This is a genomic window from Acidimicrobiia bacterium, assembly GCA_036396535.1.
Taxonomy (GTDB): domain Bacteria; phylum Actinomycetota; class Acidimicrobiia; order Spongiisociales; family UBA5794; genus DASWKR01.
Map to the genome: position 1 here is coordinate 1 of DASWKR010000030.1, position 55,658 is coordinate 55,658.

At 67.4% G+C, this 55,658-nt stretch carries 60 protein-coding genes (1 of these 60 running past the window's edge); 29 read left to right on the top strand and 31 right to left on the bottom strand.

Annotated features, from left to right (window positions below):
• The first annotated feature begins 269 nt into the window (after positions 1-269).
• Together VGC47_04705 and VGC47_04710 are read left to right on the top strand one after the other, a co-directional pair.
• Positions 270-1,310 (top strand): hypothetical protein, encoded by a 1,041-nt coding sequence (locus VGC47_04705; GenBank protein ID HEX9854593.1) that lies wholly within the window; start codon positions 270-272, stop codon positions 1,308-1,310.
• Positions 1,267-1,590 carry a hypothetical protein gene (locus VGC47_04710; protein HEX9854594.1) on the top strand — a complete coding sequence of 108 codons (324 nt, stop codon included), beginning with the start codon at positions 1,267-1,269 and terminating at the stop codon, positions 1,588-1,590. The genes VGC47_04705 and VGC47_04710 overlap by 44 nt, the downstream gene beginning before the upstream one ends.
• Before the next feature lie 97 nt (positions 1,591-1,687).
• Here VGC47_04710 and VGC47_04715 read toward each other — a convergent pair whose 3' ends face one another.
• Positions 1,688-2,584 (bottom strand): hypothetical protein, encoded by an 897-nt coding sequence (locus VGC47_04715; GenBank protein ID HEX9854595.1) that lies wholly within the window; start codon positions 2,582-2,584, stop codon positions 1,688-1,690.
• A 188-nt stretch (positions 2,585-2,772) separates the two neighbouring features.
• Here VGC47_04715 and VGC47_04720 point away from each other — a divergent pair, with 188 nt between their 5' ends.
• Positions 2,773-3,369, top strand: coding sequence for a recombinase family protein (locus VGC47_04720; GenBank protein HEX9854596.1), 597 nt, complete (start codon positions 2,773-2,775; stop codon positions 3,367-3,369).
• Here VGC47_04720 and VGC47_04725 read toward each other — a convergent pair.
• Positions 3,353-4,063, bottom strand: coding sequence for a hypothetical protein (locus tag VGC47_04725; protein ID HEX9854597.1), 711 nt, complete (start codon positions 4,061-4,063; stop codon positions 3,353-3,355). The genes VGC47_04720 and VGC47_04725 overlap by 17 nt on opposite strands.
• Positions 4,060-4,296 carry a hypothetical protein gene (locus VGC47_04730; GenBank protein HEX9854598.1) on the bottom strand — a complete coding sequence of 79 codons (237 nt, stop codon included), beginning with the start codon at positions 4,294-4,296 and terminating at the stop codon, positions 4,060-4,062. Before VGC47_04730 ends, VGC47_04725 begins: the two co-directional genes overlap by 4 nt.
• Positions 4,297-4,397: 101 nt before the next feature.
• On the opposite strand from VGC47_04730, the gene VGC47_04735 reads away from it, so the two are divergent.
• Genes VGC47_04735 through VGC47_04745 form a run of 3 tightly spaced genes read left to right on the top strand, consistent with a single transcriptional unit; the run spans position 4,398 to position 8,960 of the window.
• Positions 4,398-5,369 (top strand): MoxR family ATPase, encoded by a 972-nt coding sequence (locus VGC47_04735; GenBank protein HEX9854599.1) that lies wholly within the window; start codon positions 4,398-4,400, stop codon positions 5,367-5,369.
• Position 5,370: 1 nt separating this feature from the next.
• Entirely contained in the window at positions 5,371-6,555 is a 1,185-nt protein-coding gene (locus tag VGC47_04740; GenBank protein HEX9854600.1) for a DUF58 domain-containing protein, read from the top strand.
• A complete protein-coding gene (locus VGC47_04745) occupies positions 6,531-8,960 on the top strand; it encodes a transglutaminaseTgpA domain-containing protein (GenBank protein ID HEX9854601.1) in 2,430 nt (809 codons plus the stop codon). The genes VGC47_04740 and VGC47_04745 overlap by 25 nt, the downstream gene beginning before the upstream one ends.
• A gap of 12 nt (positions 8,961-8,972) precedes the next feature.
• On the opposite strand, the gene VGC47_04750 is transcribed toward VGC47_04745, so the two are convergent.
• From VGC47_04750 to VGC47_04765, 4 genes are all read right to left on the bottom strand, one after another.
• Positions 8,973-9,467: a MerR family transcriptional regulator gene (locus VGC47_04750; GenBank protein ID HEX9854602.1), complete on the bottom strand. Its 495-nt coding sequence runs from the start codon at positions 9,465-9,467 to the stop codon at positions 8,973-8,975.
• A 113-nt stretch (positions 9,468-9,580) separates the two neighbouring features.
• Entirely contained in the window at positions 9,581-9,916 is a 336-nt protein-coding gene (locus VGC47_04755) for a DUF3040 domain-containing protein (GenBank protein HEX9854603.1), read from the bottom strand.
• Between the two features lie 56 nt (positions 9,917-9,972).
• The gene (dinB, locus tag VGC47_04760) at positions 9,973-11,172 is read right to left on the bottom strand and encodes a DNA polymerase IV (GenBank protein ID HEX9854604.1); all 1,200 of its coding nucleotides are present in this window, start codon (positions 11,170-11,172) and stop codon (positions 9,973-9,975) included.
• A 99-nt stretch (positions 11,173-11,271) separates the two neighbouring features.
• Positions 11,272-12,336, bottom strand: coding sequence for a porin PorA family protein (locus VGC47_04765; protein ID HEX9854605.1), 1,065 nt, complete (start codon positions 12,334-12,336; stop codon positions 11,272-11,274).
• Between the two features lie 157 nt (positions 12,337-12,493).
• On the opposite strand from VGC47_04765, the gene VGC47_04770 reads away from it, so the two are divergent.
• Genes VGC47_04770 through VGC47_04790 form a run of 5 tightly spaced genes read left to right on the top strand, consistent with a single transcriptional unit; the run spans position 12,494 to position 14,997 of the window.
• Positions 12,494-13,123: a histidine phosphatase family protein gene (locus VGC47_04770; protein HEX9854606.1), complete on the top strand. Its 630-nt coding sequence runs from the start codon at positions 12,494-12,496 to the stop codon at positions 13,121-13,123.
• Positions 13,124-13,180: 57 nt separating this feature from the next.
• Entirely contained in the window at positions 13,181-13,585 is a 405-nt protein-coding gene (locus tag VGC47_04775) for a hypothetical protein (GenBank protein ID HEX9854607.1), read from the top strand.
• A gap of 46 nt (positions 13,586-13,631) precedes the next feature.
• On the top strand, positions 13,632-14,351 hold the full coding sequence (locus VGC47_04780; protein ID HEX9854608.1) for a hypothetical protein: 720 nt from the start codon (positions 13,632-13,634) through the stop codon (positions 14,349-14,351).
• Positions 14,348-14,770 carry a hypothetical protein gene (locus VGC47_04785; protein ID HEX9854609.1) on the top strand — a complete coding sequence of 141 codons (423 nt, stop codon included), beginning with the start codon at positions 14,348-14,350 and terminating at the stop codon, positions 14,768-14,770. Before VGC47_04780 ends, VGC47_04785 begins: the two co-directional genes overlap by 4 nt.
• Positions 14,767-14,997 (top strand): hypothetical protein, encoded by a 231-nt coding sequence (locus VGC47_04790; protein ID HEX9854610.1) that lies wholly within the window; start codon positions 14,767-14,769, stop codon positions 14,995-14,997. Before VGC47_04785 ends, VGC47_04790 begins: the two co-directional genes overlap by 4 nt.
• 8 nt (positions 14,998-15,005) lie before the next feature.
• Here the strand turns inward: VGC47_04790 and fabF are convergent, their stop codons facing one another.
• From fabF to fabD, 5 genes are all read right to left on the bottom strand, one after another.
• Positions 15,006-16,250 (bottom strand): beta-ketoacyl-ACP synthase II, encoded by a 1,245-nt coding sequence (gene fabF, locus VGC47_04795; GenBank protein HEX9854611.1) that lies wholly within the window; start codon positions 16,248-16,250, stop codon positions 15,006-15,008.
• 21 nt (positions 16,251-16,271) lie between these two features.
• The gene (gene acpP, locus VGC47_04800) at positions 16,272-16,514 is read right to left on the bottom strand and encodes an acyl carrier protein (protein ID HEX9854612.1); all 243 of its coding nucleotides are present in this window, start codon (positions 16,512-16,514) and stop codon (positions 16,272-16,274) included.
• A gap of 24 nt (positions 16,515-16,538) precedes the next feature.
• Positions 16,539-17,273, bottom strand: a complete 735-nt coding sequence (gene fabG, locus VGC47_04805) for a 3-oxoacyl-[acyl-carrier-protein] reductase (protein ID HEX9854613.1) — start codon at positions 17,271-17,273, stop codon at positions 16,539-16,541.
• Positions 17,270-18,331 carry a beta-ketoacyl-ACP synthase III gene (locus VGC47_04810; protein ID HEX9854614.1) on the bottom strand — a complete coding sequence of 354 codons (1,062 nt, stop codon included), beginning with the start codon at positions 18,329-18,331 and terminating at the stop codon, positions 17,270-17,272. The genes fabG and VGC47_04810 overlap by 4 nt, the downstream gene beginning before the upstream one ends.
• Positions 18,332-18,398: 67 nt before the next feature.
• Positions 18,399-19,316, bottom strand: a complete 918-nt coding sequence (gene fabD, locus VGC47_04815) for an ACP S-malonyltransferase (GenBank protein ID HEX9854615.1) — start codon at positions 19,314-19,316, stop codon at positions 18,399-18,401.
• On the opposite strand from fabD, the gene VGC47_04820 reads away from it, so the two are divergent.
• The 3 genes from VGC47_04820 (at position 19,303) to glgP (ending at position 22,266) form a co-directional block, all read left to right on the top strand.
• Positions 19,303-19,437, top strand: coding sequence for a hypothetical protein (locus VGC47_04820; protein ID HEX9854616.1), 135 nt, complete (start codon positions 19,303-19,305; stop codon positions 19,435-19,437). The two genes, fabD and VGC47_04820, sit on opposite strands and share 14 nt — an antisense overlap.
• On the top strand, positions 19,434-20,099 hold the full coding sequence (locus VGC47_04825) for a hypothetical protein (protein ID HEX9854617.1): 666 nt from the start codon (positions 19,434-19,436) through the stop codon (positions 20,097-20,099). Before VGC47_04820 ends, VGC47_04825 begins: the two co-directional genes overlap by 4 nt.
• A 61-nt stretch (positions 20,100-20,160) precedes the next feature.
• A complete protein-coding gene (gene glgP / locus VGC47_04830; protein HEX9854618.1) occupies positions 20,161-22,266 on the top strand; it encodes an alpha-glucan family phosphorylase in 2,106 nt (701 codons plus the stop codon).
• A 73-nt stretch (positions 22,267-22,339) separates the two neighbouring features.
• Here glgP and VGC47_04835 read toward each other — a convergent pair whose 3' ends face one another.
• The 7 genes from VGC47_04835 to VGC47_04865 all read right to left on the bottom strand — a co-directional run bounded on the left by VGC47_04835 (position 22,340) and on the right by VGC47_04865 (position 27,532).
• Entirely contained in the window at positions 22,340-23,512 is a 1,173-nt protein-coding gene (locus VGC47_04835) for an aminotransferase class I/II-fold pyridoxal phosphate-dependent enzyme (protein HEX9854619.1), read from the bottom strand.
• 144 nt (positions 23,513-23,656) lie between these two features.
• Positions 23,657-24,337, bottom strand: coding sequence for a DUF5668 domain-containing protein (locus VGC47_04840; GenBank protein ID HEX9854620.1), 681 nt, complete (start codon positions 24,335-24,337; stop codon positions 23,657-23,659).
• Between the two features lie 4 nt (positions 24,338-24,341).
• A complete protein-coding gene (locus tag VGC47_04845) occupies positions 24,342-24,776 on the bottom strand; it encodes a DUF1232 domain-containing protein (protein ID HEX9854621.1) in 435 nt (144 codons plus the stop codon).
• Between the two features lie 16 nt (positions 24,777-24,792).
• The gene (locus tag VGC47_04850; GenBank protein HEX9854622.1) at positions 24,793-25,728 is read right to left on the bottom strand and encodes an ROK family protein; all 936 of its coding nucleotides are present in this window, start codon (positions 25,726-25,728) and stop codon (positions 24,793-24,795) included.
• Entirely contained in the window at positions 25,729-25,932 is a 204-nt protein-coding gene (locus tag VGC47_04855) for a hypothetical protein (protein ID HEX9854623.1), read from the bottom strand.
• A complete protein-coding gene (locus tag VGC47_04860) occupies positions 25,932-27,098 on the bottom strand; it encodes a TRC40/GET3/ArsA family transport-energizing ATPase (GenBank protein ID HEX9854624.1) in 1,167 nt (388 codons plus the stop codon). The genes VGC47_04855 and VGC47_04860 overlap by 1 nt, the downstream gene beginning before the upstream one ends.
• Positions 27,098-27,532, bottom strand: coding sequence for an SRPBCC family protein (locus tag VGC47_04865; protein ID HEX9854625.1), 435 nt, complete (start codon positions 27,530-27,532; stop codon positions 27,098-27,100). The genes VGC47_04860 and VGC47_04865 overlap by 1 nt, the downstream gene beginning before the upstream one ends.
• Before the next feature lie 143 nt (positions 27,533-27,675).
• Here VGC47_04865 and VGC47_04870 point away from each other — a divergent pair, with 143 nt between their 5' ends.
• Complete coding sequence (locus VGC47_04870) at positions 27,676-28,440, top strand: MerR family transcriptional regulator (GenBank protein ID HEX9854626.1); 765 nt, start codon at positions 27,676-27,678, stop codon at positions 28,438-28,440.
• 12 nt (positions 28,441-28,452) lie between these two features.
• On the opposite strand, the gene VGC47_04875 is transcribed toward VGC47_04870, so the two are convergent.
• The 4 genes from VGC47_04875 to VGC47_04890 are packed head-to-tail and all read right to left on the bottom strand — an operon-like array spanning position 28,453 to position 30,890.
• Positions 28,453-29,208 carry a metallophosphoesterase gene (locus tag VGC47_04875; protein ID HEX9854627.1) on the bottom strand — a complete coding sequence of 252 codons (756 nt, stop codon included), beginning with the start codon at positions 29,206-29,208 and terminating at the stop codon, positions 28,453-28,455.
• A complete protein-coding gene (locus VGC47_04880; protein ID HEX9854628.1) occupies positions 29,205-29,495 on the bottom strand; it encodes a hypothetical protein in 291 nt (96 codons plus the stop codon). The genes VGC47_04875 and VGC47_04880 overlap by 4 nt, the downstream gene beginning before the upstream one ends.
• 24 nt (positions 29,496-29,519) lie before the next feature.
• A complete protein-coding gene (queG, locus tag VGC47_04885; GenBank protein HEX9854629.1) occupies positions 29,520-30,629 on the bottom strand; it encodes a tRNA epoxyqueuosine(34) reductase QueG in 1,110 nt (369 codons plus the stop codon).
• Between the two features lie 36 nt (positions 30,630-30,665).
• Positions 30,666-30,890 (bottom strand): hypothetical protein, encoded by a 225-nt coding sequence (locus VGC47_04890; protein HEX9854630.1) that lies wholly within the window; start codon positions 30,888-30,890, stop codon positions 30,666-30,668.
• A gap of 112 nt (positions 30,891-31,002) precedes the next feature.
• Between VGC47_04890 and VGC47_04895 the strand changes: the two genes are divergently transcribed.
• Complete coding sequence (locus VGC47_04895) at positions 31,003-32,034, top strand: LLM class F420-dependent oxidoreductase (protein ID HEX9854631.1); 1,032 nt, start codon at positions 31,003-31,005, stop codon at positions 32,032-32,034.
• A 233-nt stretch (positions 32,035-32,267) separates the two neighbouring features.
• On the opposite strand, the gene VGC47_04900 is transcribed toward VGC47_04895, so the two are convergent.
• Entirely contained in the window at positions 32,268-33,485 is a 1,218-nt protein-coding gene (locus tag VGC47_04900) for an NYN domain-containing protein (GenBank protein ID HEX9854632.1), read from the bottom strand.
• Positions 33,486-33,736: 251 nt separating this feature from the next.
• On the opposite strand from VGC47_04900, the gene VGC47_04905 reads away from it, so the two are divergent.
• The 6 genes from VGC47_04905 (at position 33,737) to VGC47_04930 (ending at position 41,879) form a co-directional block, all read left to right on the top strand.
• Positions 33,737-35,455, top strand: a complete 1,719-nt coding sequence (locus VGC47_04905) for an acetolactate synthase large subunit (GenBank protein HEX9854633.1) — start codon at positions 33,737-33,739, stop codon at positions 35,453-35,455.
• Entirely contained in the window at positions 35,452-35,961 is a 510-nt protein-coding gene (ilvN, locus tag VGC47_04910) for an acetolactate synthase small subunit (protein HEX9854634.1), read from the top strand. Before VGC47_04905 ends, ilvN begins: the two co-directional genes overlap by 4 nt.
• 195 nt (positions 35,962-36,156) lie before the next feature.
• On the top strand, positions 36,157-37,683 hold the full coding sequence (locus VGC47_04915; protein ID HEX9854635.1) for a 2-isopropylmalate synthase: 1,527 nt from the start codon (positions 36,157-36,159) through the stop codon (positions 37,681-37,683).
• The gene (leuB, locus tag VGC47_04920) at positions 37,680-38,744 is read left to right on the top strand and encodes a 3-isopropylmalate dehydrogenase (GenBank protein HEX9854636.1); all 1,065 of its coding nucleotides are present in this window, start codon (positions 37,680-37,682) and stop codon (positions 38,742-38,744) included. The genes VGC47_04915 and leuB overlap by 4 nt, the downstream gene beginning before the upstream one ends.
• Positions 38,745-38,853: 109 nt before the next feature.
• A complete protein-coding gene (locus tag VGC47_04925; protein HEX9854637.1) occupies positions 38,854-40,311 on the top strand; it encodes a M1 family aminopeptidase in 1,458 nt (485 codons plus the stop codon).
• A 38-nt stretch (positions 40,312-40,349) separates the two neighbouring features.
• The gene (locus VGC47_04930; GenBank protein HEX9854638.1) at positions 40,350-41,879 is read left to right on the top strand and encodes a M1 family metallopeptidase; all 1,530 of its coding nucleotides are present in this window, start codon (positions 40,350-40,352) and stop codon (positions 41,877-41,879) included.
• A gap of 20 nt (positions 41,880-41,899) precedes the next feature.
• Here the strand turns inward: VGC47_04930 and VGC47_04935 are convergent, their stop codons facing one another.
• From VGC47_04935 to VGC47_04955, 5 genes are all read right to left on the bottom strand, one after another.
• Complete coding sequence (locus VGC47_04935; protein HEX9854639.1) at positions 41,900-42,841, bottom strand: ABC transporter permease; 942 nt, start codon at positions 42,839-42,841, stop codon at positions 41,900-41,902.
• 27 nt (positions 42,842-42,868) lie between these two features.
• Positions 42,869-43,882 carry an ABC transporter permease gene (locus VGC47_04940; protein HEX9854640.1) on the bottom strand — a complete coding sequence of 338 codons (1,014 nt, stop codon included), beginning with the start codon at positions 43,880-43,882 and terminating at the stop codon, positions 42,869-42,871.
• An 86-nt stretch (positions 43,883-43,968) separates the two neighbouring features.
• Entirely contained in the window at positions 43,969-45,804 is a 1,836-nt protein-coding gene (locus VGC47_04945; protein HEX9854641.1) for a peptide ABC transporter substrate-binding protein, read from the bottom strand.
• 112 nt (positions 45,805-45,916) lie between these two features.
• Positions 45,917-46,936, bottom strand: a complete 1,020-nt coding sequence (locus VGC47_04950; GenBank protein HEX9854642.1) for an oligopeptide/dipeptide ABC transporter ATP-binding protein — start codon at positions 46,934-46,936, stop codon at positions 45,917-45,919.
• On the bottom strand, positions 46,926-47,927 hold the full coding sequence (locus tag VGC47_04955; protein ID HEX9854643.1) for an ABC transporter ATP-binding protein: 1,002 nt from the start codon (positions 47,925-47,927) through the stop codon (positions 46,926-46,928). Before VGC47_04955 ends, VGC47_04950 begins: the two co-directional genes overlap by 11 nt.
• Before the next feature lie 204 nt (positions 47,928-48,131).
• Here VGC47_04955 and gnd point away from each other — a divergent pair, with 204 nt between their 5' ends.
• Positions 48,132-49,616, top strand: a complete 1,485-nt coding sequence (gene gnd / locus VGC47_04960; GenBank protein ID HEX9854644.1) for a decarboxylating NADP(+)-dependent phosphogluconate dehydrogenase — start codon at positions 48,132-48,134, stop codon at positions 49,614-49,616.
• 74 nt (positions 49,617-49,690) lie between these two features.
• Here the strand turns inward: gnd and VGC47_04965 are convergent, their stop codons facing one another.
• Positions 49,691-50,353 carry a hypothetical protein gene (locus VGC47_04965; protein ID HEX9854645.1) on the bottom strand — a complete coding sequence of 221 codons (663 nt, stop codon included), beginning with the start codon at positions 50,351-50,353 and terminating at the stop codon, positions 49,691-49,693.
• A gap of 81 nt (positions 50,354-50,434) precedes the next feature.
• Here VGC47_04965 and VGC47_04970 point away from each other — a divergent pair, with 81 nt between their 5' ends.
• Entirely contained in the window at positions 50,435-50,845 is a 411-nt protein-coding gene (locus tag VGC47_04970; protein ID HEX9854646.1) for a TIGR03668 family PPOX class F420-dependent oxidoreductase, read from the top strand.
• Here VGC47_04970 and VGC47_04975 read toward each other — a convergent pair whose 3' ends face one another.
• Complete coding sequence (locus VGC47_04975; protein HEX9854647.1) at positions 50,846-51,100, bottom strand: hypothetical protein; 255 nt, start codon at positions 51,098-51,100, stop codon at positions 50,846-50,848.
• A 64-nt stretch (positions 51,101-51,164) separates the two neighbouring features.
• On the opposite strand from VGC47_04975, the gene VGC47_04980 reads away from it, so the two are divergent.
• The 5 genes from VGC47_04980 to VGC47_05000 all read left to right on the top strand — a co-directional run.
• Entirely contained in the window at positions 51,165-52,283 is a 1,119-nt protein-coding gene (locus tag VGC47_04980; protein ID HEX9854648.1) for an NAD(P) transhydrogenase subunit alpha, read from the top strand.
• Entirely contained in the window at positions 52,280-52,573 is a 294-nt protein-coding gene (locus VGC47_04985) for an NAD(P) transhydrogenase subunit alpha (protein ID HEX9854649.1), read from the top strand. Before VGC47_04980 ends, VGC47_04985 begins: the two co-directional genes overlap by 4 nt.
• Positions 52,570-53,928: an NAD(P)(+) transhydrogenase (Re/Si-specific) subunit beta gene (locus tag VGC47_04990; GenBank protein HEX9854650.1), complete on the top strand. Its 1,359-nt coding sequence runs from the start codon at positions 52,570-52,572 to the stop codon at positions 53,926-53,928. Before VGC47_04985 ends, VGC47_04990 begins: the two co-directional genes overlap by 4 nt.
• Positions 53,928-54,515, top strand: a complete 588-nt coding sequence (locus VGC47_04995; GenBank protein HEX9854651.1) for a nitroreductase family protein — start codon at positions 53,928-53,930, stop codon at positions 54,513-54,515. The genes VGC47_04990 and VGC47_04995 overlap by 1 nt, the downstream gene beginning before the upstream one ends.
• A 200-nt stretch (positions 54,516-54,715) precedes the next feature.
• Positions 54,716-55,658, top strand: partial view of a methionine adenosyltransferase gene (locus VGC47_05000; GenBank protein ID HEX9854652.1) — the 5' portion only. The gene runs 209 nt beyond the window's last position; the window shows 943 of its 1,152 coding nt (coding positions 1-943); it begins with the start codon at positions 54,716-54,718; its stop codon lies beyond the right edge, outside the window.

Consider the following 55,658-nt stretch of genomic DNA (forward strand, 5'->3'; position numbering starts at 1 on the left):
GCAGATGTCTACAACAAGATCGCTCACAAGCGTGTCCAACGGTGGGGAGCACTGAGGGACTCCGCTGACCATGGACACTTCGATGATTATTCCGCCGAGGAAGTCGCTCAGATGATAGAAGACACGAGGTCCTTCCTGGACGAGTATCTTGGCTAACGCCGTGGCGCATCTCAGTCCTGTCGCCGTGTACCGCTGGCATTACGGTAGCCTGACAAGGCGGTGATGTGAGGGTATCGCAGTATTACCAACTGGACGAGACCCAGCCATCATTGGACTTCGTCGACGTTGACATTCTTGGCGACACTCGCGTCTTTGTGGACCCCGGTGCTCTACGTCTCCTACCTTCAGCCTGGGGGGATCATTGCGTCTATCTCATTCAGGACTTCTTCCGTCGTGTGTTGACGGACATTCGGAACGGCAATGACACGAGGGCCCGCGACCTACTGCTCCAGCTCCGCGAACCCAACGAGACGCACTTGGGCCTATCACGTGAAGAAGCCCGCGGCCGGGCGCTCGGGCCAACGTCGGTGCGGAAGGTCTCGGAGGCACTTCGTGATAGTGAAGCGGTGAAGAGCGGCCTTCTTGAGGATCTTGAAGACTCCATTCTCATGGTTCCCGGCGTGGCCGAGGATGTCGTGTCCGACATAACTACAAACCTCATCCGCGGACCGTTGATTGACTATACCCAGGCGATGGCGACTATCCACGGAATACCCATTCAGCAAGGCGTCGAGTCAGGTCCGATCTGGGATGCCGTTGCGGGAACGTGGATCTCGGAATTCACTCAGCTTCCCATTACGTCGACCGGCAAGCTGCTGCTCGTCCCGAAAGTCATTGTGCGGCAGCACATGGACTACAAGGTTGATGAGTACTACCGCTACTACTTGATACCTCATCTGCAGGACGTCGAGCTAACAGCCAATAGCGAGCTTGTGCAGCTGCTAAAGAACGGACGTCGACGGGTGACCAAGAAAGACGTCGAAGCGAAGTACGGCTCCGGTAAGGGCACGATCGTCCGGGAAACCCGGAACCACCCCGAGGTTCTCGACCGGTATCGACAGTCCAAGCGTCGGAAGCCTCAGCCCCCAATGACACACGAGGACATCGCGACCGAAACGGCGACGGATGGTCCCGATTGGGCCGATCTTCTAGGAGACCTCACCGATTGCAGTCCGGGGACTCAGGACGCGAGTCGCTACCACCGCGCAGTCTTCGCACTGCTGAAGGCGCTCTTTTACCCGGCGTTGTCTCACCCTCGCCTTGAGCATGAGATACACGAAGGACGTAAACGACTCTCACATCTTCGTTGAATGCAAGAACTACAACACCGACATCGGCAATCCTGAGCTGGATCAGTTGGCCGGACGCTTCTCTTCGAGTCGGGGTCGTGTTGGCTTGCTCGTGTGCCGCTCCTTTGAAGACCGTGGCTTGTTCGTCAAGCGCTGCCGGGATACGGCATCTGATGGTCGTGGCTGGATTCTCGGTCTCGGCGACGCTGCCTTGACGGACCTTGCGACTGAGGCAGCGACAGGGTCTGCAACGCGGATCGATGGGCTGCTCAAGGATCGGTTCGAAGAGATCATCATGTAGAAGACACCCTAAGGACGAGCCAGGCGAGATCGCCAGAATCTTGATGGTCCACCCGCGGCCGGGCGACACGGCGACGACAAGTAGCGCTCGCCGTGCCCTAACCCAGGCGAGGCCCTATGTCAGTAGTGCCAACGTTGAGGGTCCTCCAAAGCCGAAAGCGGTCGAGCAAGAACTCCTCCAGGGCGAGCGCGAGGCTAAACGTCTTGGCTAGGTCATCGGAGGACACGACTCCGCCGTGGGCGACTGTATTGCGCACTGCTCTGACGCTGTCGAGCGTATCGGGGAAGTTGTGGGTGAAGGCGCGGGCCTGCTCAGCCAGCATCGCTGCCCCCAGTCCGATCGCCTCCGGCCATCTTTGTGCCACATCGGTGAACCACGGCTCGGACTCGAATACCTCGAGGCCGCCGTCACCGATGACTGACGTCGATTCCGAGATGCGTCGGTATCGAGTGTCGAACGTTGAAATGCGTTCGTGAACCCTGAGGAGCTGCATCGCTGTCTCGGTGTCGGTGACCTCCGCCGCCACCTCCGCGTGTCTAGCCTCGACGCCCGCCCTCTGTAGCTCCGCGATCACGATTGGATTGTCCGGGTTGACATATCTCGGCTCTACTCGGACCACGATGCTCTGATTTGCTTGTAGCTGGACCAGCTGATGCAAACCTTCGACTTCGCTCTTGATTGCCCGCTGCTCGCTTTCTGTTCGGGCGAGTCGCCTCTTCACCGATACTGACCCAACCGTCAATTCCGAAATGTCAGGCCACACGAACGCCACGCCAATGAGGGCCCAGACAACCAATCGTCCATCAGTGAGGGACACGTCACGACACGTCTCGACAACCTCGACGCTGGTGCCGACGACCAGTGCGTTCTCTTCGCATGCCGGGACAGCTCCGCTAACTACGACACCGAGGCCGACGAGCACCACAACGATGGCCGCGAACCGCCGCAGCCTGGCACCGGTCGCAGACTCGGTCTCGCCTGTGCTCTCGGTCATTCAACGATGATATGACAAGTTCCCCCCCTGTCGGCCGATCGGGCTGACATGAGCGGGCGGGGAGCGCTGGGTCACCTCCCGGAGCGGGCGCCCGTCACACTTCGTGTTCGTGCTCCACCTGGCTCGTGACGTGTCCGGGTTCGGGCATCACCTTTATCCCCCCTGGTCATTGACCCTGTGCGGCGCCGATGCGACACTTGAGGAGCCCGAAGAACGACGGGAGCAGCTTCGTGCGTGTAGTCGGATACGTCCGGGACGCCTCGGGACCTTCCGAGGTGGAGCCTGCGTTCGCCCAGGCTGAGAAGGTGCGCCGCTGGGTAGCCGAAGCAGGCCATCAGCTCGTGGCGATATGCCAGGACGTGCGCACGCCCGGCCACGCCCTCGGCAGGCACGGGTTTCGCGCCCTCATCGGGATCATCGAGGCAGGCGAGGCCGACGGCGTCGTCGTCCCGGACCTCGCGATCCTGTCGGCCGACAAGGTGACCCAGGAAGTGATGCTTTGGGACCTGCGGTCGCGCGACGTGGTGATCATGTCCACGAACGAGGACGACGTCGACGCTCTCAGCGACCACCCGCCGGAGCAGCTCAGGACGATCGTGCGTGACGTGCTCGCCAAAGCCTCCGTGCATCTAGGGCTCGTCGGCGACATCGTCGTCGAGGCGCATGCCGTGGATGTCCCGCTCCCCGAGGAAGAGGAAGACGAAGGCGCCGACATCGTGATCGAGTTGATCCCGCCGATGGGCGAGCCGATGGAGATGCCGGGCCGGGTCAGACCCGCTCGCTGAGCGCCACCCACACCGCCCTGGCGACCGCGTATGCACGTCCCCCCTCGAGGACCGCAGACCCGGCTCGACGAGCCCCGTCGCCGACCTCGACGAGCACGGTGACGATCTGCGTCCCTTCGATCGTCTCGCTGAGCGCCTTGACGAGCAGCGGCGGAGTGCTCGACTCGACGAGGATCTCACCCACCGCAGAGACGATCGCCTCGTCGAGACCGGTGCCACTGGCACGAGCGCGACGGCTGGCGATCCTGCCGTTGCCGTTCACGCGCACCGTCACGCCGTTGCGTCCCTCCTCGACGGCGATGCTCGCAAGCCCGGACTCCGCTCCATCGTGCTCCGACTCGTCGTCATCGGGGCGGTCGACGGCGACGCCTTCGGAGCGCAGATCGACGGTGACGCCCTCGCGATCCGACGTCGTCGTCTGCACGCTGGGTAGCAGCAGCACCGGAGCACCCGGCGGCGGCGGCGGCCCGGCGGCGAACTCGTCGGCCGCCGGCATCTGAGATGTCATGCCGTGCCTGGCCAGCACGCGGCGAACCTCACGGCCGACGACCTGTGCGTCGGCGCCGGCCGTCAGCCGAACCTTGACTCCTGCAGGCGACTCATCGTCGCCGTCGAGCTCGGCACTGGCGATTCCTTCGATCGAGAGGAGGTCCGAGCGGAGCGAGTCGACCATGGCGTGCTCCCAGTCGTTCATGCCCGTTGCCTGCGACGCCAACGGAGATAGGTCACGACGTCGTCGGGATCGATCGCAGCCGTCGACGACGCGTAGGCGGTCAGGAGGCGCCACGCCAGGTAGCCGGGCTCTGGGCCAAAACGCCGCCGGCGCCTCCACCAGCCGTCCGGAGCGACCGCGAGAAGCGCTCGCATCGCCTCCAGCCACAACGAAGGGTGCTTAGCGACTGCCGAGAGTGCGCGGGCGTCATACATCGGAACGAATCGTAACCTGTCGACGTTCTCGACCCGGGGCGGGATGGGAGTTGCCTCCACCCGCTGATAACCTGCTCGGGCTGCCGGAGGAAGGAGCAGACGTGACGGTCACGACCGATGACCTTCAGTGGTTCGCGCGGAAATTCGACGCGATCACGGACAACATCGAGAAGGTCATCCAGGGCAAGCGGGAGTCCATCCAGCTGCTCATGATCTGCATGCTCTCCGGCGGCCACGCCCTCATCGAAGACGTCCCCGGGGTCGGCAAGACCCTGCTCGCCAAGTCGCTCGCCCGGTCGATCGACTGCAGCTTTCAGCGGATCCAATTCACACCAGACCTGCTGCCGTCCGACGTGACGGGCGTGTCGGTGTGGGACCGCGACACCTCGAACTTCGTGTTCCGCCCCGGCCCGGTGTTCGCCAACGTGGTACTCGGAGACGAGATCAACCGGGCAAGCCCCAAGACCCAGGCAGCCCTCCTCGAGGCCATGGAAGAGCGCCAGGTGACCGTCGACGCCGTGACCCGGCCCCTCGGCCCGCCCTTCATCGTCGTCGCAACCCAGAACCCGATCGAACACGAGGGCACCTACCCGCTGCCTGAGGCACAGCTCGATCGCTTCATGATGCGCATCACGATGGGATACCCGTCGCGCGACAAGGAGCTCGAGATGCTCGACACGCACGGCATGCACTCGACGTTCGACGACCTGGAGCCCGTCATCGACGCCAACGACGTCGTGCAGATGGTCGAGATCGCCCGCAGGGTCCACGTCGCAGACGTCATCAAAGGCTACCTCGTCGACCTCGCTGAGAGCTCGAGGCACGATCCCGACCTACTGCTCGGAGCGTCGCCTAGGGCGACGCTCTACCTCCAGCGCGGAACGAGGACGCTGGCAGCCACGCGCAACCGCGACTACGTCTCCCCCGACGATGTCAAGGAGATCCTCCACCCCGTCCTCAACCACCGGCTCATCCTGAGGCCGGAGGCGCAGATGCGAGGCGTCACGATGGCGGACATCGTCGAGGGCATCGGGCAGGGTGTCGCGGTGCCCGGCACGAAAGTCGCCGGCTGACGTGCCGACCATCCGAGGTTGGGCGGCACTCGGCGCCGCACTTGCGCTCGGAACACTGTGGGTCGCCTTCGGCGAGGAGCTCCTCTTCGCCGTCGCGGCGTTTCTCCTCCTGGCGGTGGCGCTGGGCACTTGGTACGTGAGGAGGCGGGCCCCACGGGTGCACACCGCGAGGCGCATCACGCCCACCCAGCTCCACGACGGCGACAGGGCCGTCGTCGAGATCACCATTGCCTCGAACCGGTCGCTGCACGAGGCCCAGGTCGAGGACGTCGTGCACGGCCTCGGCGCCGCCAACTTCGTCGCGGGACGAGTCGAGGCGAACGTCCCGATGATCGCCAGGTACGAGGTGCTGTGCCGCCCTCGCGGCGTGTACAAGGTCGGACCGGCCAACGTACGGGTAGGGGACCCGCTCGGGCTCACCGAGTCGGGAGGCCCCTCTGGCAGGACCGACCGACTCGTCGTGTACCCCGCCGTCGAGAACCTCGACGGGCTACCTCTCGTGCGGGGTCAGGATCCGAACATGAGCACGTCGCGAGCGAACTTCTCGCAGATGGGCGGTGAGGACTTCTTCACGCTGCGCGAGTACCAGCGAGGAGACGACCTGCGCAGGGTCCACTGGCCGTCCTCGGCCAAACGAGACGAGCTGATGATCCGACAGCTCGAGATGCCATGGCAGAGCAGGGCACTGGTGCTGCTCGACCCCCGAACCTCGAGCTACCCGACCGCCGATGCATTCGAGCACGCCGTGCGCGGAGCGGCATCCGCCGTCAGGCACCTCTACCAGAACGGGTTCTCCCCCACCCTGTGGACGGGATCGACCGGAGCCACCAACGTCGCGTCAACCGAGGCGTACGGGATGGCGATGGAGGAGCTGGCCGTCGTCCAGACGACGCAGGCCATCGACCTCCGGACGATGGTGGCCAGGATGCGCCGCACCGGTCTCAGCGGCGGAGCGCTCGTGATGGTGAGCGGAGCCCCCGACGATGCGGAGCTCGCCGTCTACCGGCTGCTCGGCCGCGACTTCTTGCGCACGATCGTCATGGCGGTTGCACAGCGGCAGAACGAGGCGATACTTCAGTTCCAGCGGGCAGGCGTCATCACGGTGCTCACGGCGCCGGGCTCCCGGTGGGCGCCGGCGTGGAGAGAGGCGATGGAGAGATCATGGTCTACCGCTACAGCTGGCTAGCGGCCTTCACCGCTCTCGCGTTCGCCTTCTACCTCCTCAACGGGTTGCTGCAACCCACCACGACGGGTCCGGCGTGGCAGTTCATCGTCGTCTCGGCGGTTGCGCTCGGGATCATCATCACCTGGACCGCTGTCACCTACCGCCTCCGCCTGGCGTGGATCGCCGTGATCAATCTGGCTGCACTGCTGATCGCCCTCATGAGGATCGCCGCCCCCGAGACCACGGTGCTGCTGTTCCCCACCAGGGCCAGCTTCGTGGCGCTCGGCGACCAGCTCCAGTTCGCCTTCCAGTTGATCCGCAACGGCATCGAGCCGGTGGTGCCGCTCACCGGGATCGTGGTGATCGTCACCGCCGTTTTCTGGATCGTCGGCGCTCTGATGGCGTGGGGCCTCACGACGGGCCACCCCTACGTCGGGGTCATCCCTCCGCTCGTGCTGTCGCTGCAGTTCGCCACGATGGATCGTGCCCCCTCCGGGATCATCCGCATCACGATCTTCGTTGCGGTCGTCGCCGCGGCGATCTTCTCCGTCAACGCCGACGAGCGGGACCTCACGGCCGGGCGGATGGCACGCAGGGGCGAGTACCCGTCGCGGCGCAACCGGTTGGCGCCTTCCGCGACCGCCCTCATGGCGCTGACCGTTGTCGGTTCAGTCGGAGCCGTCGGCATGTTCCAGGACAGCGTCCCCCGGGACGGCGTCATGACGTGGCGCACCAGCACCGGCATCGCCGGAGACATCTTCGGGGGCGTGTCATACAACGCCTTCATCGGCATTCATCAGAGCCTCATCACCCCGTCCGACACCCCCGTGTTCGTGGCCACGATCAATGGCGACGTCCCACCGGACCAGCTCTATTTCAGGCTCACGTCGATGGAGACGTACAACGGCGGCCAGTTCTTCGCCAACGTGGAGCGTGAGGCTGCGCCGCTGCTCGTGGACGTCGAGTCGTACGAGGCGGAGGGGCAGGCGTTCTCGGGACCGACACTCTCGGTGACGGCGGACGTGACGATCGACCGGCTGCTCCAGGAGTGGCTGCCGTCGGCGTACGCGCCGCGCAGCCTCACGACCGACGACAGGATCGTCGAGCGCCTCCGGGCCCGGCCGGCCGACGCCTCGATCATCTTCGACGGCGGAACCACCTTCCGTGGCTTCCAGTACACGGTGGAGTCTGCGGTGCCCGACCCGGACCTGGGCGTGCTCGCGGCGCTCGAGAGCGGTGCGCTCTCGCCCACGTTCCAGCTGGCCGCCGACGCCGACGAGCCAGTCCCTGCATTGCGCGAGCCTCCAGCCCTCCGTGAGCTGCCGCCGAACGCCGACCGCTACTTGGCGGTTCCGGAGGACATCGACCCGGACATCGAGGGCCTGGCTCGTGAACAGACGAGGAACCTGCGCACCGACTTCGAGCGGGGGCTCGCTCTCGAGGCGTGGTTCCACTCGCGAGCGTTCCGCTACACGACGGACATCGCCCCGGGGCACGGCGCCACCGACCTCGCTGCCTGGCTGCTCGACGAGGAGAGCCCGAACTTCCACGCCGGGTACTGCGAGAACTTCGCAACCGCCATGGCTGTCATGGCGCGCACGCTCGACATCCCGAGTCGCGTGGTGCTCGGCTTCACGCCGGGCGACCTGATCCCCGGCTCGATAGACACCGTCGTCGTGCGCGACCGCAACGCCCACGCCTGGGTCGAGCTGTGGATGCCGACCCAGGGCTGGGTGCGGTTCGACCCGACTCCGCGCGGCGCCGCCGATACGCCGCAGACGTTCGAGGTGGTCGAGGACAGGCTCGGGTTCGACCTCCGCGACTACCTCGACGTCCCCGACCCCGACATCACGCCTGCCGGCGGTCTCCCGAACCGATTCCCTGAGCTCGCCGAGGACGAGTTCCCCGACTTCCTCGGGTCGGGCGACGCCGCGCCCGGCAGCGGGTTGCGCCTCCCGGCGTGGTGGAACGAGGCGGCGACCGTCCTCGGAGTGATTCTGCTTGGGTTCGGAACCCTCCCGGCCATCAAGTGGTGGATACGGCGCCGGCGTCTCGAGCGTCTCCGCAGCGGCGACATCGGCGCGGCCTGGGAGGACATCGTCGATCGACTGAGCGACCTCGGCGAGGCGCCCAACCCGACGTCGACGCCCAACGAGGTGGCCGCCACGGTCGACCCGGTGATGGTCCCGCTGGCGACCGTGTACTGCAGGGCCGTGTACGGGAGGTCGGGTGGGCTCAACTCTGGCCACGTCGAGACGGCGACCCAGTCGCTGGCGAGAACTTCCGACGTCCTGCGCACCCGCTACTCGACGCCGCGGCGGCTGCGGGCCATGTACAGCCCGGGGACGGTGCTCCCGGCTTGGATCAAGCGTCTCCGCAACGGCACGAACGGGAACGGCTACCGCAACGGGAATGGCGGAGCCTGAGCGGGCAGACGCTCAGCCGGTCTCTTCGCGCTCGGTGCTGACATCGTCCTCGACGCGGCGGAGCATCTCGAGGAAGCGCTCCCTGTCGAGCTCGAACCGGCTGACGTCATCCTCCACGCTTTTGGCGATCTCGTTGATCGCCACGAAGAAGGCGAGCTGGCCCTGTCGCAGCGCGTCGAGGAACTCCTCCTCGTTGGCTGCGATCCGGAAGATCGTCTTGCCGTCCGTGATGAGACGTACTTCGGCGAGGTGGCTGTCCATGTCGGCCGTCCGGCGCAGGTAATCCCACGCCCTCCTGACACGCTGCACTGACATCCCGTTGTCGAGGAGGCTCTTCACGACGCGCAGTGCGACGAGGTCACGAAACGAGTAGAGGCGTCTTCTCCCGGGACGCCCCCCCGTCGACTGGATCGATGGTTGAACCAGCCTCACCTTGTCCCAGTACCGGAGCTGATGCGCAGTGCATGAGGTCAGTTGCGATGCCTGCTGCGCAGTGAACTCTTCCAACACTCCTCCCAATGTGTCAAGCCCAGGTCCCTTCACAGAAGCACGGTGAGGCTCGATGTACCGCACTTCCCACCCTTCGTGAGCGACCGGTCGGGTCGCAGTGGGCGGCCACTCTAGCCGTCGCGCCGCCACCTCTGCCTGGCCCGCGTGACCCACGCGTTGAGGGGTGCTGGAGTGTCGCTGCGCTTTCTGCGCACGTTCATCGTCAGCCATCCGACCGAGGCGACCATGATGACGAAGCCGGCCAGCGCGGCGACGGTCGACACGGTGAGGAACGCAAGCATCACCACGAAGCCGACGACGAGGCCGACGATGGCGAGTCGCTGCCACTTGCGACCGACCGACTCGAGCGTCGTCCTGGCCACAGTTTGGGCGAGCTTCGGATCCTCCTCGTAGAACTGACGCTCGATCTCTTCGAGGATGCGCTGCTCTCGCTCGTTCAGCGGCATTTGCTGGCCTTCCGATGACGAACCTTGCCCGCGGAGTATACCGGCGCCACGCCGAATCACTCCCTGGCATCTTCGCGCGATGCCGGTCGGCGAGGCGCCTGGGCGAGGCGCGCCGGGACAACGGCCTCGTCGCCAAAACGCGCCCGCACCTCCTCGGCGGCGACGGCGGCCGCCTCCCGCGGCGGGCTCTCGAGGCTGAGCTGGCGTGGCGAGCCACCGGCCTCCAGCCCGGAGACTCCGATGCCGAGGAGACGCACACCCCTCCCGGCGGGGCGGGCGCGCCCGAGCAGGGCCCGGGCGGCGTCCCACAGTGCCGGCGTGTGCTCGATCGCGGCAGAAGCCGTGACGGATCGGCTCACCGTCGTGAAGTCGCCGAACCGAACCTTGAGCGTCACGGTCCGACCGGCATGCCCGGATCGCTGCAGCCGACCTGAGAGCCGGCCGCAGAGTGACAGGAGCTCCCGTTCGATCGTCTCACGATCGACGAGGTCGTGCTCGTAGGTCTCCTCGACCGAGACAGACCTGGAAGCCGCTCCCACGACGATCTCGCGGTCGTCGCGCCCCGCTGCGAGGGCCGACAGGTGCAGCGACAGAGCCCTGCCGAGACGCTCCTCGAGGAGCCGCAGCGGCACCGCCGCCAGGTCGCCGATCGTCTCGATCGCAAGGCCCTCGAGCGCGGCGTGGGTCGCTTCGCCGACCCCCCACAGGCGACGAACGGAGAGCGGGTGGAGGTAGTCGAGCTCCGTCCCTGTCGGCACGAGCACCAGTCCGTCCGGCTTGGCGTCCTCACTCCCGAGCTTGGCCAGGAACTTCGTGGTTGCGATCCCGACCGATGCGGGCATGCCGAGGTCACCGCGGAGGCGGGCCCTGATCGCCTGACCGACCTCCTCAGGGCTGCCGAAGTGGAGGCGGAGCCCGGCCACGTCGAGAAACGCCTCGTCGACCGAGAGCCCTTCAACGAGCGGCGTGAAGGACCGCAGGATGGCGAAGACCCTGTCCGACATCTCCCCGTAGCGCCGATGGCTTGGAGGCACGAAGCGGGCTCCCGGGTGGCGCCTGCGCGCCTCGGCCATCGGCATCGCGGAGTGGATGCCATAGGTGCGAGCCTCGTAGCTCGCCGCGGCGACGACTCCCCTGGCGCCGAGGCCACCGACGACGACTGGCACATGGCGCAACGACAGATCGTAGAGGCGCTCGACCTCCACGTAGAAGGCGTCCATGTCGACATGCAGGAACCGCTCGACGAACCGGTCCACGCTGACACGGTACCGCGCTGGCGCGACAAGATTCGTCACGCTGCCGAGATCGTGAACGTGGGGCGCCGGCGACGCGGCCGCCGGCGCCCACCGAACCGGTCAGACGGAGAGGGATTCCCTCTCCCGGGCCGGCACGTCGAAGGCGACCTCTTCCGGACGCCTGAACAGGCGGAAGCCGAACCAGGCGACCACGACGCCGAGCAAGATCGCCACGCCGGGGATGAGCTGTCCGAGGAGGCGGATCCCGAACATGGCGCCGTTGGCGTCATCGATGGCTTCCTGCACCGAGGTCGCCGTGCTCGTGTAGTCGAGCTGCTGGATCTCGGTCAGGGGCACGATGGTCCCGTCCGGCACTTGGATGGCAGCAGCCCTGGTCTCCGAGACATCGACGTCGACGAGCACACCGGTCGCCGGCTCCACCCAGTACGACTTCTCGAAGGCATACGTGTAGGCGATCGGCACGTCATCGGGGAGCACCTGGAGAAGCTGCGCCAACTGCGCTGCTTGCTCGTCGCTGAGCCCGATCGTTGCCGCCACGTCGGCGAGGAGGGCCTTGGGAAGCGTCACAGGCAGGGTCCCGAGGATCTCGGGATCGACGATGAGCCCCGGGTCGCTGGTCGCCTCGAAGCGATACGTGTCGATGCCACCGCGGGCCTCTTCGCCGGCGTACGCCAGGGCGACCGGCTCGAGCGTGTCGCCGTTCCACCCGACGTAGTCCTGCTTGTCGGTCCCGATTGGCCAGCCGATCACAAGGCCATCACGATCGATGACCCGCGCGTCGTCGCTGAAGTTGGTGATCGCCTCCATGGAGGAACGATCGATGGAGTACACGTCCACGGTCGCCATGATGACGCCCGCCGGGCCGCTCATCGCCGCCGTCTCCTGGACGATCGCCCCGTCGTCGCCTCCGACCTCGAGCGTCTCGACCGTCCGGCTCAACGTCACGGGCACGTCGCGCATGAAGAGGTTCGCCAGGTCGCCGGTGGCAACGGCTGCCGGGTTCATCATCACCGAGAGCGCGCCTTCGTAGTTCCGAGTGACGTCGACGTCCGCGGGGAACCTGAGCTGGCTCGGATAGACCACGAACCGGGCGAGGAGCCCGCCGGCGAGCAGTACGAATGCGAGGAAGAGCAGCGTGATGCCCCATCCTCTGTTGGATCTCATGGGTACCTCCCCTTCGAAGGCCCGAAGGCGCGCGACGCGCGCCGTTCTGATCACGGCCTACAGGCATGCCTGCTCGTCGTGTAGGGCCGAACGGCTCGTGCGCCCCAGCCGGCCCCGCCGTCCGGCATCGGGGGCCACTGCTACGCTCCCCGCCCTCGTGACCGGTCAGCAACGCATCCACCTCGTCCGGCACGGGGAGGTCGACAATCCGACCCACGTCGTGTACGCCTCGCTCGAGGGGTTCGGGCTGAGCGAGCTCGGCCGCTCGCAGGCAGAGCAGGCCGCCGATTGGCTCGCGGCGCGGCCCGTTGCCCGTGTGGTCAGCTCCCCCCTGCAACGGGCGGACGAGACGGCGGCGCCGATCGCGCGGCGCCACGGCCTCCGTGTGGACGTCGACGAGCGGCTCACCGAATGGCAGCTCGCGTCGCTGTGGGCAGGGGTCCCTTGGGAGGATCTGGCCAGGCTGCGACCCGGCCAGATCGAGGCATACATTTCGAACCCGGACGATCTTCCGTTCAGCCCTGAGCCACTCTGGCGGCTCGCTCTTCGCGTGGCCGCCGTCGTGTTCGACGCCCTGTCGAGCGAGGGAGACGTGGTGCTCGTGTCGCACCAGGATCCCGTCGAGGCCGCCCGGCGCACTCTCACGGGCCGGGCCTTCGACGACTTTCACGCCAAGAAGCCACGCCACGCTGCCGTGACGACCGTCGACGCCGCAGGTCCGCTCCCATGGCCGGAGACCTCGTACTGGGAGCCCGAGCAGGGTGAGCCGTTTCCACCTCGCTCCTGACACAAGGCGGCCGATGCACCTTTGGGGATAGACTCCGGGCGACCGGAGGAGGCGAACTTGCGCAGGACATGGCTGGTGATGCTGCTCGCGCTCGCCGTGGTCTCCGCAGCGTGCGCCAGCGGCCCGTCGTCGGACAACCTGCGCCCTCCGACAACGACGAGCACCACAGAGGCGCCGCCGGAAGGCGTCTACGTCATCATCATCCAGAACGGGGCCTTCCGGCCATCGATCGTCGAGATCGACCCGGCGGTCAACCCGGTGATCGAGTGGCGACACCAGGACCAGGATCGTTTCGAGTACGTCATCCGCTCGGACTCGGGCGTATTCGAGAGCGAGCCGCTCGGCGCCGGCGACACGTTCCAGTTCGACTTCTCCACGGTTCCTCCCGGCATCTACCGATACACGGCCGAGCTCGGATTGAACCGCATCCCGGGCTCGATCGACACGAGGCCGGAGCAGTAGCGAGGACCACGGGCCGGGCGTCCAGCGACGCCGCGATAATCGCTCCATGCCTCGGGGGCCTCTCTTCATCGCCACAGCGCTCTTCTTGGCGTCGGTCGCGTGGACCGTTCATCTCGCGAGCGGTCCGTCACCGTTCGGGCAGGAGCCGGGTCTCGTGCTGGCGACGGGCCTCGTGGTGTTCACGCTCGTCGACGCGGCGGGCCTGAGCCTCTCACGGGGCCGCTGGGCGAAGATCCTCGGCCTGATCATCGCCGGCGCCGAGCTGTGCCTCACCGTCGCCGTCGAGCTGGGACCTTGGAGCGTCGCCGCCGCCGCCCTTGCCGGCTCGGGCGCAGCCGGTCTCCTCGGTCCGTGGACTCGTGGATGGCTGCGGATGCGACCGGCCGCCGACGGCCCCGGCCCGCGGCCCATGGTGCTCGCACTCGGATCGCTGGCTCTCGTGCCGGTAGTCGCGATCGCTTCGCCGTCCCGTCTCGAGGTGTGGCACGGTGTCCTCGGCGGCGGCGGTGTGCTGCTGGCGTGGGCGTACTCGCGGGCCCAATCGTGGAGCCTGTGGGGTTTGCGCGTCGCCCTCCCCATCCTGGCGGTCCCCGCCGCGGCTGTCTCTCCGCCGGGCGGGGCGATCTTGCTGGGGGGTGTCGTGCTCGCCTTGGTCGCCCTGGCATGGACGAAGGAGGCCAGGCTCGCCATCGATCCGATAGACGCCCGCCTGCCGCGACCCCGCGGCGGAACTCCCCGCGGTGCCACCATCGGCGGCGACGAGTGACCGGTCGCAGCGGCGACGCAGCAGCCATCGGCTTGGTGACGCTCCTCGGCGCCGCCGCCGGCTGGCTCTACTCGGGCAGCCCGGCTTTCTCGGTCGGAGGTGGCATGGCGGGGCTGGCCGTGGTCGCGGCAGCTCTCGCCCTGCAGGTCAGACGGCTGATCATCCTGGCTGTTGCAGTCGGCGGCGCCGTCGGGGCTCTTGCCGGCAAGAGCATTGCCCATGTCCTCTGCCTGCCGGACGAGTGCGTCGGACTCGAGACGGTTGCCGCGGCCGTGACCGCGATCGGCGCCATGGTCGGGGTCGGCCTGGTCGTGGCGCTCACAGCCACCTCGCTCGACGAGTACCGGCAGGCGGGCGTGGCGGGCAAGCCCCCGCCGGGGGCAGGCTGCGAGGCTGACGACGGGGAGGAGCAGCCATGAGTGACCGCACAGAATGGCTGAAGCTGATGCGCTCCCTGGCGACCATCGGCATCGCCATCGCCGGCCCGCTCACGCTGTTGAGCGGCATCTTCGTGTTCGGGACACTGTGGAGGGGCACCCCTCGCTTCCTGCTCACGGTGTTCCTGGTCGCCCTGGCTGCGACGGCCCTCAGCGTGGTCGCCTACGTCGCGGCAGACATCCAGGAGCGGAACCCTCCGTCCGAATGACAGCCGGGTCAGCCGGGCCCGAAGACGAGGGAGACGTTGTGGCCGCCGAAGCCGAACGAGTTCGACATGACGTAGCGAACCTGCGCCTCTCTCGCCTCGTTCGGCACGTAGTCGAGGTCGCAATCCGGATCCGGCGTCGCGTAGTTCATCGTCGGCGGGACGATCCCGTCACGGATCGCCAGGATGCTGATGACCCCCTCGAGCGCTCCGGCACCCCCGAGGAGGTGGCCGGTCATCGACTTCGTGGACGAGACCGGGAGCGAGTACGCCCCGTCACCGAACACCGTCTTGATGGCGAACGTCTCCGTCGAGTCGTTCGCTTGCGTGGACGTGCCGTGGGCATTGATATAGTCGATCTCGCTGCGATCGAGCGATGCGTCTTCGAGGGCGTGCTGCATGGCCCGCGCCGCTCCCCCGCCGCCCGGTCGAGGCAACGTGATGTGGTACCCGTCCGCCGACATCCCGTAGCCGAGCACCTCGGCGTGGATCGTGGCGCCACGGGCGAGTGCGTGATCCCGCTCCTCGAGGATGAGCGCCGCGGCGCCTTCGCCCATCACGAACCCGTCGCGGTCGAGGTCGAATGGCCTGCTGGCGCTCGCCGGATCGTCATTGCGCGTCGACAGGGCCTTTGCCTGGGTGAAGCTGGCCACGGCAAGCTCGCAGATCCCGGCCTCGGTGCCTCCGGCGACCATGACATCTGCGTCATTGCGCCTGATGATCTCGGCGGCGTCCCCGATGGCGTTGGCGGAAGCGGCGCACGCGGTGACGGCGGTCGTGTTGGGTCCGTAGAGGTGGAAGTCGATCGAGATCACGCCACCTGCCATGTTCGAGATGATCTTCGTGATCGCCACCGGCGAGACGCGGTCCGGGCCTCGCTGCCGGAGGACGTCGACCGTCTCCTGCATGGTGATGATCCCCCCGATCCCTGATCCGGCGACCACGCCGGCGCGCTCGGCTGCCGGATCGTCCTCGGCGTAGGCGATCCCGGCGTCTGCCAGGGCCTGTTGGGTGGCCACCCAGAAGAACTGGGCGTTGCGGTCGAGGCGGCGAGCGTCCTTGCGCGGTATGTACGCCTCGGCGTCCCAGTCCTTCACCTCCGCTGCGATGCGCACCCCGAAGCCGGTCGGGTCGAACTGGGTGATCACGCCGACGCCGTTGACGCCGTCGACGACGTTCTTCCAGAGCTCGTCGACGGTGCGCCCGAGCGGATTGACGGTCCCGAGGCCCGTCACGACGACGCGTCGCTGTGACATTTCGGCCTCCCTCGTATCGGTCTAGCTGAGCTTGGCCTCGACGACGCTGACGGCTTCACCGACCGTGGTGATCTTCTCTGCCTCGTCGTCGGGGATCTTCACATCGAAATTGTCCTCGAGTGCCATGAGCAGCTCGACGACGCCGAGCGAATCGACCTCGAGGTCCTCCTCGAAGCGTGCCTCCGGCGTGATCTTGTCGCGCTCGAGCCCCAGTTCGTCGACCAGAAGGTCAACGAGCTTCGACTCGATCTCCGCTCGGTCCATCGTTGGGTTCCCCTTTCGTCACCCTCAGAGGGCGAGGCCACCGTCGACGACGATGGTCTGCCCAGTCACGTATGCCGCTTCGTCCGAGGCAAGATAGCCGACGGCCGCCGCCACCTCCTCGGGGCGGCCGAGCCGCCCCACGGCGATGTTGTCGACCGCCGATTCCATCATTCGGTCACCGAGAACCGCCGTCAGCTCGGTCTCGATGAATCCCGGAGCCACGACATTCACGGTGACCCCTCTCGATCCCAGCTCCTTGGCGAGCGACTTCGTGAACCCGATGATTCCCGCCTTGCTCGCCGAATAGTTCGTCTGACCTGCGTTGCCGGAGATGCCGGAGACGGAGCTGATGTTGATCACCCTTCCCCATCTCGCCTTGAGCATGTCCCGCGCAGCCGCCTTGGAGCACAGGAAGACCGACCGCAAGTTGGTGTTCATGACCTCGTCCCAGGCTGCCACGTCCATGCGCAGGAGGAGCGTGTCCCTCGTGATGCCTGCGTTGTTGACGAGCACCTCCACGGGTCCGAATCGCTCGTGGACCTCCTCGAACATCCTGGCGACCTGGTCGGGATCGCCGACGTCGGCCTGGAAGGCGGCCGCCTCGGAGCCCGTCGCCTCGATCGCCTTCACGGTCTCGGCCGCCGCCCCGGCGTTCGAGCCGTAGTTAACGGCAACTCGATATGCCAGGTCGCCGAAGCGCTCGGCGATCGCTCTCCCGATCCCGCGGGACCCACCCGTGACGAGGACGACGCGGCTCATGCGCCTCTGCCTGGCCGGGCGGCGAGAAGCTCCAGGCCCGTTTTGTCCGTCGGCGGCAATGCCGCGGCGCTTTCGGCGAGCGGGACGACGCGCTCACCCCAGCGCACCACTGCCGCCCCCCACGTGAGCCCCCCGCCGAAGGCGACGAACACCACGTTGGCGCCCGGGCGCACCCGCCCCTCTTCCAGCGCCTCGGTGAGTGCGATGGGGATGCTCGCCGCAGAGGTGTTGCCGTAGGAGGCGATGTTCGTGAACACCTTCTCCTGCGGCAGATCGAGCCGCCTGGCGGTGTTGTCGATGATCCGGATGTTGGCTTGGTGCGGTACCAGGATGTCGACGTCGTCGACCGTCAGGCCGGCCTTCTCAATCGCCTCGGCTGCCGTCTCTCCCATCCGCACCACCGCATGGCGGAATACCTCGCGCCCCTCCATGTGGATCGTCTTGCCGTCGACGGGTGGTGGCACCGACTCCGAGCCGGTCCCGGTGACGGTGAGCGACTCGGTGAGCGAGCCGTCCGTTCCGAGCGTCGTCGCAAGCACTCCCTCATCGCGGTCGGTTGCTTCGAGGACGACCGCTCCGGCTCCGTCGCCGAACAGAACGGCGGTGTCCCGAACCGCGAAGTTGAGAAAAGCCGAGAGCTTGTCGGCTCCGATGACGAGAGCCCTGTCGATGAGGCCCGCGCTGATCATGCTGGACGCCGTCGCCAGTCCGTACACGAACCCGGTGCACGCCGCATTGATGTCCATGCACGCCGCGCCCTCCGCCCCGAGGCGGCGCTGGACCATGGCGGCTGCGGCCGGGATGAGGCGGTCGGGGGTGCAGGTCGCCATCAGGATGAGGTCGATGTCGGTCGGCTCGAGGCCGGCGGCGGCGATGGCGCGGCTGCCTGCCACCGTCGCCATCTCGGAGCACTCCACGTGAGAGATCCTGCGCTCCTTGATGCCGGAGCGGGTCGTTATCCACTCGTCGGATGTGTCCATGACCGACTCGAGGTCGGCGTTGCTCAGGACGGCGGGCGGGACGCACTTTCCCCACCCGCTGATCGTCGCCTGTCGCATCAGGGAACCCTTCTCACGAGAGAGGCCATGTTAAAGAGCCCGTACCGGCAGGTGCGGGGAAGAGCCGTCATCCGATCGCTTCCATCGCCGGCTCGACGTCGTCGAGCGAGGAGACGGTCACCACGACTGCGTCGGGCAGCGTTCTCCTGGCCAAGCCCGCCGTCACCTCCCCCGGTCCTATGTGGACGAACACGTCGATCCCGGCGTCCGCCATGTTCTGCAGAGACTCGGCGAAGCGAACCGTGCCGACGAGTTGGTTCGCGAGCGACTCGGCGACGTCGGTCACCGGGCGGGCTGTGGCGTTCGCCCACACCGGGAAGGCAGGCGCCGAGACGTCCACTCCTTCGAGCGCGGCTCTCAGCTCGTCGGCCGCAGGCGCCATGAGTGGAGAGTGGAAGGCCCCGGACACCTTCAAGGGCACGACCCTGCGAATCCCGTGGTCGCCACCATGCTCGACCGCCCAGGCGATGTCGGCGGAGCCGCCGGCGACGACGACTTGACCGGGAGCATTGAGGTTGGCCACCCAGAGCTTGCCGCCTTCGTGGCGACGAGCCGCCGCCAGCGCCTCTGCGGCTTCCTCGTCTGCGCCGACCAAGGCCGCCATCCCCGACGGCTGGATGGCGCCTGCGGCAGCCATCGCCTTGCCGCGCGCCGCCACCAGTGCCAGGCCGGTGAGGAAGTCGAACGCCCCCGCCGCCGCCAGGGCCGTGTACTCGCCGAGCGAGTGGCCTGCTGCCGCCGCCGGCGGTCGATCGACGTGCGCCAGGAACGCGTCCCACAGGGCGTACGACACCGCGTAGAGCGCAGGTTGCGCCTTGTCCGTGGCGGTGAGCTCGTCCTCGGGACCGGCGGCGCACAGCTCCGCCAGCGACCAGCCGAGCACCGAGTCCACCCCGCCGAACAGGTGCGGCATCGCCGCGAAGACGTCTGCTCCCATGCCGACATACTGGCTGCCTTGTCCTGGGAACAGAATGGCGTACGGCATCGCCTGGGACCCCTCCTCACAGAGTCGGGTCACCAAGGTAGCGAGACCGACGACGCTCCAGGCATCGCCGGTCGCCCATGCCGTCAAGGTGACGGCGGCCGGCGCCGATCTGTTGCCATGAAGCTGTTCGTGGCTCTGCTGGCCGTGCTGAGCGGGTTCGTCGTCGTCTCGATGACCCGGGAGGGTGCGATCGATCCGGACGCTCCCGTCGTGGTTCACACCGCCGAGCCGCTGCGGGTTCGTATCGGAGTCGCCGCCTCCCGCGAGACCATCCGAAGGGCGCTGCTCGACGAGATCGGGGTGCACGTCCGGTCGAGCACCGACGAGACGGTTCGCAGCTACCTGACGGAGCTCTCAGGCGACCCGGAACGAATCGACTGGATGGCGACGACCGGCGTCGAGCGCTTCGCGGCCGGGAGGACGGCGGCCCTCGCCTATCCGCTCTACGACGTGGCCGTCGGCGTGGATGCGGTGACGGTCGTGTCGATCACGGCAGAGTTGATACCCGGATATCCCGGTGTGGCGCAGAGCCGCGATCACGAGGACGGCCACGCGTACATCAACGGCGAGCTCGCCATGCGATGTGCCGCCTCGTCTGTGCGGCGCCACGCAGGAGGCGGAGCTGCCGGGGCGAGCCTCGAGCTCCTCGTGCTCACCGACCTGCAACGTCTCGGCGAGGTGGCCCACGAGATCTACCACTCGTACGTCGAGGGCGCCCGTCTCGGGCAGCACATGAGACATGCCGAGATAGCGGCGTCCCAGGTCACGGACGACTGCGCCTGAATGAGCTTGGAGCCAGGCGCCGCACCGGCCAGAATGCGCGGTTTCCCTTCACGACGGACCCATGCACGACCTGTTAGACCTCATACCGGTTGGCCCGGGAGCCCCCCTGCGCGTCCCCGCCCCCGTCCGGGGCCTCCACGACCTGGCGTTCAACGTCTGGTGGTCGTGGGATCACGAGGCGATCGAGTTGTGGTCCAAGATCGACCCTGCTCGCTGGCGCTCCAACGAGAACCCGATCGACCTGCTCCGCGAAGTCGATGCGGCGGCCTTCGAGGAGCTGCTGACGGACGCCGCATTCACGGCTCTGTACGACCACGTGATGCTGCGATTCTCGGCCTACATGAACGGCAACAGCACGTGGTTCGACGAGAACCATTCAGGCGACCTTGCCGGCCCGATCGCCTACCTGTGCGCCGAGTACGGCATCCACCACAAGCTGCGCCTGTATTCCGGGGGCCTCGGGATTCTCGCAGGCGACCACCTCAAGGCAGCGTCCGACCTCGGAGTTCCGCTCATCGCCGTCGGCCTGCTGTACCGGATGGGGTACTTCATGCAGACGGTCGACCCCGACGGCCACCAGCAGCACGTCTACTCGGAGATGGAGCCTGCGCGGCGCCCGATGCGACCCGTCATCGACCCGACGACGAAGCATCCCCTCGAGATCGACGTGGCGCTCGACGGATCCGTCGTGAGGGTGGCGGCGTGGCGAGTCGACGTGGGCCGGGTCCCTCTCCTGCTCCTCGACACCGACCTTCCCGAGAACGACCCTGCCGACCGTCCCATCACCGACGCGCTGTACACGAGGGGACGTGAGCTCCGACTCTGCCAGGAGATCCTCCTCGGAATCGGCGGAGCCCGGATCCTTGCTGCCCTTGGGATCGAACCTGCCGTGTGGCACGTCAACGAAGGCCACGCCGCCACGTCACTGTTAGAGCGGCTTCGGATCGCCCGGGCGGGCGGAGTGAGCGTCGCCGGTTCGATCGAGGCGGTGAAGAGCACGACCGTGTTCACGCTGCACACCCCCATCCCGGCGGGCAACGAGGTGTTCGACCTCGACGTGGCGACCCGGCACCTCTCGCAAGCGCTCCCAGAGGCGGACACGGATGAGCTCGCTCGGCTGAGCACGCCGCCGAGCGGCGACGCCGGCTGGTTCGACATGGGTGCCCTGGCCATCCGGCTGTCCCGGCAGACGAATGGCGTCTCGCAGCGCCACGCCGAGGTCGTCACGGGTGACTGGGAGAGCCTCATCGGCGGGTCGGCCGTCGGCATCACCAACGGCGTACACGCACCGACGTGGGTCGGACCAGCCATCGGCAGGCTGTTCCGCAAGCTCGTCGGCGAGGATTGGGACGAGCACGCATCGGATCCGAGCACGTGGAAGGCGATCCTCGACGCCCCGGACGACGTGCTCTGGAACGCTCACCTCAGTCAGAAGGAGCACATGCTGCGGCAGCTCCGCAACCGGCTGCGCAACGCACGAGCCAGGCATGGGGCGAGCCCCAACGAGCTGCGAACCATCGAGACCGATCTCCCCGTCGACCGGCTCACCTTGGTCTTCGCCAGACGGATGGCGACGTACAAGCGAGCGGGCCTGCTCTTCTCCGACCTGGCCAGGGTGCGGGCTCTGCTCACCGACCGGGAACGCCCGACTCAGATCGTGTTCGCCGGCAAGGCGCACCCAGCCGATCGGGAGGGCCAGGGCTTGATCCGCTGGATCGTCGAGATGTCTAACGTCGCCGAGCTGAGCGGGCACGTCTTCTTCATCGAGAACTACGACATGGCGCTCGGTGGGGTGCTCGCACAGGGGGCGGACGTCTGGCTCAACACCCCGAGGCCACCCCAGGAGGCGAGCGGAACCTCCGGGATGAAGGCGGCGATGAACGGGGGCCTCAACCTGAGCGTGCTCGACGGCTGGTGGATCGAGGGCAACGTCGACGGCAACGGGTGGGGCTTCGGAGGGCAGCCGCGCTCCGACGCCGAGGACGCCATCGACCTCTACCACGCCCTCGAGACGGAGGTGGTCCCCCGCTTCTACGACCGGGGCGACGATGGGGTGCCCGCCGAGTGGGTCGCCATGATGAAGCAGGCCATTGCGACGGCGCTCCCCCGGTTCTCAGCCAGGCGGATGGTGAGCGAGTACGTCGAGCGGGCCTACATCGGACCCTGATCTCTTCCCGTTCCGGCGTCCGGGCATCGCATCTGTGCGACACGGGGACGCAAGAACGAATGGGCGCCGGGTGTCAGAGCTTGTCGAGGGCTTTGCGGATCCCGCGCACCGCCTGGGCGGTGCGATGCTCGTTCTCGACGAGGGCGAAGCGCACATGGCGATCACCCGACGGCCCGAAGCCGATGCCCGGGCTGACGGCCACCTTGGCCGCATCGAGGAGGTGGATCGTGAAGTCGAGCGAGCCGAGGTGCTCGTACGGACCCGGGATCTCGGCCCACACGAACATGGTGCCTTGCGGCTTGGTGATCTTCCAGCCTGCCCGGCTGAGACCGTCGACGAGCACATCGCGCCGCTTCTCGTAGATGGCGTTGACCTCGTCGATGTAGGCGTCCTCCTCGTTGAGGGCGATGATCGACGCGATCTGGATCGGCTGGAACGTCCCGTAGTCGAGGTACGACTTCAGCTTGGCGAGCGCCCCGACCATCTCCGGGTTGCCCACGACGAACCCGACCCGCCATCCCGCCATCGAGTGGCTCTTCGAGAGTGTGTACAGCTCGACGCTCACCTCCTTGGCGCCCGGCACCTGGAGCAGGCTCGGCGGCTGATACCCGTCGAACGAGATGTCGGCGTACGCGAAGTCGTGTACCAGCATCACCCCGTAGCGATGAGCGAAGGCGACGAGCCGCTCGAAGAACCCGATGTCGACGCACGTCGTCGTCGGGTTGTGAGGGAACGACGTCACCAGCGCCCGCGGCCGCGGCCACGAGTCGGCGACGCTCTGCTCGAGATGCTCGAAGAACTCCTCCCCCGAGGTCACCGGCAGCCGCCGAACCTCGGCACCTGCGAGGGCGGGGGCGTAGATGTGGATCGGATACGAGGGCTCCGGGACGAGGGCGACGTCGCCGGGCTGCACCAGGGTCCACATGAGATGGGAGAGGCCCTCCTTGGCGCCGATGGTGTTGATGATCTCGGTGTCGGGGTCGAGCTCGACGCCGAAGCGGCGCCTGTACCGATCGGCGACCGCCTTGCGCAGGTTCGGGATGCCGCGGGATGCCGAGTAGCGATGGTTTCGCTCGTTGCGCGCCGCCTCGACCAGCTTGTCGACGACCCTCGGCGGTGAGGCGATGTCCGGGTTGCCGAAGCCGAGGTCGACGACGTCGACACCTGCGCGGCGGGCCTCCAGCTTGAGTTGATTGACGTGGGCGAACACGTAGGGCGGAAGGTTGTTGATGCGTCGGAACTCCACGAGTCAAGCGTAACCCGGGTCTCGCGACACTCGTTTCAATCGTCGAGCGCCCGCGGAGCAGGACTCACCAGGCTGTCGCTTGGTGCGGTGATCATCCCCGCGGGGCGGTGCCGATGCGTTTGGGCCTGCCCGCCGGCTGCGCCCCTACGACCAGCGCTCGACGTGGCGCACCTCCACGCCTCCGAGTATCACGAGCGCCCTCACCTCGAGCTCGGGGGCGTCGTTGGGAACCGTGTCTTGTCGCGTCGTGTTGTCCCAGCTCCCCAGGATCGGCGTGCCCGAGAGCTTGACCTTCCACCCCTTCGGGACGATCACGTCGACTCCACCGAGGAGGACCGTGGCCGTGATCCTGGCGCCCGGGACGAGGGTGGCGTTCGTGAGGTTCACCTTCAACGATCCGAACGCCGCGGTCAGGTCGCCCCCCTCGAATGCCGCCGAGGAAGACTCGAGCTGCCTGGCGCTGAGGATCGCCGACGCCGTGATCCTCGCCTTCTCGCCTTGCCGGGTCTCCGGGCGAAACCGGACCACGAAGATCGACAGGCCGATCCCGATCAACCCGACGGGCCAAACCCAGTTCCACACAGACCCGGAGAACGTGCCGAGCCGGGTGCCGAGGAGGATCAGGCCGACGACGGTGACGATCAGAGCTCCGATCCAGGCGTCGGGATCGGCCACGTACTGTGCGACACCGAGAGCGACGATGAGGAGCGGCCACCACTTCGAGACGATCTCACCGGCCTCGACGACTCCAGCGGTACCGAGGAGGGCGATGACACCGGCGACGATCAGCGCCGCCCCGATCACGGTCCTCCCGGGGTGGTTCACGACGTCACCGCGCCACGAACGCCCTGATCGGCTTGGGAATGAGCTCCGCACCCCAACCCACGACCCCCGCCACGATCTCGAGGGCGTCTTCGCTCCCCTTCCAGTGCTCCTCCAGCACCTCGGGAGAGGCGGCGTCGATGAGCTGATCGATGGCCAGGCACACGAGGAGGACATCGTCGACGTGCCCGACGATCGGGATGAAGTCGGGGATGAGATCGATCGGCGAGAAGGCGTATCCGACCACCAGCCACGCCGCCAGCTTGCGCCGTCTCGGGATGCGCGGATCCCGGATGAGCCCGTAGAGCAGGCGGGCGAGCTGCGGTAACGCCAGCGCCGCCTCCATCAGGAGCTCCTTCCCCGATCGTGGGGCGGTGACCTCGAGGCGGTCGACGTCCGACTCGCCTCGCCCGATCGGGACGATTTCTCCGCCTTCGGTCATTTCGTCGCCTCCCGACTCATCTCGCAGACCCGCCGACCAGGTCCGCTGCGAGCACGGCCGCCCCGACGGCGCCGGCGGACGCACCGAGACCCGCCGCGACGATAGGCGGTGGAGGACGATGCGAGCCACCATGGATGACATCCGCCACGACGCGGCGCGCCGGCTCGATGATCACCTCGCCGACCGAACCGAGTCCTCCGCCGACAACGACCATCTGTGGATCGAACACCGCGATGAGGTTCGCCAGCCCCCGTCCGAACGCCTCGCCGATCCTGCCGACGAGGGCGCGTGCCGTCTCGTCGCCTTCTTCGGCGGCCTCCGTCACGTCCTCTGCGCTGAATGACGGCCCGAGCCGCCGCGCCAATGGACCCTCTGCATCACCAGCGATGTGCTCGGCCGCCAGCCTGGCAAGTGCAGGACCTGAGGCGACGGTCTCCCAACACCCCCGCCTGCCGCAGGCGCACGGCAGTCCGTCGGCTTCGAAGAGCACATGCCCGAACTCGCCTGCGAACGAGGCACCGCGGCGGACCTGGCCGTCGAGCACGATGGCTCCGCCGATGCCCGTGCCCAGCGTCACGACGAGCACATGGTCGTGACCCGTGGCGCTCCCCAGGACGAGCTCGCCGTGGGCGGCCGCATTGGCGTCGTTGTCTACGACCGCCGGAATGTCGAACTCCGCCTGCAAGTCGGCTCGCACCGGGATCCCGGTGCCTGCGACGTGCGGACCCCAGACGAACACGCCCTCGGGGAAGCGCACGAGACCGGCGATCCCGACCCCGATCGCCTCGACATCCTCACGCCAGACGGCCCGGACGCCGTCGATCGCAGCCTTCGTCAGCTCGCCGGCATCGTCCGGCGTGGGCAGGACGGCCGTCTCGACGACGGCGCGGTCCTCCAAACGGATTGCGAGTAGCTTCGTGCCGCCGAGGTCGAGGCCGACCGTGGTGACCACTCAGTCCTCCAGCTCGATCCTCGTGGCACGGCCGTCGCCGGCCGGCTCCTCACCCCTGTGGGATGCCAGCTCGTCCAAGAATGCGCTCACCCCCGCCAGGACCTCGTAGCCGGCCCGGAGCCAGTGCAGCCCCGCTCGCTGAAAGGCCGTACGAACGACGTCGGACGTGCTCTGATCGTCGCTTTGGAGCGGGTCCTCTCCCATCACCCGTCACCGAACGTCACGCGCAGCTCGCCGTCGAGGAGCTGCGCCCTGCGTACCTCGCGACGTTTCAGCGAGTCCGGCAGCACGAACGACCGCCGGTACGGACCAACCGTGATGAAGAGCTCGTCGCCGTGGCGGAGCACGTCGACGTCACGCTTCTCGGCGAACGGAACGGAGAGCACCAGGACGACCTGATCGTCTTCGTCGTCGACGCGGAACGGCTCGCCGTGTGACAGCCTCTCGGTGGGGTCGAGGTCGCCGTACAACTCCTCGCCGACGATCCTGAGCTTCTCCGGGCCGACCATCTCCTCGTCGAACAGCCTCAACCTACGCACGTCGACGTCGGCGAAGCCCTCCTCGACGGCTTGGAGGTGCTCCGATTGGATCTCCTGCCAGCGCTTGAAGTACGGGTCGGAAACGGTGTCGGGGAGCACCCGGTTGACGATCGCCGAATCGACCGAGTACCCGAAGAGGCCAAGGTAGGTATACGTTCGCCTCGCTTCGGCGATCACCATCCGCTCCGGGTTCATGACGAGACGCGCCGAGGTCGTCGCCGGGTCGGACAGGATCTCCCTGATCCCGTCGAGGCGCTCGTAGAACCGGGCGACTGCGTCGAAGACCTTGTCGTCTGCGACCGGCATGCTCGACACGCGGCTCAGGACCGGCCGCACCACCTTGGCGACCCGCCGCCCGATCGGGAACATCTTCTCCATATACCAGGAGAGCACTTCGGGGAGGCTGAGGAGGCGCAGGGTCTCGGCGGTCGGGGCGCAGTCGACGATGATGGCGTCGTACTCGCCTGATCGCACGTGGTCACGAACCGTGGCAAGCGCGAAGATCTCGTCCATGCCGGGGAAGACCGTGAGCTCTTCCGCTTCGACACCCTTGAGGCCCGACCAGTCGAAGAGCTCGGTGAGGTGGTCCCGAACCGCTCCCCAGGTGTCCTCCAACCTCGCCTGGGCGTCGATCTGCTGGGCTTCGAGGCGGTGCGTCACCTCGTACGGATCGTCGCCGAAGTCGAGCCCGAAGGCGTCGGCGAGGCTGTGGGCCGGGTCGGTGGACATGACGAGGGTGCGATGTCCGAGGTCTGCTGCCCGGATGGCCGTCGCCGCCGCCACCGTCGTCTTGCCGACTCCGCCCTTGCCGGTTACGAGGATGACGCGCATCAGGGCGCTTCAGCTCTGCGTTTCAACCCGCGCAGTGCGCTCGAGACGATCTGCTTCTCCGCCTGGCGCCGCAGGAAGCCGGGCACCGTGAACGCCGGGTCGACGCGGAGGGCATACAGCACCTGGGTGCCGCCCTCCTCGAGGGGGGTGAACTCGTACGAGCCTTCCATGGACTTGATGTCGGCGCCTTGTTCGGCCGTCCACGAGAAGCCGTTCTCGAGGTCGTACGAGTAGATGAGCGTGTAGCTGATCTCCTTGATCATGGCGTCTGCGACGAAAGCGACCTTGGCGGGGCGTCCCTGCGAGTCTTCCTCCAGGACTTCGACCTGCTTCACGCCGGTCGCCCACTCGGGGTACGCCTCGAGGTCGAGGGCGACCTCGTACACGTGCTGCGGCTCGGCCGAGACCTCGATGCTCTGAACGGTTCCTTCCATCGCCATTCGGCTACTGCTCCCTCGATCATCCTCCGCCGCCAGAGTAGTTGGCGACGCTTCCCGCGCGGCCGCTGAGCCGGCAGGCACTCGGTGCGCGAGATCCCACTTGACCCTCACGTTACGTGAGGGTGTACGGTCCAAGCATGGAAACCACCTTGACCGTCGGTGCGATCTCCCGGCTCGCCGGGGTGACCGTGCGGACGCTGCATCACTACGACCAGATCGGGCTCGTCTCGCCGAGCGAGCGAACCGAGGCGGGATACCGCCTGTACGGGCGGAGGCAGGTCGAGCGCCTCCAAGAGGTGCTCTTCTTCAAGGAGCTCGGGTTCGGGCTCGAAGAGATCAGGCAGATCGTCGAGGCACCCGGCTACCGGCGCGACCAGGCCCTCGTCAGGCAGCGCCAGCTTCTCGAAGCGAGGGCGAGCCGGCTGATGGACATGATCGAGGCGGTGGACGACGCAATCGAAGCAGAGAGGACTGGCATGAGCTTGTCGCCAGAGGAGATGCTGGAGGTGTTCGGCGACTTCGACCCGGCCGAGCACGAGCAGGAGGCCGAGGAGCGGTGGGGCGGAACCGACGCCTACAAGGAGTCGGTGAGCCGCACCGACAGCTACACCAAGCAGGACTGGCTACAGCACCAGGAGGAGGCAGTAGCGATAAACGAAGGACTTCTCGCGCTGATGGCCGGAAAGGTCCCGGCGGAGAGCGCCGCGGCGATGGACCTGGCCGAGCGGCACCGCGCCCACATCTCGAAGTGGTTCTACGACTGCACACCCGAGATCCACGCCGGGCTGGGTCTGACGTACGTGGCCGACGAGCGGTTCGCCAAGAACATCGACAAGGCCGGAGAGGGGCTGGCAGCGTTTCTGTCGGCTGCAATCGCCGCCAACGCCGACCGAACGTCGTGATGGGGCGCGCCCTCAAACCTCGTGCGTGAAGACGTTTCCCGTTCCCCGGAAGTATCCGACGTTGCGGCACATCGTCTCGCCGACCCGCCAACTCAGTGCCATCGGCTGGTGGATGTCGCCGAAGTAGTGGAAGGCCGGCCGATGCCTGCCGAGGTAGTCGAGCACCGCCGCAGAGCCCTTCGCCCGGCCACCGAGAACGTCGATCGCAAGCGGGCGCACCGCCGGCGGTACGTGCGTGCAGAGCATCTCGACCGGGCCGATCTGCTCGAGCTTGGCCGCCATCTCCTCTTCGGTGACCTCTCCGGGCGTACCGAGGCTCGTGATCCCGCCACCTGCGAAACCGACCCGAATCCCTTCGATGTCGACGACCTCGGCGTCGACGTACCGGGCGGTCCTCGGGAGGTGGTCCCGCAGCGATTCGGGCCGGTCGACGTTCCCGTACGTCACGTAAGCGTCGGCGTCGCCGAGCGCGGCGCATATCTCGACGTAGGCGGCCTCGACACGCTCGTCGTAGTCCGCTCTCAGCTGCTCTTCACGGCCACTGGCGTGCTCCCGCCACCGATCGGCGGACGCCTCGTACTCTCCCCTCGTTCGCAGCTCGACGATCTCGGTCACGAAGTCGAGTCCCGACACGTCGGCGAGGATCCCGTCGTTCGTCCTGTAGTCGATGAAGTTGATGAGGTCTCCGAGCACGAGCAAGGGACCGGTCCCGACCGCCACCTTTCGCAAGGCGGCCGCCGCGCCGTGGACGTCGGCGATGAGCCTCACTCGGCTTCACCGCCGCTCGCCAGCCACGAAGAGGCGTAGAAGCCGAGGGCGGCCGCCGCCACGACGGCCGCGCCGGCGGCTGCCAGCCCGTGCCATCCGGCGAAGCTTGCGGACATTCCCGCCAGCCCGAAGCCGCTCAGTGCCCCGATCAGTGCCCTCGCCCGCCCACCCGGCCCGCGGTTGTCTCCTGCGGCCGATCCGGTGTGCGACGTGTCTCCGCCCCGAACCACCCACACGGCGAGGCCCGCTAACCCGGTGATGAGGGCGATTGCGTAGACTGGGATCATCGCACGGCCTGTGGCATCGGCCGGTCAGCGTAGACCCGGCTCGATGCCGTACTGCTCATGTTCCAGCTCGGCGAGCACCCTGGGATCCTCCTCCGATCGCCGCGCTTCCGACAGCACCTCCTCGGAGCGGGGATGATCGAGTGCCTGAAGGGCCCAGGCGGCGTGGGCGCGCAGCAGCCAGTCGGGATGACCTAGGTAACCGGCGAGGACGCCGAAGGCGCTCCTCCCTCCGACGTTCCCGAGAGCGATGATGGCGTTGCGCCTCAGGTGACGCGCCTCGCGCCTGGGAACGTAGAAGTGGGAGAAGCGCCGCATCAGCGTCGTGTCGTCGAGACCGAGCACCTCTGCGAGGTCGACTGTCCCTCGCACGTCTGTCGCCCTGCCGAGCACGGGGTGGCCCGGCGGGCAGGCCGTCAAGCACTCGTCGCACCCGTAGAGCCGATCCCCCATGAGGGCCCGCATCCGCCTCGGGATGACGCCGGGCGCCTGAGCCCAATATGCGATGCACTTGCGGGCGTCGATCTGGCCGGGAGCGACGAGGGCCCCCGTCGGGCACGCAGGCAGGCACGCCGCACACGTCCCGCAGTCACGCCTCGTCGGCTCCGAGCGGGGAAGGGCGGCGTCCGTGACAACGGAGCCGAGAAGAACCCACGGTCCCGCCCCTGGGACGAGCACCATGGTGCTCTTGCCCCACCAGCCGACCCCGGCGCGCACCGCGGCGGCCCGATCGACGAGACGATCGTCGTCGGCGAGCTGCCAGGCGGCGTGACCCTCGCTCTCCACGGTGGCCACGAGACGATCGAGGACTCGCCGGAGACTCTTGTAATGGTTCCTCTCCGCGAAGCGGGCGACCCGCCCCATCCCGGGTGCGGGCCGAGCAGGCGAACCTGCAGCCGGAACGTACGGCCACGCAACGGACACGATCGACCGCGCCGACGGGTACGACTCGAGGATCGTCGTCGCACGACTCCGATCCTTGTACGTGAAGCCGAGATCGGCGGATTCGCCGGTCGCCGCCCGGCGATCCATCGTCCGACGAACCTCATCGAAGGGCTCGGGCCCGGTGACGCCCATCCCAACTACGCCGAGCGATCTCGCTTCCGCCTCGAGTCGCTCCAAGAGCTCTGCCGTCATGCTCGAACGAGTGTATGCCGCGGGACGGGAGCACCGTCAGCCGGCTGCGACTCCCGGGTCGTCTCGGTATGGAACCAGCCTGAGCGGAGCCACGAGGCCGACATCGGCCAGGTTCTCCAGTGCTTCGGACTCGTCGTCGTCCAGGTGGACGTGACCGCGGTCGGCTGGACTCGCGTCCATGCCCGTGAGCAGCACCGTGACGATGCAGTCGTCGCAGGCGCTGGTGCCCTGCATGGCACATTCGTCGCAGTCGATGATCATCTCGCCTCCCATGCCGCCTCTCTCTGCAGCCAACGTATCGCGCCCGTGTGACAGATTTCGCGAGGCACCGGGAAGAGCCACCGCCGAGTAGCGTCCTCGCCGGAGGACCAGGATGCGGCTGGGAATCACGATCAACTACGCGGGCCCGGCGACGGCTCTCGATATGGCCGTCGTCCTCGAGGCAGAGAGGCTCGGCTACGACTCGGTGTGGGCGGCCGAGGCGTGGGGCTCGGATGTCGTCTCGGTGCTTGCGTGGATCGGGTCCCGTACCGAGCGGCTCAAGCTCGGTGCAGGGATCATGCAGATCCCGGCGAGAACCCCAGCCATGACCGCGATGACCGCTGTCAGCCTCAGCGAGTTGAGCGGCGGGAGGATGATCCTCGGGCTCGGGATGAGCGGTCCTCAGGTCGTCGAAGGCTGGCACGGCGTCGCCTACGGAAAACCGATCGCCAGGACCAGGGAGTACGTGGCCGTCGTCCGCAAGGCGATCGCCCGACAGGAGCCGCTGACACACAACGGCGACTACTACGAGATCCCGTACCAGGGTGAGGACGCCACCGGGCTCGGCAAGCCGCTGAAGATGATCACGCACCCGAGTCACGAGATCCCGATCTACCTCGCGGCGATCGGGCCCCGGAACGTGACCCTCGCTGCCGAGATCGCCGACGGCTGGCTGCCGATCTTCTACTCCCCCGAGCGGGCCGCAGACGTCTACGGGCCGCTGCTCGAGGCGGGCTTCGCTGCCTCGGGCGAGGCGAGGAAGGCGGAACGGTTCGCCGTCGTCGCCGGCGCCACGTGCGTCGTCACAGACGACATCGACGCCGGCTATCGCGCCGTCAAGCCGAACATCGCCCTCTACGTGGGTGGCATGGGCGCCAAGGGCAGCAACTTCTACAACGATCTGGCGCGCCGGTACGGGTACGAGGAGGCGGCCACCGAGATCCAGGACCGCTACCTGGCCGGTGACCGGATGGCGGCCGTCGCTGCGGTCCCGGACGCGCTCGCCGACGAGGTTGCCCTCATCGGGCCGCCGGAGCGGATCCGGGATCGACTGGAAGCTTGGCGTCAGGCCGGCGTCGACACCCTCCTCGTCCAGTCGGATGACATCGCAACGATCAGGGCGATGGCCGAGCTGGCCGGGTAGCAGGCTCGCCCGCCGGAGTCGGTCCCGCCCGAACAGTGCGGCAGCGGACAAAGCCCCGATTCCGCACGGCAGCCGCTCGGGAACGAGATCCGGTGGACCACCAACAGCAAACGCGGCCCGAAGGCCGCGCCCGCTGTCTGAAGGGATGATCCCGGAGCCGCCACCCCTGGGTTCCCCCGGCGGTTCCGAATGCTCACCCGACGCCCGGGCCTCGAGTCTGATACGCGATCTTCTCAGCCGGTGATCAGCGCAGCCAGCGCCTCGGCCCACACGAGCACTGCTCCGCTCGCCGAGGCTCGCTCCTGCACGTCGCGGTCACTCGAGACGACGGCGACCCTGCCGGCGCCGGCAGCCAGGTCGACGATCTCATCGTCCGCCGTGACTCCCTCCTCCGCGAACCTGATCTCGATCTCACCGACGCCCGACCGCTCACGGCGGCCGCCGGCGAGCCGGGAGTCATACACGACGGTGATGGCAGGGCGCGCCCCCGACTGTCGCCTGAGCCGCCGCAATGCGTCGTTGAGCCGTTGCCGCGACGCACCCGTAGCCGTGCGCCGCTCGTCCACGTGGAAGAGGACGTTGTAGCCGTCGACGATCAAGTGCACGGGTGGCTCGACCTGGAGCAGCCAGCGCACGGCTTCCGGCGACTCAGGGCTCATCCCGGCCGGCAGGCTCAGGCGGCGCCGGCGACCCTCCCGGCTCGCGGCGCCATCCGCCGCTCGTGGTGACGCCTGCCTGCGCTCAGCCGTCGAGGCCTGGGCATCGAGCAGGCGGGCCATGGCGACGGGATCTGCCGGGATCGCCTCCGCCGACCGCCCCGGCCCGGATTCCCTGCCTCTCCGCACCTTCAGCAGCCGCTCGGTCGCCGACACCAGGCGGCTCTCGGCATCGATGCGGGCGGTCCGCTCCGACTCCAGCTCGGTCCGAGCACTCGCCAGCGCGGCGCGCAGATCGTCGACCGCCGAGGCATCGTCGACGCCCGATCGTCTCTGATCCGACCGGGCCGCGGCCAGGTCGCGCTTCAGGGCTGCCACGGTCTGCTCGAGACTGATCGTCTTGGCGCCGGCCCGTCGGCGCGCCTCCTCTGCCTCGACGCGTAGGGACGTGATGTCGGCCGTCGCTTGGCGGGCGGAGCGTTCGGCATCCCGCATGCCCCGCTCTGCGACGGCAACGGCGACGGCCTCCCACCACCCCTTGTGGCGTGACAGGAAGGCTCGGGTCACCGGATCGGCGTCGTCGCCGAGCGTCTCTGCGACCTTTCCCCGCAGCCACTCGTTCTCGTCGAGCTCGGCGAGCAATGCGCTCGCCAGCGGGGGTGGGAGCCTTCCGCCCTTGACGGCGGCGGCTCGACGCAGCGAGGCGGGAACCTCGTTCGAGTCGAGCTCGTCGAGCACGACGCGAGCAGCAGCGACGACACCGGCGAGTGCGTCGCGGACATGCTTGCGCTCCACCACTCGAGCCTCCCGTCGATCGGTTTTGCCCGCTCCCCGACTCAATTCCTCATGTCTCGAGCGATCCGAGCCGATGAACCCACCAGGAGTTTGACAGTCTCCTCGGCAGTGCCATACTCGACACGACACCATGTGTGACCAAATGAGCCCAACCACCATTCTCGTACTCCCCTAGGCGCATACGCCGCAGCGTCGTATGCGCCCGACCCTCCCAGACGGGAGGGTTTTTTCGTTCCTCAGGAGCCACCGCCATGAGCGAGACATTGTCCGGAGCCGAAGCCCTCGTCCGAGCCCTCGAGCTCGAGGACGTAGAGGTGATCTTCGGCGTGCCGGGTGGCGCCATCCTCCCCGCGTACGACCCGATCCTCGACAGCAAGATCCGACACGTCCTCGCCAGGCACGAGCAGGGCGCAGGGCACATGGCTTCCGGATACGCCCACGCCACTGGACGCGTCGGCGTCGTGTGGGCGACGTCGGGCCCCGGTGCGACCAACCTGATCACCGCCCTCCAGGACGCCCTCATGGACTCCGTCCCCGTGGTCGCCATCACCGGCCAGGTGTCCACCAAGTCGATCGGCATGGATGCGTTCCAGGAGGCGCACACGTGGGGCATCTCGATGCCCGTCACGAAGCACAACTACCTGATCACCGATCCGGACGACATCCCGGACGTCATCCGAGAGGCATTTCACCTGGCGGCCACCGGGAGGCCGGGCCCCGTGCTCGTCGACATCCCGAAGGACATCCTCTCCGGGCAGATGACATGGCATCGCGCAGGACAGATCAACCTCCCCGGCTACAAGCCCTCCGTGAAAGGCCACCCGAAGCAGGTCAAGGCCGCCGTGGCAATGATCCACCAATCGGCGAGGCCGGTCCTCTACTGCGGTGGTGGCGTGATCAGGGCGGACGCCTCCGCCGACCTGAGGGCGTTCGCAGAGCTCGCCAACACCCCGGTCGTGACCACCCTGATGGCACGAGGGGCGATGCCCGACTCTCATCCTCTCTGCCTCGGTATGCCCGGGATGCACGGCAATTACACGGCCATCACGGCGATGCAGCACGCCGATCTGCTCATCGCCGTCGGCGCACGCTTCGACGACAGGGTGACCGGGAACCCGAAGACGTTCGCCCCCAACGCCAAGATCATCCACGTCGACGTCGATCCCGCCGAGATCGGCAAGGTGCGCGCCGCCGACATCCCGATCGTGGGCGACGCCAAGTCGGTGCTCGAGCAGCTCCACGCGGCCATGGTGAAGGTGCTCGACGGCGACCAGCCCCCTCCTCGGGCGGCGTGGTTGGAGACCCTCGACACCTGGCAGAGAGACCACCCGCTGGCATACGAGCAGGATCCGGACGGCCCGATCCTGCAGCAGTACGTCATCGAGCAGCTCCACAAGCTCACAGAGGGCAACGCCGTCGTGGTCGCCGGGGTCGGCCAGCACCAGATGTGGACGTCGCAGTTCTGGGGCTTCGAGCGCCCGAGGACCTGGATCAACTCAGGGGGGCTCGGGACGATGGGCTTCGCCCTCCCGGCTGCCGTCGGTGCCAAGGCGGCCCTCCCCGAGGAGCTCGTGTTCGCCATCGACGGTGACGGATGCTTCCAGATGACGTGCCAGGAGCTCATCACGGCTTCCGTCGAGAACATCCCGATCAAGGTGGCCGTCATGAACAACGGCTCCCTCGGGATGGTCAAACAGTGGCAGCGTCTCTTCTACAACGAGCGCTTCAGCGCCGTCGACCTCACCAGCCATACCCCGGACTACGTCAAGCTCGCCGAGGCGATGGGGTGCGTCGGACTGCGGGCCGAGCGCCCGTCTGATGTCATACCGACCCTCGAGAAGGCACTGGCGATCAACGACAAGCCCGTCGTCATCGACTTCGTGTGCGACCCGGATGCGATGGTCTTCCCGATGGTTCCGGCAGGCGGATCGAACGACGACGTCATCCTGAACCTGGACCAGCTGCAATGAACCACCTCATAAGCGTCCTGGTCGAGAACAAGCCGGGGGTGCTGGCGAGGATCTCGTCGATGTTCGCCCGGAGAGGCTTCAACATCCACTCGCTCGCCGTCGGCCCGACGATCGATCCCGAGATGTCGCGGATGACCGTGGTCGTCGACGGCCCGGAGATGGAGCAGATCATCAAGCAGCTCTACAAGCTCGTCCACGTGGTCAAGGTGACGGAGCTGACCCCGGGAGAGAGCGTCGAGCGAGAGGTGATGATGCTGCGAGTCAGCACGGAGACCGCCAAGCGCAGCGAGTTGCTCGACGCCGCCGGCATCTTCGACGCCAGCGCCATCGACGTCGGCGTCGACTCGATAACGTTCGAGCTGACGGGCGACCCTGCCAGGCTCGCCGATTTCCTCGAGCTGATGCGGCCGTACGGCATCCTCGACATCGTCAAGTCCGGAAGGATCGCCCTCAAGCGCGACGCCAAGTCGCGGGACACGAAGAAACCGAAGCTCAAATCGGCTTGAATGACCGACCGGCTCAGCAGGCGGGAACGATGCAGCGCATGACGCGACACCAGACGCAGACGTCGAGAGATCTCGACGGCGCGGCGCGGCGCTCCGCCCTCCTCGGTCTGCTCCTTATGTAGCCGGGCGGGCGCCCTCTCGCGCTCGACCCGGCACGCCGCAGATCCCGACCACTCTGCACAAGGAGCGACCCGAATGAGCGACAGGCTGATCATCTTCGACACGACACTGCGAGACGGCGAGCAGGCGCCCGGCATCGCCCTCTCCCCCGACGACAAGGTGGCGATCGCCCATCAGTTGGCCCGCCTCCGGGTCGACGTGATCGAAGCTGGCTTCGCGGCGTCCTCGCCCGGAGACTTCGAAGCGGTGGCCAGGATCGCCAACGAGGTCCGCGGTCCCGTCATCGCATCGCTGGCGCGCACCCACCCGGACGACATCGACAAGGCAGCCGAAGCGCTCAAGGGGGCAGACAGCAAACGCATCCACGTGTTCATGTCGACGTCGCCGATCCACATGGAGCGGATGCTCCGGATGACCCCCGAGGAGGTGATGAAGTCGATCGTCGAAGGCGTCGCCCGCGCCAAGCAGTACGCAGAGGACATCGAGTTCTCGCCGCAGGATGCCACCAGGTCGGACCCGGACTTCGTGATCGCGACGTGCCGGGCGGCCGTCGAGGCGGGAGCGACCACGATCAACATCCCGGACACCGTCGGCTACGCCATCCCCGAGGACTTCGTAGCCCTCATGTCCCGGGTGTATGCCGACGTGCGCGGCAAGAACGAGGACGTGACCATCTCGACGCACTGCCACAACGATCTCGGTCTGGCGGTCGCCAACTCGCTATCTGCCATCAAGGCCGGGGCCCGCCAGATCGAAGGGGCGATCAACGGCATCGGAGAGAGGGCCGGTAACACGTCGACCGAGGAGATCATCATGGCGGTGAAGACCCGCCAGGACTACTTCGGGGTCGAGATCGCAGCAGACACCACCCAGATCTACGACACGTCCCGGCTCGTGTCGAGCCTCACCGGCTACCCGATCCAGTACAACAAGGCCGTCGTCGGGCGGAATGCCTTCTCGCACGAGTCCGGGATCCATCAGCACGGTGTGCTGCGCGACCGCGAGACGTACGAGATCATGGATCCGGCTTCGGTCGGCCAGGCGAGCCGCATCGTGCTCGGGAAGCATTCGGGAAGGGCCGCCTTCTCTGACGCCCTTCGCAAGCTCGGGGTCTCGCTCGAGGACGAGGACTTCGCCGGGGCGTTCGCCCGCTTCAAGGAGCTCGCCGATCGCAAGGGCGAGATCAGCGAGGAAGGCATCCTGGCGATCGTCGAGGAGAACGCCCCCATCAGGGGGTCGGTTCTCCAACTGTTGAGTGTCCACGTGTCGGGTGGCAGTGACGCACTCCCCGTCGCAGCCGTCAAGGTGGCGAGGGGCGAGGAGATCATCGAGGCGACCGCCCACGGAGACGGCATGGTCAACGCGGCGTTCGTCGCCCTCCAGGACCTCTTCGGGATCGCGGCGACGCTCGTCGACTACAGGGTCAGCCCGCTCACGACCGGGGCGGACGCCATGGCCGAGGTCAATGTGGTGATCCAGGTCGGCTCGGAGACGTTCTCCGGTCGAGGAGTCTCGACGGACGTCGTCGAGGGCTCGACCAGGGCATTCGTCGCCGCGCTCAACAAGGCGAGCATCGATCACGGCGCACTGGAGGGAGGTTGATGGCCCACATCGTCCTCCTCCCGGGCGACGGAATCGGACCGGAGGTGCTCGCCGAGGCCCGCAAAGTGCTCGTGGCCGCGGCGCACGGTCACCACCTCTCGCTCGTCTTCGAGGAGCGCCCGATGGGCGGCAACGCCATAGACGACTTCGGCGACCCTCTCCCCGAATCGACGCTAGAGGCGTGCCGGGCGGCGGACGCCGTGATCCTCGGCGCCGTCGGAGGCCCGAAGTGGGACGACCCCGCCGCCAAGACGAGGCCGGAAGCAGGGCTGCTGCGGCTCCGCAAGGAGCTCGGGCTGTTCGCCAACCTGCGCCCCATCAAGGGCCATGCCCAGCTCATCGGAGCGTCGCCACTTCGCAGGGAGATCGTCGAAGGGGTCGACATCCTGTTCTTCCGGGAGCTGACGGGTGGGATCTACTTCGGGCCCTCGTCCGTGTCCGCAGACGGGACGAGCGCGTCGAGCACCATGGTGTACTCGCAGGGCGAGGTCGAGCGGATCGTCCGGCTGGCAGCCCAGGCCGCCAGAGAGCGCAGTAACAAACTCACTTCCGTCGACAAGGCGAACGTGCTCGAGGTCTCCCGCTTGTGGCGCCGCGTGGCGGCGGCCATCATGGCCGACGAGTTCGCCGACGTCGAATACGAAGTCGTGCTCGTCGACGCCATGGCGATGCACCTCATCGCCCGGCCGAGGGATTTCGACGTCGTCGTCACCGGCAACCTGTTCGGGGACATCCTCACCGACGAGGCGTCGATGCTGCCGGGCTCGATGGGGATGCTGCCGTCCGCCTCGCTCGGCTCGAACGGCCCCGGCTTGTACGAGCCGATCCACGGATCGGCGCCCGACATCGCCGGAAAGGGGACCGCCAACCCGCTGGCGGCCATCCTGGCGGCGGCGATGGCGCTGCGGCACTCGCTCGGAGCGGTGGAGGCTGCGAGCGCCATCGAGGTCGCCGTCGATCGCGTGCTGGACGACGGGCTCAGGACCGTCGACATCGCAGCCGGCGGACCGAGCGTCTCGACCATTGAGATGGGTGACGGGGTGGTCGCCGCTCTCGGCTGAGGAGCCTCCCGTTCCTGCGTACCACCCTCGCACCACTGCGATGCCGGGACGCCGGAACGGATCGTCAATCCCCCTCAGGGGCAACGGGCATCCTGCCGAAAACCCTTGGATGAGGTCCCGGCCCTTCACTCGGGTATGCCTGTTCGCCGCCTTCGCCGTGCTGGCGGCTTCGTGCGGGAGGAGCGGCCCTGCGCCGCGCCAGCCGACGACGACCACCGAGCCTCCGGCCAGGGCGGTGACGGAGCTCGCCCCGACCCCGACGTCGATCGGCGACCCGCTCGCCCCTGGTCTCGGCAACGGCGGGTACGACGTGGTCGCATACGACCTGGCCGTCCAGTGGAAGCCGAAGCTCGCAACGGCACGGATCACCGCCACCGTCGAGGCAGAAGCGACGGAAGCCCTCGACACGTTCACGCTCGACTTCGCCGAGTTCGCCATCCAGTCGATCACGGTGAACGGCGAGGACGCCAAGGCCGACCTCGACCGATCCAAGCTCACGGTGACGCCTGCCTCGCCCATCGCAGCGGGTGACACCTTCGTCACCGAGGTGCGGTACGTCGGACCGCCCGGCCTTCACCGATCGGACCTGGCTCGACACGAGGTCGGGTGGACGATCACCGATACGGGAACCGTGTTCGTCACGGCCGACCCCGACGGAACCCACCTCTGGGCCCCCGTAAACGACCATCCCCTCGACAGGGCGACCTGGAGGATCGAGATCTCGGCGCCCACGCCGCTGTTCGGGATCGCCAGCGGCAACATGACGAACCGAGTGCAAGGCCCCGAGACGACCACCACCGAGTGGACGACGAGCCAGCCGGTCGGCCCGCAAGCCATCACGCTGGCAATCCGCGACGCAACGCTCATGGAGCCGAAGACCTCGTCGGGCGTCGACCTCAGGAACCTCCTCCCGGCGGCCATGGCGGACGACCCACCCCCGGTCCTCGGGAAGGTGGACGCCATGATCGACTTCCTCGAGCAACGGCTTGGTCCATTCCCGTACGACTCGTACGGGATCGCCGTCATCGACGGCATCTCCCCTCCCCTCCCAGCGAACACCTGGTCGATCCTGACGGCCGAGCAGCTCGCCGACGAGAACCAGGCAGAGCTGCGAATCGTCGCCGATCTGGCACGACACTGGTTCGGCGACAGCGCGACACCCCGCACCTGGTCGGAGGTCTGGCTGTCGACGTCGCTCCCGCTCTATGCGAGCTGGATGTGGCTCGAGAACCAGAACGGGTCGAAGTCGATCGAGGTCGTCGCCAGGGTGGCGCGCTCCGAGGTGAAGGACTCGGCGTGGCAGGCCCCCAACGACCCGATCGAGGGCGACATCTACGGCACCGCGACCTTCCTGTACGGGGCGGTGTACCTCCACGCCTTGCGACTGAAGATCGGTGACCGGGCGTTCTTCGATCTGCTGCGAACCCTCCACAGTGACCACAAGGGTGACGTGATCACGACGAGCGACCTCGTGTCGGAGACGTACCGGGCGTCGGGCCAGGACCTGCGGTTCTACATCGACGCCTGGTTCGCCGCCGATCCGCTTCCCGGCTTCCCGGACGCATAACAGCACCCGTTGCGCGGCGAACGCCCTACATTCGACGCATGTCACGGCGTGCGGCTCCTCTGACGGTCCTCTTGGCGCTCGCCGTCTCCGGCTGCACGTCGGCTGCTCCGACGACGACCGCCGTCCCGGAGGCGCCGGCCGCTGCGGCGACATCGACAACCGCACCGACGACCACCATCCCCGCGTCCACCACCACGACAACGACCACGACGACCACCATGGCTCCAACGACCACAGCGGTCGGGTTCGCAGAGGTAGAGGGGATCGGTGACTCCTACTTTCCGACGCTCGGCAACCCCGGCTACGACGTCGCCAACTACCACCTCGACCTCACGTTCGACCCGGCGACGGGGACGCTCACCTCCCTCGTGACGATCGCCGCCGCCGCCACCAGCGACCTCGCCCGGTTCAACCTCGACTTCATCGGGTTCGAGATCACCGAGTTGACCGTCGACGCCGCCCCGGCGCTCTGGGACAGGACGACCGAGGAGTTGACCGTCGAGCCGCCGGCGCCGATCGCAGCAGGCGAGGACTTCGTCGTGACGGTCGCCTACCACGGCAAACCGGTCGCCACGACGTCTTCTGCGATCCCCCTCAACGTCGGATGGTCGACCGTCAACGGCCAGAGCTACGTCGTCGCCGAGCCGGATGCCGCCCGGACCTGGTTCCCGTGCAACGACCATCCGGCGGACAAAGCGGCGTTCACCTTCCGGATCACCGTCCCGGACGGGACGACCGCGGCGGCGAACGGCGAGCACATCGAGACCGTCACGGACGTCGGCGCCTCGACGTGGGTCTGGGAGCTCGACGAGCTGATGGCGCCTTACCTGGCGACGGTGGTGATCGGGGACTTCTCGATCGTCCCCGACGACTCGGGGCCGGATATCGGCGGGGTCGCCATCCGCAACGTGCTGCCGCCAGACTTGGCGGCGGCACCACCGGGCGCCCTCGACCAGCAGGCCGAGATGATCGAGTTCTTCTCGGAGCGCTTCGGGCCATACCCGTTCGACGAGTACGGGATCGCCATCGTCGACGGGTTCCCGGCAGCCCTCGAGAACCAAACCCTCTCGGTGTTCGGCCGGGGGTTCGCAGAGTCTCCCGACTTCGAGATCGTGCTCGTCCACGAGCTCGCCCACCAGTGGTTCGGCGACGTCGTCTCTCTCGCCCAGTGGAAGGACATCTGGCTCAACGAAGGCTTCGCCTCGTACGCAGAGTGGCTGTGGATCGAGGCCCAGTTCGGGGAGGAGGCACTCGCTCTGGGAATCGAGCAGGAGCGCCAGGCATTCGCGGCCTTCGGACTTCCCCCTCCCGGGTCTCCTCCAGCGGGCGACCTGTTCAACGGGTCGGTCTACCGCGTCGGTGCCATGACGCTGCACGCCCTCCGCCTCACGGTCGGCGACGAGAACTTCTTCGACATCCTGCGGTCGTACGTCGACCGCTTCGCAGGCGGCGTGGCATCGACGGATGACTTCATCGGCGTGGCGAGCGAGGTGTCGGGCGAGGACATGCGGCCTCTCTTCGAAGCATGGCTCTATGGCGACGAGATCCCGGCGTTCCCGACCCCCTGAAGGCCGCGGCGAACGCCGTGCTACTTGCTGCGCAGCTTCGGATCCAGGGCGTCGCGGAGCCCGTCGCCGATGAAGTTCACGCTGATGACCGTCAGCGAGATCATCAAGCCCGGCCAGATCACCCGCATCGGCGTGATGTTGATGTAGTCCTTGGCGTCGAGGAGGAGCCGGCCCCACGTCGGGAAGTCGGACGGGAAGCCGAGACCGAGGAAAGACAACGCAGACTCCGTGATGATGGCGACGGCGACGCCGAGGGCGGCGGCCACCATCACGGGGCTCAGCACGTTCGGAAGGATGTGGCGGGCGACGATGTTGCGCCGCCTCGTGCCGATGCTCTGAGCCGCCAGCACGAACTCCTCCTCCTTGATCGACAACACCTCGCCTCGCACCACCCGGGCCGTCTGCATCCAGCTCGTGATCCCGATCACGAACACCACCAGGAGGAAGATGCCGGCCTCCGGGCCGAACCTCGCTCGCAGGGCGTCCCGGAACAGCATGATGATCACCAGCAACAGGGGCAGGACGGGGAGAGCGAGGAACATGTCGGTCAGACGCATCAGGGGTCCGTCGAGGCGCCTGAAGAACCCCGAGACGACCCCGATCGCCGTCCCGATGAAGACCCCGAGCAGCATCGCCGTCATCCCGACGGCCAGCGAGATCCTCCCGCCGATCATGACCCTGGCCGCGACGTCGCGGCCGAGGTTGTCGGTCCCCAGCAGGTGCCGCACCGAAGGGCTCAGGTTGGCGTTCGGCACGTCGATGGCGAACGGGTCCCACGGGTAGAAGAACGGACCGAGGAAGCTGGTCAGGACGATCAGCGTCAGCACGAACAGGCCAACGACGGCGCCCTTGTGGCGGCGGAACTGGCGCCTCACGTCGGCCCACAACGATCGGTGCTTGCCGTCGACGGCAATGCCGTCTACGGCTGCCGCCTCCTCGATGCGCTCTTGTGTCGTAGCCATCCGCCTGCCTATTCGGTCGGTGGTCGGTCAGTCATATCGGATCCGGGGATCGAGCAAGCCGTACGTGACGTCGGCGAGGAGGTTGAACCCCACGGTGAGCACGGCGAAGATGAACGTCAGCGTCTGCACCATGGGTATGTCGGCACCCTGGATCGAGCTGATTAGCAGCTGGCCGAGGCCGTTGATCCTGAAGATCTGCTCGGTGATGATCGCCCCTGCGAAGATCCCGGGGATCTGGAGGGCGATGAGCGTCACGACCGGGATGAGGCTGTTGCGCAGCACGTGACGGATCAGCACCCGGTTCTCACGAAGCCCCTTGGAGCGCGCCGTGCGGACATAGTCGTCGTTGAGGTTGTCGAGCACGGACGACCGGGTGAAACGACTCAGCGCAGCCGCGTTGAAGAGAGACAGCACGGCCACGGGCATGATCATCTGTTTCACCTGGACGACGAAGCTGTCCCAATCGGTCACGGTGTGCGTCGTGTCGTAGAACGACGGGAACCACCCCAGGTAGACGCTGAAGATGACGATCGCCAGCAGACCGGTGAAGAACGTCGGGACGGAGTAGCCGACCATCGAGACGAACGTCCCGACGTTGTCGAACGCCGAATACTGCTTGTAGGCAGATATGACCCCGACGGGGATGGCGATGACGATCCCGAAGATGAAAGCCAGGCCGAGGACCCAGAGGGTCTGCGGGATCCGCTGGATGATGATGTCGACGACGGGTGCCCGAGAAGACCACGACAGGAGGCGAGTCCTGTTGGCGCTGTCGCCGATGCTGACGTTGAAGATCTCCTCGATCATGTTGAGCGGCTCGGTGATGAACATCTGATTCGTCCACTTCACCCACCGGAAGAAGAACGGGTCGTTGAGCCCGAGCGTCTCCCGGATCCTCTCACGGGTCTCGGGTGGGATGGTCAACGGCAACGAGGCCGTCGGGTCGCCCGGCGCCAGGTCGAGGATGGCGAAGATGACGAAGCTGATCACGATCAGCGTCGGGATCGCGATCAGAGTTCTCCGAACGATGTATCGACCCATCCGCCCCTGCCGTTTTCAGCGGAAGGGCCTCTCAGGATCACTCCCGAAAGGCCCTCCCATCATCCACGTCCGAGTGCGCGTCGCTGCTAGCTGCGCACCCAGTCCTCCACGTTCCAGTACTCCGAGTCCCACCCGTTGACGGTCCCGTAGCCCTGCAGGGTGTTGGCGAAGGCCGACACCGATCCGCGCCACGTGAGCGGGATGATCGCTCCGCCCTGAACGATCATGTCGTTCAGCTGGATCGACAGCTCCTTGCGCTGGGCGAAGTCCGTCGTCCCCTGCAGCTCTGCATAGAGGGCGTCGAACTCGGGCCGCGACCACCGGGGGATGTTCGAGCCGCCGAAGTTGTCGGCGGTGACGATCTGGTCGGTGACGTAGTTACCCAGGTACGTTTGCGGGTCGGGGCTCCCAGAGCCGTTGGTGTACATCTCGACGTCGGCGTAGAACTTCTGGTAGGTGTCCGGGCTGGCCGGATCGCCCCCGAAGTAGACGTCGGCGACGACGTTCTTCAGCTCTGCATCGATTCCGATCTGGCTCCACCAGTCCTTGACCAGGTCCTGGGTCGTCTGCCGCACGGCGTTCGTCGACGTCTGGTAGAGGACGAACAGCGGGTCGCCGTCCGGCGTCTCGCGGATCCCGTCGCCATCGCTGTCGACGTAGCCGGCTCCCTCGAGGAGCGCGATGGCTCCCTCGATGTCCTGAACCAGGCAAGCGTCGTTGTTGGTGGACTGGCCACCCGTCTCCGTCTCGATCGGCCACAGGTTGCACGTTGACAGACCGCCATCGCCGTACGCCACATCCACGATCACCTGACGGTCGATCGCCATCGACATGGCGTTCACCACGGCCGGGTCCGTGAGGAACGGGTGCGGGTTCGCCCCGTCGAGGTACTCGGACCGGTCGGCCCCGAGGTCCGGGTCGGCGTTCGTCTGGTTGATGTCGATGCGCTCCACGTTCGAGGCGAACCCGGCATCGACGACGCCGAGCCCTGCCGCCTCCATGTTGGCGAGCACGACCGGGTCGACCTGCAGGTTCCAGGCGTAATCGGCCTCACCGAGCTCGAGCACGGACCGCGCCGCAGCCTCGGCGTCGCCGCCACCCTTGATGAGCACCTCTCCGAAGAACGGCTTGCCGTCGGCGATGCCCCGGTAGTTGGGGTTCAGCGCGTAGCTCGCCGTGTCGTTCGTGAGGAACTCCGTAACGGTGAACGGGCCGGTGCCCACGGGCGAGAAGTTCTCGTCCGTGCACTGCGCCGCGTTGGCGCCGACGCAATTCTCGAACTGCGCCTTCTGCAGGATCGGTGACTGATAGGTCACGAATGCGTTGTACGGGAACGGCTGCGGAGAGTCGAACGTGACCAGGGCGGTCACTGGGTCGACTGCCTCGACGGCGGTGATGCCGGCGAAGAACGTCGACTGAGTGCAGTCGCTCGTCTGCGTGCAGTACTCCCACGTGAACACGACGTCATCGGCGGTCAGGGGTGTGCCGTCCGACCACGTGACCCCTTCCTTGAGCGTCCAGGTCACCGAAGTGAGGTCCTCGGACACCCCGCCGTTCTCGACGGTCGGGATCTCGGCGGCCAGTGACGCAACCAGCTCACCCTCGGGGCTGAACTCGGCCAGCGGCTCCAAGATGAGAGAGGCCGCCAGCAGTTCCTTGGTACCTCCGGACAGGAATGGGTTGAGTGTGGACGGCGCCTGCCATTGGAGCAGGGCCAAGAGGCCGCCCTCACCGGCTACGCCTCCGGTCGGCGGTGCTTCCGTGGTCGTCCCCGGCTCCGCCGTCGTGCCGGGCTCGCTGCTGGTTGTAGTTGATTCTCCGGGGGGCGTCGTGGTCGTGTCTTCGGCTCCGTCGTCGCCGCCGCACGAAGCGACGACGAGCGCCAGGACCGCGACCAGAGAGACCCATCTCCATCGTTTCATGGTTTGCCTCCATGTGCCGGTGCGATCGACCGGCATGTCGCGAACGGTAACAGAATCCAGCAATCCGGACAGGGAAGACGCTCCCGGATCATGGCGATCCAGCCGCGTCTTTTCACTTCGCGAAGTGGCATGCCACCCACCGGCCCGGCTCTAGTTCCCGCCACTCCGGCTTCTCGATCACGCACCGTTCCTGGGCGACGGGACACCTGGTGTTGAACGGACAGCCCGGAGGAGGGGTTGCCGGGCTCGGGATGTCTCCCTGGAGGATGATCCGCTTACGGGTCGCTTCCACCTTCGGGTCCGGCACGGGCACCGCCGACAGCAGAGCCATCGTGTAGGGGTGCTTCGGGTCGTTGTAGAGGGCGTCGACATCGGAGAGCTCCATGATCTTGCCGAGGTACATCACCGCGATGCGATCGGCGATGTGGCGCACCATGCTCAAGTCGTGCGAGATGAACAGATACGTCAAATTGAGTACGTCCTGAAGGTTCTCGAGGAGGTTGACGACCTGCGCCTGGATCGAGACATCGAGGGCGGCGATCGGCTCGTCGCACACGATGAAGTCTGGATTCAGCGCGATCGCCCTGGCGATGCCGATCCGCTGACGCTGCCCACCCGAGAACTCGTGTGGGTACCGGTTGGCGTGCTTCGCTTCGAGGCCGACCAGGCTGAGCAGCTCTTCGATCCTCTGGCGCCGCTCCTTGCCCTTGGCCGTTCCGTGCTCCCTGAGGGGCTCGCCGACGATCGACGATACGGTCATCCTCGGGTTGAGCGAGGCGTGCGGATCCTGGAAGACCATCTGCATGCGCGGTCGCAGCGTGCGGAGCCGCTCGCCTTTCGTGCTGGTGAGCACGACCCCGTCGAACGTCACGGAACCCTCGGTGGCGTGGTCGAGCTGGAGGATGACGCGTCCCGTGGTCGACTTACCCGACCCGCTCTCGCCGACCAGGCCGAGCGTCTCGCCACGATGGATGTCGAAGCTGACGCCGTCGACCGCCTTCACGGCCCCGACCTGCCGTCGGAAGACTCCCTTCATGATCGGGAAGTGCTTCTTGAGGTCTTTTACGCTGACCAGCACCTCGCGTCGAGACGCAGGTGGGGCGGGGGCGGCGCCCGGGGCGCTACGTTCCATCTCGTGGCCTGTTCAGCTCCGTGTCCCACCAGCAGGCGACCTTGCGGGTCTCCGAGATCTGCATCAGCGGCGGGTTCTCGTTGCGGCAGCGCTCGAAGGCGTACGGGCAGCGGGGCTCGAAGGGGCAGCTCGTCGGGGGGCTGTAGAGGCTGGGAGGCTGGCCCTTGATGTTGACGAGCTCCTTGCCCTTCTGGTCGAGACGGGGAAGCGACCCGAGCAACCCTTGCGTGTATGGGTGCCGCGGCGTCTCGTACAGATCACCGACCGTCGCCTCCTCGACGACCTGGCCTCCGTACATGACGATCACACGGTCGGCGATACCCGCCACGACACCGAGGTCGTGGGTGATCCACACCACGGCCGTTCCGAGCCGCTCCCGCAGCTCTTTGACGATCTCGACGATCTGGGCCTGGATCGTGACATCGAGCGCCGTCGTCGGCTCGTCGGCGATGATCACCTGCGGCGAGCACGCCAGGGCCACGGCGATCATGACACGCTGCCGCATGCCTCCCGAGAGCTCGTGCGGGAACGATTTGAGACGCCGCCGTGCCCCTGGGATCCCCACGAGGTCGAGGAGCTCCACGGCCCGGGCCTCGAGTTTCTTATCACGCAACCGCTGATGGATCTTGAGCGACTCCATGATCTGATAGCCGATCGTGAGCACCGGGTTCAAAGAGGTCATGGGATCCTGGAAGATGAAGCCGATCTTGCCACCGCGAACGGCTCGGAGGTCGTCTGCGTCGAGGGTGAGGAGATCCCTGCCTTCGAAGATCGCCTCTCCCGAGATGATCTTCCCTGGCGGTATGGGGATGAGGCGTAACAGCGACATCATCGTGACGCTCTTCCCGGAGCCGCTCTCGCCGACCACTCCGAGGAACTCGCCTCTGTTCAGCGTGAAGCTGACGCCGTTGACGGCGTGAACCGTTCCATCCTGGGTATGGAACTGCGTATGTAGGTCCGAGACCTGGAGTACTGGCTGCGGCTCGCTCACGTGCTTGGCCTATTCCCCTCCGGGTGGCTCGGTCACCGCCTCCGGATGAGGGAGGGTAACACCAAGGCCGGGAGGGCGACGTCTCGGCGCGCCCGGCGTTTCCGCCTCACCGCACGGGCGGGCCGGGACGCACGAGTCGGGAGGTCGGTACGTCCTACGAGGTCGCTGCGCCTGGCGTCGCCGAAGGACCACTAGCTTGAAGCCATGGCCGAGAACTCGAATGCGACTGCGGCCTCCGCAGGCGCCGCAGCCGACATCGGGATCTACGGGCTGGCCGTGATGGGCAGCAACCTGGCGCTCAACATGGCGGATCACGGCTTCACGGTTGCGGCTGCCAATCGCACCGTCGAGCGAGTCGACGAGTTCGTCGCCGACGAGGCCGCCGGCAAGCCGATCGTCGGTGCCCGATCGTTGGAGGGCCTCGTCGCCGCCCTCGAGAAGCCGCGGCGAGTGATGCTGATGATCAAGGCGGGCCGGCCGGTCGACGACACGATCGACACGCTCATCCCGATGCTCGAACAGGGCGACATCATCATCGACGGGGGCAACTCCCTCTACACGGACACGATCCGCCGCACGAGCAAGGTCGAAGCCGCCGGCCTCCGCTACGTCGGCACCGGCGTGTCGGGCGGCGAGGAGGGCGCCCGGCATGGACCCTCTCTCATGCCGGGCGGGTCCCCGGACGCCTGGGAGCACGTTCGGCCGATCTTCCAGGCGATCGCCGCCTCGGTGGACGGCGTCCCGTGCTGCGACTGGGTCGGGCCGAACGGCGCCGGCCACTACGTCAAGATGGTCCACAACGGCATCGAGTACGGAGACATGCAGGTCATCGCCGAGGCCTACGACATCATGCGCCGCGGCTTGGGCATGTCGTATCCCGAGATGGCCGACGAGTTCGCCGCCTGGAACGAGGGCCGGCTCGACTCGTACCTCATCGAGATCACGGCAGCCATCCTGCGCCACGCCGACGACGGAGGGGGCCCCCTCGTCGAGAGCATCCTCGACGCGGCAGGCCAGAAGGGGACTGGCAAGTGGACGGTGATCTCATCGATGGAGACCGGCCAGCCCGTGTCGCTCGTCGCCGAGGCCGTCTACGCCAGGATCCTGTCGGCCCTGAAGGAGCGGCGCCGCGAGGCGGCCGCCGTGCTCGAAGGACCGGAGCCATCTCTCCAAGGTGAGCGCGCCGGCGTGCTCGCCGACCTCGAGCACGCCCTCTACGCGTCGAAGATCGTTTCGTACGCCCAGGGGTTCATGCTCCTCGACGCCGCCGACGACGAGCACGAGTGGGGGCTCGACTTCGCCTCGATCGCCTCGATGTGGCGCGGCGGTTGCATCATCCGGTCTCGGTTCCTCTCCGACATCATGGGGGCGTACCGGAGCCATCCCGAGACGCGCAGCCTCCTCACGATCCCGTTCTTCGTCGACGAGATCCACGCCGCCCAGGGAGGGTGGCGCCGCACGGTGGGGCGGGCGGTCACCGCCGGGATCCCGGTGCCCGCATACTCGGCGGCGCTTGCGTTCTACGACGGCTACCGATCCGAGCGGCTCCCCGCCAACCTGCTGCAGGCGCAGCGGGACTACTTCGGAGCCCACACGTACGAACGAGTCGACCGGCCACGCGGCGAGTACTTCCACACCGACTGGACCGGCACGGGGGGCGACGTGTCTGCGACCACCTACAACGCCTGACGCCCGGACCAACACCGTTCCGGCGTCCCCATGTCGCACATATGCGATGGGGGTACGCCAGAACGGGAGGGCGATCAGCATTCGGGGACGAATGCGGCCACCCTGCTGTGGGTGTTCGGATCGTTGGTGCGCCACCACGCCCTGACCCTGATCTCGGCGCCGGCGGCGAACCCGGCCGGCACGGGAGCGCTGCCGTCGAGGTCGGCGCCAGGCACGGCTTGCACCGTCCCGCCGTCTTCGGGCCACACGACGACCTCCCCCTCGTTCCGGTCGTCCGTCACCGTCACGTTCATCACCCGATCCGACGGCGCCGAGTTCTCGAGGTGCCACTCGATGGTGGGTGTGTCGTCGACGCACGACGCTCCGGCGACGAACGTCGGCCCCCTCGCCGGAGTCTCGTAGCCCGGCGCGCACAAGTCCGGCCGGAACACCAAGACGCTGCGCGACTCCGGCGCGTCGCTCCAACCGGCGACGAACCGGCGAGGCTCGTTCGGTCGGCGGTCGGTGAGGAACGTCCCGCCGGCGGCCTCACCGGCGTCCAATGCGATCTCCACCGGTTGTTCGCCTCGCGTCTCGATCACGAGATCGTGGGCGACGACGTCGCGGTTCTCGACGACCCACCGAACGAAAGGGCCGGTGGCATCGCAATCCCCGCCACCGAGGAACACGGGAGGGCTGCCCGGAACGGCGGCCACGAGCGTCGTCGGCGTTGCGGCAGGCGGATCTGCGGTGGACACCGCGGCGCCGCCCGACCCGCAGGCCGACACGAGTACCCCGCAAGCGAGAACGCCACCGACCGCTCGACGTAGGCTGAGCCGGTGAGCCCCGAGGAGTGCATCGAGCGCATGACGAGCGCCCCTGTGGCGGTGCTCGGAACCATCGGTGGGAAGGGGGCGCACCTCGTGCCGATCGTCTTCGCTCTCGACGGCCCGAACCGCCTGGTCACGGCCGTCGACCACAAGCCGAAGTCGACCCGTGCCCTGCGACGCCTCGACAACATCCGCACCGACCCGCGGGTGACGGTGCTCGCCAGTGGCTACCACGACGACTGGGACCGCCTCTGGTGGGTGAGGGCCGAGGGCACCGCCCGCGTAGACGACGACCCCGAGGCCGTTGCCGCCGCCGCCCGCCTGCTGGCAGAGAAGTACCCGCAGTACGGGGTGACACCACCGGCAGGCCCGCTCATCGACGTCACGGTCGGGCGTTGGTCCGGATGGACGGCCACGTGATCACATCTCGATGGCGAGGCGCTTCGCCGACCGCAGCACGGCCCGAGCCTCGCCGGCGAGATGGTCTCCGGCACACTCCTCCCACGCCGGGCGGGTCTCGATGAGGGCGCTCCGCAAGCCCAAGAGCGCATCCGGAGAGTCCGACGGGTCGGCGGCGGCGGCGCGGAGCTTCTCGGCGGCCCGGGGCGCCTCGGACTCGACGGCGTCCGCCAGGCGGATCGCGGTGTTCCTCACCTCGTCGAGCGTGGTGTTCATGGGCCGATGATCCCACGGGTCACGACAAAACTCGACGAGACGCGCCTCGGCTAGGTTCTTGGCGATGCGCGTCGGGATCCCCAGAGAGCGGGCCGCCAACGAGCGGCGGGTTGCGATCGTCCCTGCGACTGCGGCCACGCTGCGCGACTGGGGATGGGACGTCGACGTCGAGCGCGCGGCAGGCGTGGCAGCCGGGTTCCCCGACGACGCCTACGAGGCATCCGGAGCGACAATCGTCGACCGGGTCGCCGGCCTCGACGTGCTGGCGTGTGTCGGTCCGCCGGCGACCGAGCTTCTCGACGCAGTCTCCGACGGCGGTATCGTCGTCGGGTTCCTCGAGCCGTACACGAACGAGAATCTCATGCGGTCGATGGGCGAGCGCAGGCTCACCGCGCTGGCCGTCGAGGCGATGCCGCGCACCACGCTCGCCCAATCGATGGACGCTCTTTCATCACAAGCGAACCTCGCCGGCTACGCCGCCGTCCTCGCCGCGGCGCAGGCGTCTCCGAAGCTGTTGCCGATGATGGTGACGGCCGCCGGGACCATCGCTCCGGCACGGGTGTTGATCCTCGGCGTCGGCGTTGCCGGCCTGCAGGCCATCGCGACTGCGAAACGGCTCGGAGCCGTGGTGCACGCCTACGACATCCGGACCGACACCAAGGAGCAGGTCGAGTCGCTCGGAGCCCGTTTCGTCGAAGCGCCGACGGCCGCATCTGACGACGCCGGCTATGCCACCGAGGTCACCGAGGACACCCAGGCAGCCCAGCACGCCGCCCTCGCCCCATTCGTCGCCGATGCGGACATCGTCGTCACCACGGCGCTGATCCCCGGCCGCCCAGCCCCACTGCTCGTCACAGACGACATGATCGAGTCGATGCATCCGGGAGCCGTGATCTTCGACATGGCAGCCGCAACGGGCGGGAACGTCTCGATGACCCGGCCGGATGAGGTGGTCGTCCACAACGGCGTCGCCATCCACGGGCCGACGAGCCTCGTGAGCCTGGTTGCGGCCGACGCCAGCAGGATGTACTCGAGGAACTTGCAGAACCTGCTCGAGCGGATGCGGGCGACAGAGGACGGCCGAGTCGACATCGAGGACGAGATCCTCGGCGGCTGCGCCGTCATGCACGCCGGGGAGGCTCGCAACGATCGAACGAAGGCCCTGCTGGGAGCGCACCCGTGAACCCCTTCATCGCCGGCATCGTGGTGTTCGTTCTCGCCTCGTACGTCGGGCTCGAGATCATCTCGAAGGTTCCGCCGACACTGCACACACCCCTCATGTCGGGCGCCAACGCCATCTCCGGCATCACCATCGTCGGCGCCATCGTCGCCGCAGGCGTAGGGAGCGGCGCCGCTGCCACCATCCTCGGATTCCTCGCCGTCGCAGCCGCCACTATCAACGTCGTCGGCGGCTTCCTCGTGACGGACCGCATGCTCGAGATGTTCAAGAGGCGCCCGGAGCGGCGTCGATGACCGAGCTGCTCTACCTCCTCTCCGCCGTCCTCTTCATCTCGGGCATCAAGCAGCTCTCCTCCCCCCGGTCGGCTCGGCGGGGGAACCAGCTCGCGGCCGTCGGGATGCTCCTGGCGATCGTCGTGACGCTCGTCGACCTCGAGATCGTGTCGTGGGTGCCGATCGTGGCCGGACTCGTCGTCGGCGGCGCCATCGGAGCCTTCCTGGCACTGCGGGTGCAGATGACGGCGATGCCCCAGCTCGTCGCCGCCTTCAACGGGTTCGGCGGGATCGCGTCGGCGCTTGTGGCGCTCGCCGAGCTCGACAGGACGGGCGCCGACTTCGCGACGGAGACGGCCGCCACGGTTGCGCTCTCGATCGTCATCGGAACGGTGACGTTCAGCGGCAGCTTCGTGGCGTACGCCAAGCTGCAAGGGCTCCTGCCCGGGCGCCCGCTCGGATTCCCCGGTGGTCAGCTCCTGAACGCGGCGGTCGCGGTCGGCATCGTCGCCGTCGGCCTGTGGGCGGTGATCGGCGACGCCGCCCCGGCCTACTGGATCCTCGCCGCCCTCGCCTTCGTCATCGGCATACTCGGTGTCATCCCGATCGGGGGCGCCGACATGCCGGTCGTCATCTCGCTCCTCAACTCGCTGTCCGGCGTCGCAGCATCGATGGCGGGCTTCGTCATCGGGAACTCGGCGCTCATCATCGCCGGAGCCCTCGTCGGCGCGGCGGGCTTCATCCTGACAGTACTCATGGGAGAGGCGATGAACCGCTCGCTCGCCAATGTGCTCTTCTCCGGGTTCGGTGGTGTCGTCACTGCGGCGGGTGTGATGTCGGACAAGCCGGTCAAGCGCGCCACCCCCGACGACGTCGCCATCGCACTCGCCTACGCCGAGAGAGTCGTCCTCGTGCCGGGGTACGGGATGGCGGTGGCTCAAGCGCAGCACGCCGCCCGCGATCTCGCCGAGGAGCTGGAGGGCCGCGGCATCGACGTCCGATACGCCATTCACCCGGTCGCCGGGCGCATGCCGGGTCACATGAACGTGCTGCTCGCCGAGGCGGACGTCGACTACGAGCTGCTCCTCGACCTCGAGCAATCGAACCCGCGGTTCCCGCAGACCGATGTCGTGCTGATCGTCGGGGCGAACGACGTCGTCAACTCGTCGGCTCGCGACGACCCTGCGAGCCCGATATACGGGATGCCGATCCTCGACGTCGACAAGGCGAGCACCGTCGTGGTCGTCAAGCGCAGCCTCTCCCCCGGCTTCGCAGGCATCGACAACCCGCTGTTCTACGAGGACAGCACCATGATGCTGTTCGCCGACGGCAAGGAGGGGCTCGAGTCGGTGCTCAGCGCGCTGGCCGACATCTGATGGACTTCTACGAGGCCGTCCGGGTGCGCCGCATGGTGCGCAACTACGCGGAGGCGCCTGTCGACCCGGCGGCCATCGAACGCATCGTCGATGCTGCCAGGCGCTCCCCATCGGCGGGTCACAGCCAGGGATTCTGCTTCGTCGTCGTCACCGACGAGGCGACGAGGCACAGGATCGCAGAGATCGCGGACGAGCCCGAGTACGTCGCGGCGGGCTTCGATCCGTGGATCTCGCGGGCTCCGGTCCACATCGTGATCGGCACGAGCGAGGAGGTGTACCGATCGCGCTACCGAGAGCCGGACAAGAGCGAGGACGGATCGGACATGGACTGGCCCGTGCCGTACTGGTGGGTCGACGCCGGAGGGGCCATGCTCGCCGTCCTCCTGGCGGCGGTCGCCGAGGGCCTCGCGGCCGGGTTCCTCGGCTCCCACACCATGAGCGAGCTCGAGGCGCTGCTCGGGATCCCGGACGACGTTGCGCTGATCGGCATCGTCACCATCGGACACCCTGCGACCGACAGGCGGTCGGGAAGTCTCGCCAGAGGATGGCGGCCGGGCGTCGTCCACCATGAGCGCTGGGGCAGCTAGCGCGGTGACCAGAAACGTTCGCAGCTTCCGGACCATCTCGCTCGGCCAACGTTGCGCCCAGTCGGCCGTCACGTAGAAGTTCACCTCGTCGCCGCCGTGGGGACACTGGATCTCGGTAGCGACGCGGCCCGGCACGAGGGCTTCGCCCACTCGCCTCCCCAACTAGGATCGCCTCGTCCAGCCGATCACCCGAGGACTCGATGAATCTCTTCGTCACCCGACGCGAGCCGTACAACCCTGCGGTCGAGTTCGTCGAGCGCAAGGGCGCCGGTCACCCCGACACGATCTGTGATCACCTCGCCGAGGAGCTGGCCAGGGAGCTGGCACGCAACTACATCGAGCACACCGGGTACGTGCAGCACTTCAACGTCGACAAGGCGGTCCTGGCGGCCGGGTCGGTCGAGGTCGGGTTCGGCGACGGCCACCACACGAAGGCGTCGCGGCTCGTCCTCGTCGGCAAGGCCGACTCGCTCGGGGACTGGGCGCCCGATCCCTCCCGGCTCGCCGTCGAGTGGAAGAGCAAGCTGCTCGAGATCCTCCCGGAAGCCGGCGAGGAAGCATTCGACGTCGAGATCTGGCTCAACCAATCGTCGCCGGACCTGCAGTCGGTCGTGACGGAGAACGCCCACGCCGCCCCACTCGCCAACGACACGTCGTTCGCGGCCGTGTCGACACCTCACTCGGCGCTCGAGGAGACGGTGTATCGCGTCGAGAAGCTCCTGAACAGCCCGACGTACCGACAGGGGGTACCGATCGGGCGCGACATCAAGGTGATGGGGGCCAGGGTCGAATCGGACGTCAGGCTGACCGTCGCCGTGCCGGTGCTGGCGCGCAAGGTGTCGAACAGGGCCGAGTACGACGAGATCCTCGAGACCGTTCGCCGGACCGCCGCCGAGCAGTCGGCCGAGCTGCTCGGGTCGTCCGTCGACGTGCGCGTCAACCAGGCCGACCTCGCCGAGAGCCCGTACCTCACGCTCACGGGCACGTCCGCTGAGGCGGGCGACGACGGCCAAGTGGGCCGCGGCAACCGCTTCGGTGGGCTCATCACCCCATACAGGCCGATGAGCCTCGAGGCGGCAGCAGGCAAGAACCCCGCTGCTCACGTCGGCAAGACGTACCACGCCGTCGCCGCCGACATCGCCG

Excerpts from the sequence above, each read along its gene's own strand:
- VGC47_04710 (HEX9854594.1), top strand. The coding sequence starts at position 1,267 with ATGAGATACACGAAGGACGTAAACGACTCTCACATCTTCGTTGAATGC.
- VGC47_04715 (HEX9854595.1), bottom strand. The coding sequence starts at position 2,584 with ATGACCGAGAGCACAGGCGAGACCGAGTCTGCGACCGGTGCCAGGCTG.
- VGC47_04720 (HEX9854596.1), top strand. The coding sequence starts at position 2,773 with ATGCGACACTTGAGGAGCCCGAAGAACGACGGGAGCAGCTTCGTGCGT.
- VGC47_04725 (HEX9854597.1), bottom strand. The coding sequence starts at position 4,063 with ATGAACGACTGGGAGCACGCCATGGTCGACTCGCTCCGCTCGGACCTC.
- VGC47_04730 (HEX9854598.1), bottom strand. The coding sequence starts at position 4,296 with ATGTATGACGCCCGCGCACTCTCGGCAGTCGCTAAGCACCCTTCGTTG.
- VGC47_04745 (HEX9854601.1), top strand. The coding sequence starts at position 6,531 with ATGGTCTACCGCTACAGCTGGCTAGCGGCCTTCACCGCTCTCGCGTTC.
- VGC47_04755 (HEX9854603.1), bottom strand. The coding sequence starts at position 9,916 with ATGCCGCTGAACGAGCGAGAGCAGCGCATCCTCGAAGAGATCGAGCGT.
- VGC47_04765 (HEX9854605.1), bottom strand. The coding sequence starts at position 12,336 with ATGAGATCCAACAGAGGATGGGGCATCACGCTGCTCTTCCTCGCATTC.
- VGC47_04780 (HEX9854608.1), top strand. The coding sequence starts at position 13,632 with ATGCCTCGGGGGCCTCTCTTCATCGCCACAGCGCTCTTCTTGGCGTCG.
- VGC47_04790 (HEX9854610.1), top strand. The coding sequence starts at position 14,767 with ATGAGTGACCGCACAGAATGGCTGAAGCTGATGCGCTCCCTGGCGACC.
- fabF (HEX9854611.1), bottom strand. The coding sequence starts at position 16,250 with ATGTCACAGCGACGCGTCGTCGTGACGGGCCTCGGGACCGTCAATCCG.
- acpP (HEX9854612.1), bottom strand. The coding sequence starts at position 16,514 with ATGGACCGAGCGGAGATCGAGTCGAAGCTCGTTGACCTTCTGGTCGAC.
- fabG (HEX9854613.1), bottom strand. The coding sequence starts at position 17,273 with ATGAGCCGCGTCGTCCTCGTCACGGGTGGGTCCCGCGGGATCGGGAGA.
- VGC47_04810 (HEX9854614.1), bottom strand. The coding sequence starts at position 18,331 with ATGCGACAGGCGACGATCAGCGGGTGGGGAAAGTGCGTCCCGCCCGCC.
- VGC47_04820 (HEX9854616.1), top strand. The coding sequence starts at position 19,303 with ATGGCGTACGGCATCGCCTGGGACCCCTCCTCACAGAGTCGGGTCACC.
- fabD (HEX9854615.1), bottom strand. The coding sequence starts at position 19,316 with ATGCCGTACGCCATTCTGTTCCCAGGACAAGGCAGCCAGTATGTCGGC.
- VGC47_04825 (HEX9854617.1), top strand. The coding sequence starts at position 19,434 with ATGAAGCTGTTCGTGGCTCTGCTGGCCGTGCTGAGCGGGTTCGTCGTC.
- glgP (HEX9854618.1), top strand. The coding sequence starts at position 20,161 with ATGCACGACCTGTTAGACCTCATACCGGTTGGCCCGGGAGCCCCCCTG.
- VGC47_04845 (HEX9854621.1), bottom strand. The coding sequence starts at position 24,776 with ATGACCGAAGGCGGAGAAATCGTCCCGATCGGGCGAGGCGAGTCGGAC.
- VGC47_04855 (HEX9854623.1), bottom strand. The coding sequence starts at position 25,932 with ATGGGAGAGGACCCGCTCCAAAGCGACGATCAGAGCACGTCCGACGTC.
- VGC47_04860 (HEX9854624.1), bottom strand. The coding sequence starts at position 27,098 with ATGCGCGTCATCCTCGTAACCGGCAAGGGCGGAGTCGGCAAGACGACG.
- VGC47_04865 (HEX9854625.1), bottom strand. The coding sequence starts at position 27,532 with ATGGAAGGAACCGTTCAGAGCATCGAGGTCTCGGCCGAGCCGCAGCAC.
- VGC47_04870 (HEX9854626.1), top strand. The coding sequence starts at position 27,676 with ATGGAAACCACCTTGACCGTCGGTGCGATCTCCCGGCTCGCCGGGGTG.
- VGC47_04880 (HEX9854628.1), bottom strand. The coding sequence starts at position 29,495 with ATGATCCCAGTCTACGCAATCGCCCTCATCACCGGGTTAGCGGGCCTC.
- queG (HEX9854629.1), bottom strand. The coding sequence starts at position 30,629 with ATGACGGCAGAGCTCTTGGAGCGACTCGAGGCGGAAGCGAGATCGCTC.
- VGC47_04890 (HEX9854630.1), bottom strand. The coding sequence starts at position 30,890 with ATGATCATCGACTGCGACGAATGTGCCATGCAGGGCACCAGCGCCTGC.
- VGC47_04895 (HEX9854631.1), top strand. The coding sequence starts at position 31,003 with ATGCGGCTGGGAATCACGATCAACTACGCGGGCCCGGCGACGGCTCTC.
- VGC47_04905 (HEX9854633.1), top strand. The coding sequence starts at position 33,737 with ATGAGCGAGACATTGTCCGGAGCCGAAGCCCTCGTCCGAGCCCTCGAG.
- ilvN (HEX9854634.1), top strand. The coding sequence starts at position 35,452 with ATGAACCACCTCATAAGCGTCCTGGTCGAGAACAAGCCGGGGGTGCTG.
- VGC47_04915 (HEX9854635.1), top strand. The coding sequence starts at position 36,157 with ATGAGCGACAGGCTGATCATCTTCGACACGACACTGCGAGACGGCGAG.
- VGC47_04925 (HEX9854637.1), top strand. The coding sequence starts at position 38,854 with ATGAGGTCCCGGCCCTTCACTCGGGTATGCCTGTTCGCCGCCTTCGCC.
- VGC47_04930 (HEX9854638.1), top strand. The coding sequence starts at position 40,350 with ATGTCACGGCGTGCGGCTCCTCTGACGGTCCTCTTGGCGCTCGCCGTC.
- VGC47_04935 (HEX9854639.1), bottom strand. The coding sequence starts at position 42,841 with ATGGCTACGACACAAGAGCGCATCGAGGAGGCGGCAGCCGTAGACGGC.
- VGC47_04940 (HEX9854640.1), bottom strand. The coding sequence starts at position 43,882 with ATGGGTCGATACATCGTTCGGAGAACTCTGATCGCGATCCCGACGCTG.
- VGC47_04945 (HEX9854641.1), bottom strand. The coding sequence starts at position 45,804 with ATGAAACGATGGAGATGGGTCTCTCTGGTCGCGGTCCTGGCGCTCGTC.
- VGC47_04950 (HEX9854642.1), bottom strand. The coding sequence starts at position 46,936 with ATGGAACGTAGCGCCCCGGGCGCCGCCCCCGCCCCACCTGCGTCTCGA.
- gnd (HEX9854644.1), top strand. The coding sequence starts at position 48,132 with ATGGCCGAGAACTCGAATGCGACTGCGGCCTCCGCAGGCGCCGCAGCC.
- VGC47_04975 (HEX9854647.1), bottom strand. The coding sequence starts at position 51,100 with ATGAACACCACGCTCGACGAGGTGAGGAACACCGCGATCCGCCTGGCG.
- VGC47_04980 (HEX9854648.1), top strand. The coding sequence starts at position 51,165 with ATGCGCGTCGGGATCCCCAGAGAGCGGGCCGCCAACGAGCGGCGGGTT.
- VGC47_04990 (HEX9854650.1), top strand. The coding sequence starts at position 52,570 with ATGACCGAGCTGCTCTACCTCCTCTCCGCCGTCCTCTTCATCTCGGGC.
- VGC47_04995 (HEX9854651.1), top strand. The coding sequence starts at position 53,928 with ATGGACTTCTACGAGGCCGTCCGGGTGCGCCGCATGGTGCGCAACTAC.